Source organism: Fibrobacter sp. UBA4309 (genome assembly GCF_002395745.1).
In the GTDB taxonomy this organism is placed as follows: Bacteria; Fibrobacterota; Fibrobacteria; order Fibrobacterales; family Fibrobacteraceae; genus Fibrobacter.
Genome location: NZ_DGUN01000048.1, coordinates 1 through 45,476 on the forward strand (window position 1 = coordinate 1; position 45,476 = coordinate 45,476).

Sequence of the window (45,476 nt, forward strand, 5' to 3'; positions counted from 1 at the left end):
CGTCGCTGAAGAGGCCGATGAAGTGAAGCACGGAACCGTGGTCACGCACGTTCGCGGCAATTTCCTTCCAGGCGTCGCGGCCGAAGATGTCGCCGGAGACGATTGCGTCCTGCACGAGGGCGGCACCCTGGTTGTACACCTGGCCGGCACCGATGGCATTGTGGCCCACTTCGGAGTTACCCATGTCTTCGTTGGTCGGCATACCCACGGCGCGTCCGTGAGCCTTCAGGAGCACGTTCGGGTACATCTTGAAGAGGTTGTCGAGAGTCGGGGTGCGGGCGGCCTTGATGGCGTTGCCTTCGACCTTATCGGTGATACCAAAACCGTCCATCACGATGGTTACGACCGGTCCCTTGATGCCGGGGAAATTGGAAAGCTTCTTGAGCATAGTTTACTCCGTATTGATGTTTACGGCGCAAAGATAGAAATTAATAAAGGAGATCCCCGCCTTCGCGGGGATGACAGGGGGCATAAAAAAAGCCCTCCCGAGGGGGAGGGATTCAAAAAGACCTTCGTTTCCGATTACTGGAAGTAGGTGATGATGATATAGCCCTTGGAGTCGCTTTCCATCATGGTCTTGCCGACCATGAACGGATAGACCTTACCGGTGGCATCCACGGCGTCGATCCAGGTGCCGTTCGCGAGTTCGCCATCAATCGCGTTGCTGGATGGCTGGAAGGATTCGAGGCAAACCGGGCCGGTCGGGAGCAAACCGTTGACCTGCGTGTAGTTGTCTTCGACGAGGGTGACTCCTGCGCCGGCAGTCGCATAGGCACCGCCATCCTTGAAGGTGATGGTGATGTGCGGGGCGTCGGCTGTACCCGTGGCGAAGTTGACGGCGTACTGGTCGCTACCGAGGCTGTTCGAAAGCTTGATTTCGTGGGCGACAGCCTGAGTGCAGGTCTGGACGACTTCGGAAGAAGAGCTTACGATCGGGGCGGCCTGGCATTCCGTTTCGGCGCGGATGAACGAGCCGGCGGCCATTTCGTCGGGTTCGTCACCGAAAACGCTGACGTACGTAGAGGTCTGGAGGCCTTCTTCCGTAGTGCTGCTGTAGACGGTGATGTACAGGCTGAAGCTGCCGCATGCGCTCAACTCGGAAGTCTCGAAGGAGTTGCCGGAAAGGGAAATCCTATCGGAGGCCACGCTGACCGGGATGGTGACTGCTTCCTGGATAATCTGTCCGTTGACGTTGTGGCCGACGGCGAACTTCACGCTGTCAATGTGGGTTTCCGCATAGGGGGTGTACGGAACTTCTGTGTTTTCGAAGTCCGGATCGAGCTTGATAAGGCCGCTGAGGGCGATTTTCTGGGAGCCGGCGACGGCACCGGACATCTGCGTAAGGCCGATGCTGCCGAAAACAACCGGATTAAGGGAAGAAGCTTCGGGAAGCTTGATGACTTCGCCCGGCTTGGATTCGCTCGACGTCGGTGTAGGATCTGCATTGCTGCTGGAGTCGCCTCCGCAAGCTACAAGACCAAAAGTGGAAACAGCAATCGCTGAGCTGAGTAGAATCTTTTTAAAGTTCATTGTTGTACCTCTGATATTAACCCATAGAAAAATACACAAAAAAAGAAAAAAAGGGTGCTCCGGGTACGTAAAATTATGGGGAAGTGGCAAAAATATGCTTTAAAATACGCTTTTTTGCCTTAATTCTAGGATAGGCGTTCGGTAAGGCGGGTAAAACGCCTGATTCCGCGGTTGGTGCGGACCGCCGTGGCCAGTGCGCCGGGTGCCGAAAGTACCCACACATGGCCCTTTGCTCGCGTGATGGCGGTGTAGATGAGGTTCCTCTGGAGCATCACGTAATGGCTCGCGTCGAGTATCACGATGACGGCCGGGTACTCGCTTCCCTGGCTCTTGTGGATGGTGCTTGCGTAGGCGAGGGTCAGCTGTTCCAGTTCGTCGCCTTCGTATTCCACGGTCTTGTCGTCGTAAAAGACGGTGATCTTCTCGGAGTCCTTGTGGACCCTGAAGATAATCCCGACATCGCCGTTGAAGACGTTCTTGTCGTAGTTGTTCTTGATCTGCATGACCTTGTCGCCGTCGCTCCACATGGCGCCGCCGAGCCGGTGGCGGGTCTTTTCCGGGTTCAGGATGTTCTGCAGGAACGGGTTCAGCTCGAACGTGCCGAGAGGCCCCTTGCGCATGGGCGTGAGTACCTGCAGTTCCGCCTTCTGGTCGATATCCATCTTGTTGCGGACGCCCTTGTCCAGGAGGTCGCGGAGAATCAGTTTGGCCTCGTCGGGAGTCTCGAAGGGGACAAAGTGGAAGTTCGTTCCCTCGATAGGCGACGGGAGGATACCCCCGTTGATTTTGGCGGCCCTGTCGGCGATATCGTTGTCGCCCGCCTGCCTGAATATGTGCTGCAGCCGCGTCGTGGGAATCTTGGGACAGCGGATAAGGTCGTTCAGCACGTTGCCCGGACCCACGCTCGGCAACTGGTCGGCGTCCCCGACCAGGACGATGCGCGTACGCGCGGGGATGGCCTCGAAAAGCGCAGCCGCAAGCCAGGTGTCGACCATGCTGAACTCGTCGACGATAAGCACGTCGCAGTGGAGCTTGTTTTCGGCGTTGTGGTTGAACTTTTTTGTGACGGGATCCATTTCGAGCATGCGGTGGATGGTGCGCGCGGGGATGCCGCAGAGGTCGCCCATGCGCTTTGCCGCGCGGCCCGTGGGGGCGGCGAGGAATACGCTTTCGTCCATCTTTTGCGCAAGGTGGAGGATTCCCTTGAGAATGGTCGTCTTGCCGGTGCCGGGGCCTCCCGTGATGATGGATATGCGGTAGGCAAGTGCCATCTCGATGGCCTTGCGCTGGATGGGGTCGAAGGCGAACTTGTGCTCGCGTTCCCATTCGGCGAGGTCCCGCTCGAATCCGGATGTCGGGAGGGCGTTGCCCGCCAGGCGGTAAAGGATGCTGTCGGCGATGTTCTGTTCCGCACGGAAAAGCGACGGGTAAAAGCAGTCGTCGTCTATGCGGCGGATACGGTCCTTGCTGCACAGGCGTTCGAATTCCTGCAGAAGGGCGTTGATCCCGTCGTCGTCATCGGGCATCAGCCGCAACAGACGGATTGTCTTTTCGAGCAGCAGGTTCCTGGGCAAAAAGACGTGGCCCTCGTTAAAGCTGGATTCCTGGAGCACATACAGGAGCGCGGCCTGGAGCCTCATCGGGCTTTCCTTGGGGAATCCGACCTTCATCGCAATCTCGTCGGCCTTTGCAAAGCCGATTCCCCAGACTTCTTCGCAGAGCATGTAGGGGTTGTTGCGGATGGCGGCAATCGTGTCGGTGCCGTATTGCGTCCAGAGCTTCTTGGCGATGCTGCCGGCGATGCCGTGCTCGTAGAGGAACAGCAGTGTTTCCCTGCTGTGGCGGTTCAGCTGCCATGCGGCGAGGAAGGTTTCGACTTTCTTGGCGGTAAACCCCTTGATTTTTGCCTTGCGGAAAATGTCCGGATGGTTGTCGAGGATGTCGGCGGTGTCTTCGCCAAAAACTTTCACTATGGCTGCGGCAGTCTTGGGGCCGATTCCCTTGAACAGGCCGGAGGCCAGGTATTCCGCGATGTTCTCGTTCCCCGTCGCGGCGATGGTGAACGACGTGCATTTGAACTGCCTGCCGTACTTGGGATGGATTCCCCAGTCGCCGTCCATCTTGAGCTTTTCGCCCGGCCTTAAATCGGGAAAAGTCCCCGTCACGATAACGGGGGCTTTTTCGTCCTTCACGTTTACCCGGAATACGGTGAATCCGTTGTCCGGGCTGTGGAAGGTGACGCTCTTGATGGTTCCTTCGAGCTGCATCCGGTAGGCTTGTTCTCCTTAGTCCGGTGTGTAGTCGTGTTTCTTGTCGATTTCAGGATCCCATTTATCCGGGTCGAATTCCTTCCTGGAGGCGAGCGTCTTGCCGCGGCGGCAGAGGACGACGCCGAGGATGGCCGCATTCTCGATAGCGAGCACGAGGGCAGTCTTGTAGTCAAGCCCGAATCCGAGCGGGGCGCCCTTCAGGTTCTCGGGGCTCACCCACAGGATGTAATCGAAGCAGATGAACGCCATGAACATGCACGGGATAAGCGCAATCACGTAGTTCTTCTTTTTGCTGCGGAGGTAAACTGTTGCTACGCACAGGCTGCACACGGCCATGAGCTGGTTGCTCCAGCTGAAGTAGTTCCACAGGATATTGAAGCCCTGCGGGTTCAGGTTGCTCCAGAAGATAATCACGAGGCAGATGGCGAACATCGGCACGGTGAGGAGCAGGCGCTTCTTCGGGTCGGTCTGGTCGATGCCGAAGAGTTCCGAAATCGTGAGGCGAAGGCTACGCAGGCTCGTGTCGCCGCTCGTAATCGCGAGGATGATGACACCCACCACCACGAGGATGGAAATCGGGGCGAACGGGATGACGGTGGAGACGAGTACGCTCAATACCTTCACGCCGCCTGCCGCCATGAGTTCGGGTTGCATGTGGTAGATGAACATGCCGCCCGCGGCCCAGATCATGCCGATGAGGCCTTCGATAATCATCATGCCGTAGAACGTCTGGCGGCCAGTCTTCTCGGTCACTTCGGTGCGGGCCACGAGCGGGCTCTGCGTGCTATGGAAACCGCTGATGATGCCGCAGGCAATCGTCACGAAGAGCATCGGGATAATGGGCTGGTGTGCCGGATGCTGGTTGAAGTTCGAAGCGATGTCGCACAGGTTGAATTCGTCAAGCACGTTCAGGTGCGGAGCGATGCCGATCATGATTCCGAGGGAGGCGAGAATGAGCAAGCCGCCGAAAATCGGGTAGATGCGGCCGATAATCTTGTCGATGGGGAAGAATGTGCTTGCGAAGTAGTAGGCGAAAATCACGCCGACCGCTACCCAGAAGAGCGTGGGGGAGACTGCGGAGCCCGCGATGATGGGCGTGTTGATGAGCTGCGCCGGCGTGTTAGTGAATACAGCACCCACGAGGATGAGCGCGATGGAAATGAGCGCCATCACCACCTTCGAGGGGCCCTTGCCCAGGAACTTGCGCGAAAGTGCCGGCACGTTGTAGCCGTTGTTGCGCATGCTGATCATGCCGCTGAAGTAGTCGTGCACCGCACCGCCCAATACGTTACCCAGCGGGAGGATGATGAACACGATGGCTCCGAACTTGATGCCGAGAATCACGCCGATGACAGGCCCGATACCCGCAATGTTCAGAAGCTGGATGAGCATGTTCTTCCAGTGCTTCATGGGCACGCGGTCCACGCCGTCCGGGTTGGCGAGTGCCGGAGTCTTGCGGTCGTCAGGGCCGAAGACATGTTCGACAAACTTTCCGTAAGTGAAGTAGCCTCCGATAAGGATGGCAACACCGATAAGGAATGTAATCATGTTATGCCTTCTTTGTAGTTATTTGACTATTATAATCTAAAAAAACTCGCTATTCTTCGTAGTCGTCTTCTTCTTCGGCGTCGTCGGAGGGAGCTTCTGAAGCGGCGCTTTCGTCGGCAGCGGCTTCTCCGGATTCCGGAGATTCGCCGGAATCGCCCGCGGCATCCGGTTCCTCGGCCTTTTCTTTCTTGGCGCCGCGGACATAGCCCTTCTCCTTCGCGATTTCGTCGGGAGTCTTGTCGTCGCCGAATTGCTGCTTGAAGTACAGGATGTTTGTCGTGAAGCTGGACTTGCCGGCGTAATCGAAGCCGACGACCGGATGGAACGAAGATCCAAGCGAGAACGCCACCTCGAGTCCGAATTTAAAGCCGTTGTTGCCGTTGACCGAGATGTTCGGGGTAATGACTTCGCCGTAGTGTGCCGACGGGGCGCCGCCGATTTCTTTCTCGAGGCAGGTCAGTAGGCCTGATGCCTTCATGTTCGCGTACTGGTAGCCGAGAGTCATCATGACTTCGAAGAAGTAGACAGGCTTGTAGCCGATGACAATATCGAACGTGAACGCAGAAATGTCGAGGTCGAGCGAACCGCTGTAATCTTCGGGCTGGTAGCTGATGCCACTAGTGCTGTAGCCCAGCACGACGCTCACGTCGAGAGGCTGTGCCGCCGGAGGCAACATGTACTGGAACAGGTGACCGAAACTGTACTGGGCGCCGACGCCGAACAGGTTGAATTTTTGCAGTTCGCTGATAGACGGGAGGAACATGCCGCGGAGCACGAGACGTGCATGGTAGTAGCTTAGGGCCGTCTGCAGATACGGATACGTGAAGACGCTCAAGTTGCTGAGAGTCTTGTTGCCGTAAACCAGCGGGCCTTCGGCCAGGACTTGGGGCGGCTGGGTCATGTCGGCATGCCCGCCGAAAATGGTGGGGGAGCTCATGCCGAATTCGTTGAAGGTCTTGTCGTCGTCGCCAAGGAAGATGAGCGAGATGGGAATGCCCACTTCGAATCCGAGAGGTCCGCCGACCGTCGCGCTAGCGAACCAGTTGCTGTTCAGCACGTTACCCAGGTTGTCGATGATAGGCTTTACGTAGCCCGGGCGGTTGAACAGCTCGGGGTCTCCGTCAGGGCGGTTTTCAAATGCCGCCATCGATTCGTAGGTAGAAGCCCAACCATCGCTATCCCAGGCGTTGGCTAAAACGGTAGCGCCCAGTAAAAGGGCAAACGAAAACTTTGCTAGCTCTTTCATGGCCCGCAAAGATAGAATTTTGAAGGGAACTCGGCTATACTAGAACTGGTACTGAAGTCCCACCGAGGCGTAAACGTAGGTCTGCCAGAGGAAGGGATCCAGGTCGAGAGTGCCCGTGGCCTTGGCGTTTACGAACTTGAACCAGTTTTCGTAGAACTTGACGGCCGGGACAATTGCAAAATTATCTGTAATGTAGTAATGGACGTTGGTGACCAGCGAGACACCGGAGCCCATCAGGTGCGAATTCTGTACCTTTTCCCCGATAAAGGCGGAGTTTTCGGCGGTAAGGCTAGTGTAGGAGTAGCCGATGCCAATGCCGACCTGGAAATCTTCGGGCCAGAACAAGTTGTAAATGAATTCAAAGCCGACGCGCCAGATGGTCGCGTTTTCGGTTTCGTCAATGCCGACAAGCTCCTGCGATGTTTCCCAGTACTGGAAATTCGCATTAAGCGAAAAGCAGCGGATGTTCGCACCGAGCGAGATTTCGGGCGACGGGAAGAAGAACATGTCGGGTGTGTAGACCTTGTGCTTGTTATCGAGGGAATCCGTAACGGAGATAGGCCTTTCGTTGACATCGCCCCAGGTAAAGAACGTTCCGAAAGCGGCGTTCACGTAGTAGGAACGCGGCCAGTAGCTGTCATCGTACTGGATGTGGTCATAGGCGAATGCAGGTGCCGCGGTCATGAACAGCGCGAATGCGAGAAGGCTTTTCAGGAACTTCGTCATGGTTCTTGCGGCCTAGAGGTTCGCGTAGTGGAACATCGCGTCGATGCACTTTTTGGCGGCAACGCGGGTCGGCTCGTCGATATCGACGTGTTCCGCCTTTTCGGGGTGGCGCAGCGTCTCGAGGATGTTCTCGAGGGAGTTGGACTTCATGTACTTGCACATGCTGCAGCTGCCGATGAATTCCATGTCGGGATGCTCGTAGTGCATGCGTGCGTTGAGTCCGCATTCCGTGAGGAGCAGGAACTTGGAGCCCTTCGGCTGTTCGCCGATGTATTTGACCATCTGGCCGGTGCTGCCGACGTAGTCGCTCAGGAGGGCGACGCCGGGATGGCATTCGGGGTGGCTCACCACCTTGAGTCCCGGGTTCTGGCTCCTGAAGAAGTTGATGAGGTCGGAATCGTAAGTCTCGTGGACGTAGCAGCATCCGTCGTGAAGGATGAAATCTTTCTTGACGCCGCGCTTTTCCATCTCGCTCTTGATGTTTTCGCCCATGAGCTTGTCCGGGACGAAGCAAATCTTGTCCGTCGGGAGGCTTTCGACAATCTTCATCACGTTGCCGCTCGTGACGCACACGTCGCAGGCAGCCTTGACGGCGGCGGTCGTGTTGATGTAGCAGACGAACGTGTAGTCCGGATGCTGTTCGCGGAGCTTGCGCACCTGTTCGCCCGTGATGGAGTCGGCGAGGCTGCAGCCGGTGAGCGGTCCGGGAATCAATACGTCCTTTTCGGGATTCAGGATCTTGGCCGTTTCGCCCATGAAGCGCACCGCAGAGAACAGGATGGTTTTCTGCGTGACCTTGGTGGCGTCTTCGCTCAGCTTGAAGCTGTCGCCGGTGTAGTCGGCAACGCCCAGGACGATTTCGGGTGCCACGTAGCTGTGCGCGAGGATGACCGTGTCCTGGTCTTTTTTGCGCTCGTTGATTTCGTTGATCAGCGGGAGCATCTGCTCCACCTTTTCCTTGGTGTACGTGCAGAGAACGGCTCCGGGGTGGATGGAGCTCAGGCGCTTGTAAAGTTCGTCGATTGTCATGGTGTGAAAGATAGAAAATTAATATCCTGCCCATTCGGCGCTGATGGACGGGCTTGCCTTGCGGATGGTTTCGTCTTCGGCGGAATTGTGCGCGGGGGTGATGTCGCCGCTTTGAATCCGGGACTTGATTTCGTCGAATGTTTTTGGCGGAACGCTTTCGGGGGAGTTGTCTCCCAGCACCTTGCAGGGGGCCATCTCGGATTCTTTGGCCTTGTCCTTGACGGGCGTGTATTCGCGTGCGGCGGGAATCTCGTAAAAGCGGTCTTCTTCAGGGCACCAGGCGGTAAGGCACTTGCCGTAGACGCAGCCCGAGTCGAGCCCGATGAATCCGGGAATGTTCACGAAACCTTTCTTGGCCCAGTGCCCGAATACGACGGTCTTCGGCCATTTTACCAGCTTGTACCACGGAACGTCATTCCACTTGCGGATGGAGAGCAGCACTTCGGGACTCATATCCTCGAGCCTTGCCTTGCCCGGTTCGAGTCCGGCGTGCACCAGGAGCGCGTGCGGCGTGTCGCGCCACAGCGGCCACTCTTTTACGGTGTCGCGGATGGACTGCCACTGTTCCAGCGGGAGCGCCTTGAAACGCTTCTTCTGCTTTTCGTTCCAGCAGTCCTCGGGAGTTTCCATCATGCGGATGAGGTGCTCTTCGTGGTTGCCGCGTACGGTCAAAATACCGCATTCCTTCACGATCTGCATGGCGCGCCACATATCCGGACCCTTGTTGATGATGTCGCCGGTCTGGTATAGCGTATCGCTGCCGCGCACGAATCCGAACGCGTCTATAATGCGCTCGAGTTCGTCGGCACAGCCGTGTACGTCACCTATGTAAAGAGTCCTGGACATGGTTTATAATTGATAATGGATAATTGATGATGGATGATGGATAAATGCATACACCTATCTTTCGTCTATCGTCTATCGTCTTTCGTCTAAAGATGTACCGCTTGGCGCAATTTGTTCATCTCGTCGGCGGTGAGTTCGCGGAATTCTCCGGCGGGCAGGTCTCCCAGCTGCAGTTTGCAGTAGCTCACGCGCTTGAGGTCGCGGATTTCGTAGCCGATGGCGCGCATCATGCGGCGGATTTCGCGGTTTTTGCCTTCGATGAGCACGAGCTCGGCGAATCCGTTTTCAAGGTACACGTCGGTCGCGAAGGCGATTTCTTCCTGGGCTTCCGGATCTTCGGGGTCGCGGATGTCCACGCCGTCTACCAGGCGCTGCGCTGCGGCTTCGCTGAGCGGTTTCGTTGTCCAGACGTAGTAGCTGCGCGGGATTTCGTAGCTCGGGTGCGTTAGGCGGTGCAGCAGTTCGCCGTCGTCGGTGAACAGTAGGAGTCCGCGGCTCTGCAGGTCCAGACGTCCAACGTACTTGAACGTATGGTAGCCGGGAGGCAGGTAGTCGTAGACGGTGCGGCGGCCCTGCGGGTCGTCCTTGGTGCACACGCAGCCGGCCGGCTTGTGGAACATGATGACCTTGGTCTTTTTCGGGAGCTTCGCGGTCTTGCCGTCGACAGTCACGACGTCTTTATCTTCGTCCACCTGGTGGCCGAGATCGGAGACGGTTTTGCCGTTCACTTGTACGCGGCCTTCTGCGACAAGCGCATCGGCGGCACGGCGGCTGGCGATACCGCTGAGTGAAATAAACTTGTTGATACGCATTACTTTTCTTCGCCTTCCATCTGGATTTTGAGGGCTTTTATCTTGCGCCAAAGGGTAGAACGGCTAATGCCCAGCTTCTCGCAAATTTCGGTCTGGTTGCCCTTGCATACGCTCAGGGCATGCAGAATGTGCCTGCGTTCCATTTCTTCGAGAGAAAGGATCTCGTCGCTGGCTGGTTCGGCCTGCGCTGCTGCGGGCTTGGCTGCCACGATGGACGCCGGGGCGATGGGAGCTGCCGTGCTCTCTGTCTCGATAGCCTTGGGCGCTGTCGCGTCGTGGGGCATGTGTGGAATGGCGAATTGCTTTTCGCGTGCTTCTTCTTGCACGTCTTCGGGCAAGTCTTCGAGGCGGATGATGCCGTTTTCCGAAAGCACGATGGCGTGCTCCACGATGTTTTCCAGTTCGCGGATATTGCCCGGGTACGGGTAGCGGGTCAGGGCGTACTGTGCCGCCGGTTCCAGGTCCAGAATCTCCTTGCCGTGAGTTTCCTTGTACTTTAGAATAAAATAACGGATAAGGGTCGGGATGACCGGCTTGCGCTCACGGAGCGGCGGCAGGTGCAGGTGGAACGTGTTCAGGCGGTAGTAGAGGTCTTCGCGGAATGTCCCCATGTGCATTGCCTGCTGCAGGTCGCGGTTTGTCGCGGCGATAACGCGTACGTCCAGGTAACGGGCCTCGGTTTCACCCACGCGGCGTATTTCATGATTCTGCAGGAACCGCAACAGCTTGACCTGCGTCGATGCCGAAAGTTCGCCGACTTCGTCGAGGAACAGCGTACCGCCGTTTGCCGATTCGAACAGTCCCTTCTTGTCGGCTGTCGAGCCGGTGAAGGAGCCTTTCTTCGCGCCGAAAAGTTCGCTTTCTACCAGGTTCTCGGGAATGGCTCCGCAGTTTACCGCGACAAACGGTTCGGCCGAACGCTTGCTGTAGCGGTGGATGACGTTGGCGAGGAATTCCTTGCCCGAACCGGATTCGCCCGTGATGAGCACGGTACTCGTGGTCGGGGCAATCTTGTAGACGTTCTTGAGGATTTTCCTCATTTCAGGAGTGTCGCCGAGCAGGCTGTCGAGCACCTGCGATTCCATCAGCTGGTGCGTGTTCTTGGTCTGCTGCTGCGACTGGATTTTCTGCGCGGTGCTTTCGAGCTGGTCTATGGAGACCGGCTTCATCAAGAAGCTGTTCGCCCCGCGGTTGATGGCGCTTGTCGCGCCGGGCCAGTTCTTGTTGTCGCAGAGAACGAAAATTTCGATGCCGGGATTCCTTTCTTTAAGGAAACTCACCATGTCCATGTTTTCTAGCGTCAAGAAGGGAACCTCGATAAACGCGAGGTCTATCGAATCGCTCTTGACTAGGGACATCAGGGATTCCCTGTCGCTACAGACCAAAAGCTCCGTGTCGACTAGGGACCAGGAGCGCTGGATGTCGCTGATAAAGGATTTATCCAAATCGGCGATCAGAATTTTCATAGGAAACTCTGTTACGGATTGTTCTGGATGATTTCCTCAACCTTGGCTCGCAGCGCCTGGAGGTCAACAGGCTTGTTGAACGTTGCGGCAACATCGAAATGCTGTGCCGTAATCAGGTAGTCGTCCGCGGCCGTGCGTCCGCCACCGCTGACGGCGATCGTTCTGCCGCTCATTCCCATTCTGCGGAGGTCCAAAATAACTTCGTAACCGTCGACATCGGGCATGATGATGTCGGTGATAATCACATCGTACTTCTTATTCTGATAAAGGGCCTTGGCTTCCTTGCCGTTCACAGCCGTTTCTACGTCATACCCTTTGATTTCCATGGCGGACTTCAACATCAGGTTGAATTGTTCGTCGTCATCAATGATAAGAACCGTGGACATGCTCACTCCTTGTGTTCGCTGATAGATTCTTTATACATGTTCCAATATAGATTAAATGTCGTGCCTTCGCCAACAGTAGTTTGTATGGTGAAATACGCATTTCCCTCTTTTAACAGGCGTACGGCGCTTGAAAGCCCCAATCCGAGCCCTTCGCCAGGGGCTTTCGTGGTGAAAAACGGTGCAAAAATGCGCTCGAGCGTCCCGGAGTCGATTCCCGTACCGGTGTCCGAGACGGAAATTTTTGCGTAATCGCCCTTCGGAATCGGTGGGGCGTAGGGGGTCAGGAGCTGGTGGGTGAGGGTCTCCTGCTGTACCTCGAACGTCAGTGTGCCGCCCTTGTCCTTCATCGCGTAGATGGCGTTGTTCGCCAGGTTGCTCAGGATGCGTTCCAGCGACGGCACCTGCGCCTTGATTTCGATTGTCTCGTCCATGGTCTTGGAGACGACCTGGATGTTCGGCGGCAAGGTGATGATTACTTTGTCTATAACATCGCGGACGATGGTCGCGGGCGGGAATATGGTACTCGGAATCTTGCTTTCCGTCTTGCCGCGGACGGTGTCCAGCAACACGTTCAGCGACTGCTTGCCTCGTTGTGCCGCGGTGGTGGCTTCGCTTACAAAGCTCGATGCCTTGGTGAGGTTCTGCTGTATCTTCTTGTCGGTAATATTCGGCGTGACCGTGTTGAGCAGTTCCTGGGCCAGCTGGCAGAAACCGATCTGGGAGCCGAGCAGGTTGTTGTAGTCGTGGGCAAAGGCGCCGCAGGCCGTTCCCAGGTCTTCTAGGCGCGAATGGATAATCTTCTGCTCGCGCAGCATGTTCCTTTCTCTTTCGAGACGCTTTTCTTCGCTCATGTCAATTTTCAGGCCGATCACCTTGTACGGAGGCCTGTTGACGATGATGGGAATAAAGTGGTTCTGGTAGACAAAGACCTGCTTGTCGTTCTTGATGTTGATGCTGGCCTCTTCTTCGGAAATTTCGTTGTGTTCGGTGTCCTCGAACGTCGTGAAAATCTTGCTGCGGCCTTCGTTGCGGGCAGCCTTTTCCTCTGGCTTGATCTTGCTGGGAACATCGGTAGTCTTGTTCAGGTTCCCGCGCATGGTGATGTCTTTCAGATTCTGCGTCATGTAGACGCCGTTCTCGTTCTTGGACCAGAATTGGAAGGGCAGCGCGTTGATCAGGGTGGCGTTGATGTTTTCGGTTTCCTTGGATTTCTTTTCGGAAATGTCCAGGCGTTCCTGGTAGCGAATCAGGTCCTGCTTGTATTCCGTGAACTGGCGGTTGAGCGTCTTGATTCTCTGCTGGTAGAACAGCAGGTTCGTCTGGTCGCTGAGCAGCAATACGTTTATGGATGTCGTCAGGGACTGCCTCAGGGTGAATATGCCCACGTTGAACGTGTGAAGCTCGTTCTTGATCTGAACCTTGACGTTGTTGTAGGTGGCCTCGTGCTGAATATCGATATCGGGCAAGATATGCTGGATATTCATGTTCGCGATTTCGGCGTCGTTAGCCTGGAGAATCTGCCGCGAGGCCGGGTTGGCGTAGAGGACCTTGCCCTTGGAATCGAAATAGATGATGCAGTCGCCCAGGTGGATGATAAACTGGTTCAGGAACCACCAGGAACTCTTGTTCTTGAAAGAAACCGAAGTGAAATACTGCCCGCAAAGAATGGCGAGGAAAATGCAGGTATACTGGTACCACTGCATGAATTGTACGGGCCCGCGCATGTTCTGGAACCTGCAAGCGAGCGGGACGATAAAGTCGAGCGTAATGGAGAACAGGACAAAGAAGAGGAACGTGACGAGCATGTAGGCGTAAATTTGCAGGAGGCTCTGGTCGCTTGTCTGCAGGCAGGATTTGAGCAGCGAGTAGCATGCCTTGAGCAGGTCGGGCAAGACGAACAGCAAGAAAAGCAGGCCGTATACGACAAAAGCCGGATGCTGTTCGAGGCCGAGGGCGTGGAATCCGAACGTATGGTTCATGGTTTCGGGTTCGACGCAGAACATGACGGTGGCGGCAATGACGCCGGCTGACCCGATGATGTTCCTCAAGGCCGATACGGGGGATCTCTTGGAAGCATAACGGATGCGTGCGATATGGCGGGCCGCGTTGCCTGTCTGGATCCAGGTGAGGGCTTGCAGACCGAACAGGATATGCGCATAGGGGCTGTTGGTGGCACCGAACGTGACGTTGCCGACAATATTTATCAAGTTCCAGAAAATGAGGATAAGGATAAGCTGGTAAAGCGGTTTCGGGAACTGCTTGACACGGGTCTTCTGCCCGAGCGTGAGCGGGAAGGCCAAAGCAAGTATAAGACCGATAATCGAGAGGATAAGGTCGGTCGGCGAACTTGAAAAGAGAGCTTCTTGCATATCTACAAAGAAACTTATAAAAAAAATGGACAAAAAGAAAGAAAACGCGAAAAGCTCGCGTTTTCTGGGTGCATTCTAGAATGATTTAGGTTAGGGAGCGCTCTTCTGGCGCTTGATACCGAATATCCTCGTCTTGTCGTAGGAGTCGCTGGTGCTGAAACGGCTCTGGGTGCTGGCGTCCTTTTCCGTGTTGGCGATGAACTTCGTCTTGACCTCGGCCTTGAAGATGTAGGCTCCGGTTCCGACGGCACGGCCGTTCTGGGCGCGGACACCGACGTTCGTCACGTTGGTCCATTCGACAAAGAGCGTGACCTTGCCGGTCGAAGACAGGTAATCGTCGGGCAACACCTCGTAAGTTCCCGAAAGGCGGTTGACGAACGTGCCCAGGTTGGTGTAGATGGGCAGGTCGTACTTGATTTCGAGCTTGCTCCAGGCAGCGGCTTCGCTCGTAGAGCTTCCGCGCGGGACCGTAAGGTCGAACACCCATACGGCGCCCGAGAGCGGAGTCTGGGTAGTGTCGATGCCCTGCTTGATAACCTTGCCCGTCTTGGAATCGATGGCGTCCAGCTTGTTCGTGTTCGGATTCAAGATGTACATCACCATGGTCGGATCGTTCGGCGTGGCTGTTCCCCTGTCGATATTGACCCTGGAGAGATGGTCGCGGACGTAGACGTTGAACGTAATCTTGGGATCGCCGCTGCCGCCGACAGTTACCCACGGGTTGTTCGTGGCGGGCATGTTGCCGCTCAGGTCGATGAACGCGCTCTGGTCCAGGGGCGCGAGGCGTACGCGGTCGCCGTCCATGATAAAGTCGGCCGCCGTGTCGACGACGTTTAGTGCCGAGGGCTTCAGGGTCCACCTGTAGGCGTTAGCCTTGCTTACGGCGAGGTTGTCGCGTTCGCGCAAGAAGATGATCCTGGAGGAATCCGTTATGGACACGGGTTCGCTCAGGACATAGTTCGACGTGTTGAAGGTGGTGTTTTCTACAGAGGCGGATACGAATACCGGCCCGACCTTGTCTTCGGCAATGATAGAATTGCTTTCGTAAGAAGCTCCCGTTCCCAGGTGCTGCATGACAAGCCCCGCGCCCACGAGGCTGCGGCCATTGACGACGCCGTCGTAGTTGCCGTTCGTGTTGCCGAGCTTGAATGCCGGATTCAGCCTGAGCGTTCCGTTCTTTTTCGTATCGTCAAACCTCAGCGAAGAACCGTCGACCCAGAGGGTTTCCGGTGCGGCGCTACCGAAAATGACGGAAATCTTTTCGGGGGTGTGCTTCTGGTCTACAGGCTGCGAGAACTGGATGCTGACGTTGTCGGCAAGTCCGTCTTCGTTCGGGTCGGTAATGCTGGCGTAGACCATGGGAATCGGGCGGATCTTCAGGAGCACGGGGAGAACTGCCGGTGTGCATTCCCCAATCCCGTTGCCGGCGAGGTCCATGATGTTGCTGGTAGAAAGCAGCTGAACCTTCATGCCTTCGGTAATCAGGGAGCTTCCGTCTGCAGCGAAATCGATTTCGTATTCCCAGATGTTCAGGCTGTCGTTATAGATCTTGGCCGTCTTGACGACTATGGGCTGGTCGGCGGGCAAGAGCCTTGTGGGCCAGTCCAGTCCCGGAGCCTTGATGGGCTCGCTGAACTGCAGGTAGACGCGGTCGGATGTCGCCGAATCGAGACGTTCCAGGACCGAGATGGAAAGCAACGAAGGAGCGATGCCGTCCTGGTAGAAATCCGTAGAAGCCTGCTGGACTCCGGCAACGTTGCTGACAAGCGTGATGCTGCCCGAAGGACTCGTGTTGATGTTCGTGTCCGGGGGCGTGATGCCGACAACCAGTTCCTTGCCGTTCTGCGAAATCACGGTGGTGGATGTCAGCGTGTCGCTGCCGTATACGAACTTGATGGAATTGAACGACTGCTGCTGATCGGCCATGTATTCGTTCGAAAGCGTTATGTTGATGGCGTCGGGTTTCCCGTCGCAATCCTGGTCAATCATCTTGGCGAAGTCGATAATGGGCCAAGGCGGCAAATCCTGGATGACGAGCTTTGCCGGGTTGTTGTTGTAGCGGACCTTGCTCGTGTTCGGGCCGGCGGCAAAGATCTGCGTTTCCATGGCCATGTCGGCGCTTACGTAGAATACGGCTTCGCCGTTCACGATGTCGACGTTGAATCCGTCGCCGCCAGATACGGTGGCGTCGCTTGTGGCGTAGAACTTGGCGAGCCCGTTTTCGGAGCTGATCTGGATGGTGATGCGTTCCGCGGTAATCGGGTTGAACGCGCTGTCCAGAAGCTGCACGTGGACTTCGGCCTTCTTGCCGGTGTATGCCGTAACCGGATCGACAGTAAACTTCAGGTACCGTTCTTCGGGCGGGATCGTGATGGTGTCGATCTCCACGTTGGTGCGCATGATGGCGCAGGCGCAATCGTAGCTTCCGCTCAGGTTGGCGCCGTGGTTGTGCCAACTGACCCATTCCATGTAGTTGTTGCCGTAAGCAAGAACGGAGTCGTACTGGAATATGAAGGCGTCCTTGCGGTTCTGCGGATCGTACAGCGTATGGTTGAAAACGGAATTGCCGTTCATTTCGAAGTCGTCGAGAAGGCCGGAGGGCGTCACCTTGCTGGAACCCTGGTAAGATGTGGGCGCTTCGACTTTTTCGACAGAGTAGTGCGGACTGACGAACGGGCTTATGAAATCGAGCGAGACGGTGCGGCTGACTTGCGGTCCGCTTTCGGGCGTGTAGTCGGGGCCGTAGCCGTAGATATGCTTGCCATGGTAATAGACGGCGACATAGGGGTCACGCGTAAAGGCGACAACCTTTTCTCCCTTTGAATTGATTTCAAGGAAGGTGGTTTCGGATCCTTTGAAGTATGGAGCTTGAGTCAAGTCGATGCCCTCGAAGTATTCGGGGTCGTCTTCTGCGGTATGTGCTCGGAGCGACCAGGAACCTACGAGGTCGCTGTATTTTGCCGTTTTTACAGAGGGGTTGTAGTCATGGATCATGACTTGAATGATCAATTGTCCGGAAACTTCGAGAACGCCCTTTACGTTGATTGGCAGATAATATCCGCCAAAGCCGTCGGACTGTGCGCTGCCGAAGCTCACTTGGATGGGCTTGCCCATTCGTCCGTCGCCCCCAAAGTTCTGGTGGGAGTTCCCTAGGGCCGCCAGGTTCGCGTCCTTTAGGTACATGCGGATTTCAAAATCTTCAAAGGGCATGGTGTCGTTGTTTGCGATAGACAAGATAAATGCACTGCAATCTTCCCATGAGCTGCAACTTGCTTCGCTGCCATAAGAACTGGGCTTCAAGAATATGTCGAGATCGGCGTAGATGGCGTGGGCTTCGGTCGTGAAGCTGTAATAGCTTCCGCCGTTGTCGTCGGTAGTGGCTCCCGAAGAAACGCTGAAGTAATACGTGGTTCCCGGAGCCAAGTCGGTAAGGATCGCTTCGTGGAACAGCACTGCTCCGCCTTCGGCTGTCTGGGTCTGTCCCAGTGCAGAAGATTTCCCGTAGTTCACGATGCCGTTCATGCGGTCGCTGCTCCACCAGTAAATCTTCGCGCTCCTGTGGTCCACCTGGCAAATCGTCACGCCGCTGATGGTCGTGTTCACGTTGGTCATCGTGAACGTGTACCACTGGCCGTGGTTGTCGTCGGTCGACATGTTGCGTTGCGTGTCCATGCCTTCGAGATAGAAGTAGTAGGTCTGGCCCATTACAAGTCCTTCGAGGGTGACGGAGCCGCCCTTGCTGGCCTTGTCCTGCTTTACGGACTTGGCGGTGGACTTGTCGGGAGTCGTATTGTAGAATACCGTGGTCAGGGCCACTTCGTTGGCGTCCCAGCTCACGACGGCAGAAGTCTCCGTGATGGGGGTGCCGATAATGTTGCTGTAGAGCGGACCTTCGGCATCGATGGGGAGGGTTTCGGCGAGGCTCTGTGCCGGGAACAGGAACTGGGCCGAGAAGTCGATACAGGTTTCGGTGGAGGTGTACTTGTTCCAGTCTTCGATAAGGGTCTTGGTCGGTTCGCGGCCACCCATGAGAGCGCCCTTGGGGCAACGGTACTGGTACGGCATTCCGCCGGCGTTGTAGCCGTCGGGGTTGGCGGCGCGGTTGTGCGGGTGCTGCGGGTTCTTGTCGCCTGCGCCCATCAACAGGGAGATATCCCACGGGTTGGCGCCCAGGGCGTAGTACATGTTGTCGAGGGCAATCTTCAGGTAGCGTTCGTCCTTGGTGAGTTCGTACATCAGGAACACGGCCACGGCTGTACCCAGGTTGTAGCGGATGACGCCCCAGTCGAAGCTGACCCAGAGGAGGTTGTAGGGAGAAATGGCGTGCAGGTAGGTGTCGCTGGCGTGCGGATCGCCGGTCGTGCCCGGGTTGTGGACGACGACCGAATCGCCGTCGTTCGTGGCATCGTTGATGACCTTGTTGAAGGTGGCCATCACGCGCATGTCGAGGGAGTCCCTTTCTAGCGGGGTGAGCCCGTAGACGTCGTAGGCGTAAGCTTCGTTTTCGAGGATGAGCTTCTTGAATCCGAACAGGACGTACGAGTGGATGTTCTGGTAGTCGGATGCCCAGCCGCCGGGGGTGAACCCGCTCGTATGGCCCAGGAATCCGCCCTTGAAATATTCAAGATTGAAACGGTAGTTGTTTTCGTTGTTGTTTATGGCGGGGTTCTTGTACAGGTCGTAGCGGTAGGTGGTGTCTCCGGTCGCGTACCACAGGGCGAGGGCCGCCGCGGCACCGTCGTCGTAGAGCGGTCCGCCGCCGGTGTAGAATCCCGGGAAGTTCGTGTTCTTGCCGTTATTGCCGGCCACGGCGTAGTTCATGAAGCTCGGCATCAGGACTTTCGCATAGATGTCCTTGGCCACGGTGAGCAGGGAGTCGGAATAGGCAGGGTCGAATGGCCTGTAACCGACAGAAACGTTCGCGAGTGCGGCGGTGAACATGCCGGCCACGTTGGAGCCGATGCCCGTAAGCACGACGCGGTCGGGGCCACCCTTGGATTCGTCCTGGGCGTCCTGCTTTTCGGGAACATCCCAGAACTGGTGGTCCTTCTCGTCAACGCCGACGGAATGGTACATGTCGCCCTTGTCGAGCAGGCCGTCGGCCTTGGAGGCTTCGTAGAGCTTGAGGATATAGTCGGTGCCGATATGGGCTTCGTAAAGGACATCGGGAATGCCGTCGGTAAATACCGTGTCGTCGTAGGAGTTCCCGTAGCGGTCCTCGGCCTTGTTCTGGTAGGTGAGGTAGACCATCGAGAGCACGTAGGCCGTGTAGCCGAGCGTTTCGGAAACCTTGAAGTGGTCGCCGCAGTCATGCCAGCCGCCGGTGAGGTCGTGGCCAATCTTGGAACCGTCCTTCAGGTGGCAGGCCTTGTGGAAGTGCGACTTGGTGTTGCCGCAGCGCTGGATGCCGAAGAACTGCAGGGAGTTCTCGAGAATGGCGTTGTAGATGGAAGGGTGCACGTGGAATGTGGCCGAGGTGTCGGCCCCGACGACCAGGTAGTATTCGCCCTGGGTGCTGAGGGTCGTGAAATCGGCGCGGTAGAGGTCTTCGGTCTGCCTACTGATGGAATCCTGGTTGCCGAACTCGTAGACGGCACTGGTGGAGTTGAACGCTCCGTTAATCCAGATGTTTGGCTTGACGACGCCCTTCTTGATGAGCGTGAGGTTGCCGCCACCGGAAACTTCCAGGCCCGTGTTGGCATCGATGACCTTGAAGGTGTTGACGTCCGGATCGGCCACGTAGGCGTACTTGTAGTCCTGGGGGCGGAACCCGCTCTGGTTGATACGGATCGGGCGCCTGGCGTAGGCGTTCAGGGAGTCCAGGTAACGGCGGCTGTGGGTCTTGTCGGTACGGTCGATAACCGGAAGCGCCGCAGAAGCGTAGTCCGTAATAAATAGTCCCAGAAGGACCATTGCAAAAATGGATTTCTTCATAATGTCTTTCTAGAGTAATTTTTTCTTTAATATATATAAAAAGGCCCGAAATTCCTAAAGGGCGACAAGGCAGTTTTCCCGATTTGGCGGAGAATAAGCAAAATGCAAGTTTTTTTATCGCAAATAAATACCTTGCAACGAAAAAGTCCGCCTCAACGGCGGGCTTCTGCTTGTAAGCTTTTACGACCGGTTCCTTATTTCTTCTTGGCGCGCTTGAAGCCGAACGTCTTGGTCGTATCGTCGGAAGTCGACGTCGTTTGCCGTGTCTTCTTGCTCGTCTCGGATGCCTTGAAGTTGAACTTGGCTATGAAGGCTCCAGTACTGATTTTCCTGTTCTTCTTGGATACCGGGGCTTCGCCGTCGTGGACGAGCCATTCCAGGGACAGGTGGATAATCCCGTCTTCCGAAATGACGTTGCGGACGGTCTCTGCGTCGATCTCGAATTCCTGGCTGTTGATGTATTGGCCGAGGTTGTCGAACAGGTCGATGCTGAACTTCACGCTGATGTCATAGGCAAAGTCTCCCGTAGAATCCTTGATGCCGGCCGTGGGGAGCGTGATGTTGACGTCGAACGTGGGGCCGGACTTCATATAGTCGGGGCCGACAAAGCCCAATGCAGAGCCGAAGCGACCGTTGTCCAGCTTCAGGATGGATTCCTGGCTGCCCTTCTTCACGTTGATGCGGAAGGCTTCGTCTGCGGCAGGAATGTAGGCTCCGTAGGCATGTTCGTTTCCGGTCGCGACAGTCACGCCCTTCTTCATAGTAACTTCGAACTTGGTCTTGCCGGCTGCACCGGAGACTATCTTCCACGGGTTCTCGTCGAGAGGATAGTTGCCGGCGATATCCTTGAGGCGGCCGAGCTTGCTGAACACGACGAGCTTGACGGAGTCGCCAGCCTGCACGGCTTCGTTGATGTCGGAGTTGTAGGTGTAGATCTGCTGCTTTCCGTTGATCTTCTTGGTTACCGTGCTGTCGAGGTATACCATGGCGACACCACCGCGCTTGCGTTCGATGAAGTTCAGCCCGGAAGTCTCTTCGACAAGCGGTTCCGAGGCCGTGATGGTGAGCTTCGAGAATACGCTGATGGTGTCGATCTTGGCGTCGATAATCACAGGAGGACACTTGTCGAACAGCGTGGCGTCGTTGTCGTCGAAGAATCCGCCGAGCGGTCCCTGGCGGGGGAGAACCATGCCGTTGCCGTTCTTGGAGCCACTCGTCATATTTTCGAAGGTGCCCCTGGCGATAGGAATCCGGATGACGGAAGCGTTGTTCACGACAGTCTCTGTGCCGATGGTGTCGATACCCGGAATGAGGGTGGAGTCGACGGTCGTGGTGCAGTTGCTCTTGTCTTCAACAGTCTTCGTAGAAATGGAACCGACAACCTTTATGGGCTTGCCGTCGGTATCCACGGAATCCGAGGTAATCCAGGTGGTATCGGCCACTTCCTTGGTCGCGCAGGTCGTAGAAGACCTGGTGATGTAAGTGTCCTTAGCCGGATTCAGCTGCGTCTTGATCTTGTTTACGGTGTCGCTCGGGACGGTGTCCATATCCCAGCCAGTGGCAGGAATGGCGAACGCCCTGTATACTTCGGGGTCGCCCCAGTAGACGTCGATGGTGTCGAAGATGTCTTTCTGGCGGAGGACCTTCGTGAGCTCGATGTAGATAAAGTCGGGCTGGCCGTCGCCCTCGGTGTCGCCGATATAGGCGTACTTTACGGGAACCGGCTTTACCGATTCGATAATGGTGACAGGGCCGTTGCAAGTCGACAGTTCGTTCGAAGAGAAGTCCTTGACGATGAACCCGCTGGCGATTTCTGCCTTGTAGTTCATCTTGACAATGTCCCCGTTCGTATTGCCTTCGATTACGTACTGCCAGTTCTTGCCGTTGTCGGTAGACTTGGCGCTGATGACGGTGATGGTCGACTGGTCGACTTCGGCGCCGCTGTTGACGACGCGCAACGGCCAGGCCGTCTTGGAGGCGAGATCGACCGGTTCGGAGAACGAAATCTTGAGGGTGTCCTGCGGGCTCGCATGGCCTTCGTTTTCCAGGATGGCGACGGAGGTCAGCTTGGGAGCGATGCCGTCGGTGATGGCCTTCTCCGCTGTCTTGGTGACGCCCCTTTCGGTCATGTAGATCGTAATCTTGCCGCTAGGAGCCGATGTGCTCGGGACGACGCTTTCGTCCAGCGTTAGCGTCGCCTTGGCTCCCGTTATGGTAGAACTGGGCTTCACGATGAAGCTGGTGGCAGGGATGTTGCCCACAGAATCCATGGAAACGAGGACGCTGTCCAGCTTGACCTGGCTGCCGTCGAATTCGTTGCCCGTGAACGTGATTTCCAGTGCGTCGGCGGTGGAATTGCAGTTGAGGTCCTGCATGGTGGCCACCTGCGGCATAGGCGTTGTCGGGTTGGAATAGAAGTACTGCGCCGTGGAGTCTTCCGGGTCTTCGGCGTCGATATAGACTGCCCAGATGGTATCGCCACCGAGCAGGGGTACGTTGGGGAGGCTGGCGTCGGCGCTTGTCGAGGTCGACAGCCAGGAACTTTCGAAGTATCCCAGGGTCTCGTCTGTCCTGAGGAGCGTGACGGCCGTAGAGTCCTTGGTGCGAGAGTTGTGCAACATCACCGTAACGGACTGGTTGCCCTTGTTGTCCTTGTCGCTAACGACAATCTTGAACCGCATGGGATTCTCGGTAACGGGGCTCGTGACGGAGTTGTTGTCCGACTTGACAAGCTGCAGCTGGCCGACGGTACGGTCACCCTTGCTGAACTGCACGTAGTAGGTACGGTTCACGAAGGCGCAGCCGCCGTTCTCCTGACATTCGGAGCACTTGGGATCCGGGCCGGCGAAGATCGTCAAGTCGACCTTGTTCGTTCCGATGGACATCTTCACGGGGATATCCAGCATGTACAGGCCGGAAGTCGGGTCGTATTTGGCTGCGCTTTCGAGCTGATCTGCGCTGAGTGCCACGCCGTTCACCCAGATGGCGTTGACATGGCCGCTTTCGGTGATGTAGGCGTTACCAGTGACGTGCATGGTGCTGATGGTGGAATCCAGCTGGATATAGGATCCGTTGGCGAGATCGAAAGGCTTGTCCAGGGTGACGGTAATTTCGTAGTGGGCTCGCTTCGTCGTCATTTCCTGATAAGAGGGGCTGAATCCCGAGATGAACTCGTCCTTGCGGTATACCACGATGTAGGGGTTGATCGGGGCGAGGTCCCCGTCGCCAAAGTCCTTTTCCAGAATGGGCATGCCTTCGTAGTCGGCGCCGTCCACGTTGCGATCGTGCGGAGCCCAGCTCCAGTCTCCGGACTGGTCGGTCATGCGCTTGTTGGCCGTGGTGCGGAGCGTCTCGCAACCGCCGTTCTGGTAAAGGCCTTTAGAGAAGGCGAGGTCGATACGCATACGGGAAGAAGACTTGATTTCGGTTCCGCCGAGAGGAATGGGGAAGTACCAGCCGTATGTGCCTGTCGCGGCATCGTAGGTGTCGTCGAGGCGGACAGGGACGGAATGGCGCAGGTTGTAGCGGATCATGTCGTCGGCCAGGTTGCCGTCGGTATCCCTACAGGGCTTGTTGAAGCCAGCCTCGTCGTACGCCTGGCAGATGTCCTCGTCGATAAGCAGGGGGCAGGAACCGGGCATGTTGTTTTCGCCGGGTGTCGGCATGACGTCTTCGGGCTTGGCCGTAACGTACAGGCGGAGTGTCAGGCTGTCGAATGCGCGGTCTTCGTTGTTGATGATGTTCAGGTTCATGAAGTCGAGACCGGTAAATTCGTACTGGTAGGCACGGACGTCGAAGTCGTACGATGTCACGGGAGTCGTGAACTTGAGCGGGACTCCGTCGTTGTCAACGCAGCGAGATGTGCCGTTGCTTTCGACGCAGTAGTAATAAGTCGTCTGTTCCTTGAGCTTGCCTATCTTGACATAATGGAACTTTGTCGGGATTCCCGATACGTCGGCGTTCCCGACGATATCGCAATTGCCGTTAGGCGTGGTCGGGCATTTCATCTGGTCTTTGCTGGTCAGTACGGTATCCCAGTAGACCTTGGATTCGTACTGTCCGTTCGGCGTGTACCACATGATTTCGGCGGAATCGCTAGTAAGGTTACATACCTTCACGTTCTGGATGTCGGCATCTCCCGGAGGACTCAGCAACGTGGTGAAGGAGAACGGTGTAGAGGTGCTGTCTACCAACCACTTGGTCGCGTAGGCTTCGCTGCGGGCATTGATGGCGACGACCTTGAAGAAGTAGGTTGTGCCGTTATTCAGCGATGTCATGTGGATTTCGTGCTCGACGGCCGGGACGGAATCCTTGACGACAATGTTGAACGGACCCGTTTCGTTGGTGCTGTAGAGGATCATCGCGGGGCCACGGATGTCCTGCGAGATTTTCACGATGGCAGAGTCGTATCCGACATAGCGGATTTCGACATTGATGTTCGAAGGGGCCCTGTTCCTGTCTTCGTCCTTGATGGCGACGGCGCAGGCGGCGAGGAACATGGCCGTACCGTCAATACAGGTTTCCGAGTGGAAATAGTTTTCCCAGCTTCTCGGTCCGTCGGGGTCGAACGCGAGGCCGACCGGGCTGACGTTTTCTCCGCCGGGAGTCCAGTCCAGTTCGGTTTCCGGGTTCACCGCGCCGAAGATAGCGCCTACAGGGGGCTTGTACTTGTAGCCGGCACCGGGCATGTTCTTGCCTTCGGGGTTCGATGCTCTGTGGTGGGGATGGTGGTGGTTCTTGTCACCGACACCCATCAGGAACGAAAGATCCCACGGGTTGACGCCCAGGATGTAGTTCAGCTGGTTGATGCCGAGCTGTTTCATTTCGGCGGAATGCCAGTTCTGTGCGCCCTTCTGGGGCAGCGTGATGCCTTCCAGGTCCTTGGTCACGTCGGCATAGGCAAAGATATCGAAGGTGTTGCCCGCCTGGTAACGGTTGTAAATCCAGGTGGATTGCGTCTGCATCTGGTACCAGAGCGTGCTGGCGGTAACGTTCTTTGTCCCGTCGGTCCAGTGCGGTACGCTGACGGAGTGAGAGCCTTCGCTCGAACGGGAAGATACGTTGGAGGCCATCGTGTAGGCGACGTTTTCGGCGTACCAGAGTCTTTCGTTCTTAGGTATGCCATAGGCCGTAGCGGTGCTGTCGTCTTTCAGGAGCAACTTGTAGAAAGCGTAAAGGGCGTAGGTCTGGACACTGGCCCAGTCGGTGTTGTTTTCTTTGCGGTTGTCTCGGCTGCTGGCGAACCATCCGCCGCGGAAGACACCTTCGCTGACCTTGCCGGCTCCCAGCACGGGGTCTTCGACAGCGTCTTCCAGGTATTTCATGCCGGAATCGGGGTATGTGCCGTAGTGGAGCGCGATGGCGGCAACGCTGATGTCGTCAAGGTAGGAGTTTCCTCCGTTATAGGCGGGGGTTCCCCAGGCTCCTGCAATCTTGTTGTTGGTGTAAGTCTTGCCCGTTGCGATATTCTTCGCGAATTCGTACAGGGCCTTGGCGACCATTTTACAGGAATCGGCAAACGGCTTGTCATTGTATTCGGCATACATCTTGCCGAGGATGGCGAGGCCGGCCGCGATTTCGCTGGAGACGTTGGCTCCGAGTTCTCCGAGACGGACGTCACGTTCGTGGGGGCCGCCGCGTCCGGTCAGGTCGGGGGGGAGAGCGTCCTGGTTTTCCGGTCTGCCCCACCAGCCGTGGTCGGCGCCGAAGTTACCGATGGAAACCGCCATGTTGTCGATGACACCGCCGGCGGCCCTGTAAGATCTCAGGAAGTAGTCGGCACCGTGCTTTGCTTCGCGCAAGATGTCCGGAATACCGTCGGTATTGACCGTGACGCCGTGGTTGTACCCGTAATTGTCTTCGTCGCGGTCCGGGTTGCTGGCAGCCATCACCGCCAGCACCATGAAGGCGTACGCTTGCGTGTAGGATTCCTTCAGGTGGTCGCCGCAGTCGTACCAGCCGCCCTGCAAATCGCCTTCCTTGAGGGAAATTCCCGCAGTCGGGGCGCCTTCGGTGATATTGTTGACGACCTTGCCACCGCCGTCCTTGGTATGGCTAGGGGGGTGGAACCATGATTCAGAGTTGCCGCTACGGTTGATTCCGTAGAACTTGATGACGGCGTCGCGGACCATGGAGTAGACGCGGTCACTGATAATGAATGTGGCGGAATAGGACTTTCCGACCTTGATGCGCAGGCGCTGCTCTGTCGGGAGGCTGCCCATCTGGATGAGGCTACCGATACAGACGGTTCCTTCCGGTCCGTTCTTACCGACCGTATAGCGGTTCTTGTTGTTGGTAGCGGCATCGGTTCCTGCCGTAATCGTCAGGGAAGAATGCGTTTTCTGTCCGGTAGAAGAAAATGTACCGCCGTCGGCAACCACGTTCCCGTTCAGGTCGACTACGGAGAACTTTTCTGCGCAGTTCCCGCTGGAGATGTAATAGAACTGTTTTTCCGGGTCGTCGGTGAGATAGCCTGCCTGGTTGACTCTGATGCGGCTGATGCGCATGTCGAGAGCATCATGGAAGGCCTGGTTCAGCGTATCGGGAATGAATGCGTTGGGAGCAAACGACTGGGGGACCGTTCCGACCTTGGGAACGGGGTTCCTCTTTTTGGGGTTCGGAAGGAAACTGCTGAAACTTTCTACTGTACCACCATCGTCAGTGGGGATGGTGTCCCATGTCATAGGGTATACTGGCCTAATGAGGTCGTACGGCGTAGGTTGTTCCTGCTCAACAGCAAATGCCATTACGGCAAGTGCTAAAAAGGGCACGACAAAGAAAGGCATAGAGACTCCTTATACAGTGATGTCTATACATTATAAAAATAGACATATTTTTTGACAATTATCTAACTGTAATAAAAGAATTAGAACAAAAAACGATTATTTTTTTTATATTCAAGAATATGAAAACGTACAGAAAATTTGTTATGGCCGTTTTTGGGGGCTTTTTATGTGGAAATGTCTCCTTGACGGGCTGTGGATCTGATTCTGCGTCGGAACCGGACGATGTTTCGCCGATACCGGGGGAAACCTCCAGCATGAGCGCGGACCTGTCGTCGGGTGATTCGGCGAACAGCAGTCCTGTAGAATCGGGTACGAGTCAGGGGAGCGGAGTCCAGAGTTCTGCCCAAGGTTCCCAGAATCCGAACAGTTCTTCTGTTCAGATGCCCAATTCGGTGAGCAGCAGCGCACATTCCCAGCAGACTGTTCCGTCTTCGTCTTCGAAGAAAACCGAAACGGTGAGCTCCGACGAAATCCTGAACAATCCTAACAACGTTGTCAATGGTTCCTGCCAGCCGAAGAATTCCGTAATTGCACGTGATAGCATGGCTACTTGGGAATTTTTGCGCTCGCAGGGAGATGTCTTTGACCAGATTCTCGCTCCGTACATTTGGACGTTCAGTGACGGGAAAACCCTCCAGGGAAACGGCCTGAATACGGTCAATGTGACCTATAAGACTTCGGGAACGGTAACCGCCAAGCTGTCTGTTGACGGTAACGAGGTGGAATGCTCTCCCTTGCAGGTGCAGGGCGACCCGATCGTTATCTCTTCGTGCAAGGCTAGCACCACAAGCGCGAAAGCCGGCGATGTCGTTACCTGGACCGTCGAGGCCACCTCCGAATCCCCCATTACCGGCTACGCCTGGACTTCGACCACCGAAGGCGCCGAAGTCAATGGCACCGGAGCTACCGCCTCGGCAACGGCGACAAGCGCCATGCACAAGAAGAACCTCGAAGTCTCCGTGGCCGTCACGAACGAAGACAAGACTACCGAGACCTTCGCATGCGAAAGGGTGAGCGTCACGGACCCCAACCAGGTGGACGTCGTGATTGCCCATACCAACGTGGACTCTACAAAGGTATTCCCGGGGAGCCAGACCATTGTCGCACAGTACCCGTCTAACGCTGTCAACTGCCAGATGGTCTGCAATACTGACGGCAACGGCGTGAAGCTGATTATCGACGAAGAAGAATTCACAATCGACTATTCCCTGAACATCTCTCCCAAGAATTGTACCGCCGGTTCCGCAGCCGGCACCAAGATTACGGTGCAGGCCTCGATGAACGTATACTGCTACGTAACGTACTAGCTCCGGGATTGACAAGATCCTGTAACGATAAAGTCTTGAAACAAAAAAAGAACGTCCGGCTGAAACCGGACGTTCTTTTTTCTAATGGTCTAAAAGACTGGATTAGTCCCCAGTGAAGATAATCACGAGAACGGATGCGATGAACGCGGCAGACACGATGAGGAATTCCCACGGATTTTCCATGATGGTGGTCTTGGCGTTCACACCCTGATTTTCACCTTCGGAAGCCTGTTCTTCAGCTTCGGCCTTGGCGGCAGCTTCAGCAGCCTTCTTGTCGGCTTCGGCCTTGGCGAGAGCGGCGGAATCAACCGGAGCTTCTTCCTTCTTGGTTTCGAGCACTTCTGCGCTGTCCTTGGCAGGTTCGGCGGCTACAGCGGCTTCGGCCGGAGCGGCAGCAGAGTCAGCCGGGGCAGCAGCGGCTTCGGCAGCCGGAGCGGCAGCAGAGTCGGCCGGGGCGGCGGCAGCAGCGGGAGCTTCAGCAGGAGCGGCAGCGGCTTCAGCCTTCGGGGCTTCGGCAGGAGCGGCAGCGGCTTCGGCCTTCGGGGCTTCGGCAGGGGCTGCAGCAGGTGCAGCGGCAGGAGCTTCGGCCTTGGCGGCTTCGGCCGGGGCGGCAGCAGGAGCTTCGGCCTTCGGGGCTTCGGCAGCAGGTGCAGCAGCTTCAGCCTTCGGGGCTTCAGCAGCGGCAGCAGCGGGAGCGGCCTTGGCGGCCGGAGCTGCCTTGGCAGCCTTGGCGGCCGGTGCAGCGAAGGCAACGGCAGCGGCAACTGCGGTAGCAAGCAAAATCTTCTTCATCATAGTTTGATCCTTTTTGAAGTGATTAGTTTTAAATTCAATGCTCAAAAAATAATACTTCTTGTCCCCTTTTGGCTTGGAAAAGTTAAAAAAAGTTAAAAAAACTCTGCTATTTGACGCTTTATCGGCTTTTTTTGCAAAAAAACGGGGAACCCGTCCTCGTACCGCTCCATGCGGTCGGGGAATTTCGGACGGAAAATAGAAGACGTTGGGCAATAGAAATTGTAATTTTGTAGGCGAAAAACATTAACCTCAAACCAGACTACTAACTATGGCATTCAAATACGAAGCGACCGTGCAGCACGGCGAAGACAAGACTGAATACGTGAACCTCGGCAAAGAAGGCATTTCCGTCGCCGAATTCGAAGGCAAGAAGATTTTGAAGGTCGCCCCCGAGGCGCTCACCAGACTCTCCCAGGCGGCATTCGAGGAAGTGAGCTTCAGGCTCCGCCCGGCCCACACCCAGAAGGTGGCGAAGATCCTCCAGGACCCGGAAGCTTCCGACAACGACAAGTTCGTCGCCCTCACGCTTTTGAAGAACGCCTGCGTGGCCGCCAAGGGAATCCTCCCGTTCTGCCAGGACACCGGTACCGCCATCTGTATTTGCCACAAGGGCCAGCAGGTCTGGACCGGCGCTGACGACGCGAAGGCTATTTCGGAAGGTATCTACAATGCCTACACCGGCAAGAACCTGCGCTACAGCCAGATTGCCCCCCTCACCATGTACGAAGAGAAGAACACGGCTTGCAACCTCCCGGCCCAGATCGACATCCATGCCGAAGAGGGCGCCGACCTCAAGTTCCTGTTCGTCGCGAAGGGCGGTGGCTCTGCCAACAAGACCTACTACTGGCCCATGACCAAGGCGCTCCTCAACCCGAAGTCCCTTGAAAAGTTCATCAGCGACAAGGTGAAGACGCTCGGCACTGCGGCCTGCCCGCCGTACCACCTGGCCATCGTGATTGGCGGTACTTCTGCCGAAATGAACACCCACACCGTGAAGCTTGCGAGCTGCGGCTACCTGGACGACCTTCCGACCACCGGTAGCGAAGGCGGACGCATGTTCCGCGACGTGGAGATGGAAGAAAAGGTTCTGCACATCTGCCAGAAGACGGGCATCGGCGCCCAGTTCGGCGGCAAGTACTTTGTGCACGACGTGCGCGTAATCCGCTGCCCGCGCCACGCGGCTAGTTGCCCGGTCTCCATCGGCGTCAGCTGCTCTGCCGACCGCAACATCAAGGCGAAGATTGACGAGAACGGCCTCTGGCTCGAGAAGATGGAACACCATCCGGAACAGTACCTGCCGAAGGGTGACGCCGTGAACATGGCCCCGGCCGTGGAAATCGACCTCGACCGCCCGATGAAGGACGTGCTCGCCGAACTCACCAAGTACCCGGTCAAGACCCGCCTGAACCTCAAGGGTACGATGATCGTGGCCCGCGACATGGCTCACGCCAAGATTGCCGAAATCTTCGACAAGCAGGAAAAGGGCGAGGCCCTCACCGATATCGAGAAGACCGTGCTCGAAGTCGTCAGCAACCACCCGATTTACTACGCCGGTCCGGCCAAGACTCCGGAAGGCATGCCCACCGGAAGCTTCGGCCCGACGACCGCCGGCCGCATGGACCCGTACGTGATGCGCTTCCAGAGCAAGGGCGCCTCGATGATCATGGTCGCGAAGGGCAACCGCAGCCAGGACGTGACGGATGCCTGCCACAAGTACGGCGGCTTCTACCTCGGCTCCATCGGCGGCCCGGCTGCCATCCTCGCCGAACAGAACATCCTGAGCAACGACATCGTCGCCTTCCCGGAACTCGGCATGGAAGCCATCCGCAAGATCACCATCAAGGACTTCCCGGCGTTCATCCTCGTCGACGACAAGGGCAACGATTTCTTCAAGGACCTGCTGTAATATGATTGCAAAGTCAAGATTGTTTTTTGCGTCTGCGGTTCTTGCGTTTTTCTTTGCCGCCTGTAGCGACGATTCTTCGTCTTCTGTAAACCCTATCCTGCTTCCGCCTGCCGATGAATCTTTCAATGCGGCTGCGGTCGAGGATTCTACCGGTGCCGAAATCGACCTGACCGCCATGGGGACCTCTTTCAAGTGCGACCGCGTCACGGAAGATTCCTCGCTTGTCGTGTCGAACGTGCTTTCGGGCCAGGTGGACGCCTGGACTGCCTCCATGGGCATCACGGTCGAGATTTCTTTCAAGGAAAACACGGATGCGGCGAAGAAGGTCGTCGAAGCGGTGAATAAAGAATACAGCTTCTCGGAATCGGAATTCCCGGCTGATGGCGGGGAAGATTCGGACCAGGTCCTGTTCCGCGGGACCAAGACGATTTCCATGTCGCTCCAGAAGTTGCCAGAATACATCATGTCGCATTGCGATACGTCCAAGGCCAAAAAGTCCGGTTCGGACAAGTCCGAGTCGGAAAAATCCGAAGACTAGCGCTTAAGACAGGAACAATTTCTATTCCCCCGGGGCTTTCCCGGGGGAATTTTTGCCTTTTAGGGGTGCCCCATTGTATTTTTTTCAATGGCAAGTTGCCATTTTGGGGCTTTTTTCGGGTAGAATAGGTTATTTTAAGACTATGCTGAACATCAACGAAATCAGTGACTACCGCGATCTGCTCAAGAACTACTATACCCAGCGTAAGCTGGATATGCCGTTGTATTCGTACAAGATTATGGGGCAGAAGCTCGGTCTCGAGACAAGCCAGATTTTCCGCGTGCTGAACAAGGAACTTCACTTGCCCAACCACAGCATTCCCCTGGCGAAGGATTTGCTGGACCTGAAGGGACGCAGTGGCGAGATTTTCGAAATCCTGGTGGCTGCGGCCAAGGCGAAGTCGCAGGTGAAAAAGGAGAAACTCTACAAGATGGCGCTTTCTCTCCAGGACGTGGATTTGCGCAAGTTCAGTGCCAGCGAATACCTTTTCTTGAGCAAGTGGTGGATCCCCGTGGTGCGTGCCCTTATCGAGATGAACGGGGGCCATGCCGAGGTCTCGCGCCTGGTAAAACAGATTTCGCCGGCTGTTTCGGAAGACCAGGTGCGCGAAGCCATAACGGTCCTGAAAGACTTGAAGCTTATAACCCCGCTCGCTTCGGAGCGCTATGCCGCGACGACGGCCAACTTTACGTCGGCGGGTTCCCCCACGAAGACGGCCGCTATCCGCAGCTACCAGAATCAGCTTTTGGCATTGGCGCAGAATGCGCTGGTGTCCGTGGATCCGGCGAAGAGGAATATTTCGTCGTTGCTCGTTGGTGTCGACGAAGACTGCTTTACAGAATTGAACGAGATGACGCTTGAATTCAGACGCCAGGTTCAGAAGCGTGTGGCCGAGGTGAAGAATGTCGACAGGGCGATGCAGTTCGTGTTCGCCTTCTATCCGGTCGCCGAGTTGTCCAAGGGTGCGCAGACTAAAAAGGTGGGGGTGAAAAGATGAAAAAATTGCTCCTGCTTTTGATGGTCCTCGCGCTCTGTGCCTGCTCCGACAAGGAAGTGGCGGGCATCAGCACGGTCGAGACGGAAAACGCGTACCTGATCCGCATTGTCCATGGGGATTCCCTGCCTGCTGCTAATGTCGTGGCCCGCGTCCGCTCCGCAAAATTTGTCCGCGATATCCCGGGTGATTCGACGGGTGCGGGATTCTATGCGGAATACGTGACGGATGCCCAGGGCTGTATCCGCGTAGACAGCCTGGCCGTAGAAGAAGCGACGATTGAGATTGTGGAAGAGGGCGAGGGCCTGTTCAAAAAAATCCATGCCGCAGATATCCAGAAAGGGGATTCTGTCCAGTTCGCCATGGAAAAGACGGGAAGCCTGCGCGGTAAGGTTTACTTGCCGAAGGGTGTAGACTTTGCGTGGGTACAGGTGTACGGAACGGATCGCCTTGTCAAGACCGATGGCGACGGGTTCTACGAGATGGATTCGCTGCCGCCGTATGATGGATATGGTTTGCGCTTTGTCGTGGGGGACAGCGTCGTGGAACAATCCACATCGGTCGACGCCGGCGAGGAGACTCATGCGAACGTCCTTGCGTTCGAACCGGATTCTATCCAGGTGCTCGACTTTGAATCTGCGGAAGAGCAGTTCTCGATCATGGAATACGGCTTGAGTGCGAAAGGCTACATGTCTTCTACGGATACGAGCGTGAAGACGACTCCGGCGGTGGAACTCATTCCGGAGGTTCGCGAGGATATTGCAGAGTTTATCGTAGATGCCGGGGCAGGTCGCGAAGGCAAGGCCCTTCATTGGGAATCTTCTGCAGGGCATGGCTTCTGGTCTTTCTATGGAATCTGGGTGTGCGAGGAGGAATCCCCGTGCGACTTGTCCGCGACGGATTCCATCGTTTACTATGCCCGCGGAACCGGGGTCGTCTCGGTAATATTTGAAACATTGGGCTCGGAAAATACCGAGGGCAAGACTCTTGCCTACGATACCCTCAAGACTGCCGACGAATGGACCCGTTACTGCATAAGGCCTTCGGATTTCAAGCCCCGCGACGACAAGTACGGTAACCTCGGCTGGGAGGTCATCAGCAAGTCGGTGACGACCATTTCGATTGCCGTTTACGATGACACGGAAATCTGGATAGACGACGTGGTGCTTTACGGTGTCAAGCCCAGCGATTTTATCGTCAAATAACTTTATTCGTAACCACACTCCATTCCCCTGGCCTTAATCCGCCTAGGGGAATTTTTCCTATTTGCACGCGGATGAGCCGGAGCGTCGGGAATCCGACTGCGGCTGTCATGTGGCGAACCTGCCTGTTCTTGCCTTCGATAAGCGTGAGGCGGACCCAGCTTGTGGGAATGTTCGCGCGGAACCGTACCGGCGGATTGCGTGGCCAGAGCCAGTCGGGTTCTTCGGCGATTTCTGCCTTGCAGGGCTTGGTATGGTAACCCTTGATGTCGACGCCCCTTTCCAGCTTTCGCACGGCTTCTTCGGTGATGGTCCCTTCGACTTGCGCAAGATAGGTGCGCGGATGTTCGAATTTCGGATCGAGCAACTTCTTGATTAGCGTTCCGTTGTCTGTAAGCAACAAGGCCCCTTCGCTGTCGTGGTCGAGCCTGCCCGCCGCATAGACTCCTGGCGGGAGCCCGAATTGGTCTAGGGCCTGGTGCCCTGCTTCGGGCGTGAATTGGCTCAGTACGCCGAAGGGCTTGTTGAACAGAATGACGGTAGACATTGCCGTAAAGGTAAAAAATAATATATATTAAGGGCATGATCGACATTTATGCTCTTGCAAAAAATCCGCTTGTATTCCAAAAGCAGAGGACCATCACCTCGGCCTATATCGACGTGTCCGGAAAGATGGGCATCGCGCAGACGGTACTCATGGTACAGGACAACTTCACCGAGAATTTCGGTGCCATCAAGCAGGACAACTTCTGCGTGAAGGAGAAGGGCGCCTACTGGGTTATCTACAAGGCGAAATTCAAGTTCTTCCAGCGTCCGTTCTGGCGCGACAAGGTGGTCACCACGTCGTTCCCTGCCGATAACGCCCCCATCCGCACGTACGAAAACACCGCCGTCACGACGCTGGAGGGCGAACCGATTATTCTCGCCGTGCAGGAGGCATGTTGCCTCGACCTGGACCGTCACCGCCCCGTAAAGCTTTCTGCGGTGGATTTCCCGATGGAAGGCGCTCCGGAGCCGTTTATGGACAGCAAGTTCACGAAGTTCCCGGTAGAACCCGCGGAATACGTGGAGGTCTACCGCCAGAAGGTGTTGCCCCAGCACATCGACATGTCTCACCACATGAACAATATCGAGTACGTGAAGCTTTCGCTGAACGTGTTCAGTTCCTCGGATTTGGAACTGTGCATCCCGTCGATGCTCGAAGTCCACTTTATGGGCGAGACGCACGAGGGCCAGGAAGTCAAGGTTTTCCGTGCCGACAAGATGGGCGCGACCTACATGAAAATCGAGGACGACGAAGGCCGCCAGGTTTTCGAGATGAAAATCAAGATGAAGTAGCCTAAACCAGGATATCGAAGAATTCAGGCCGGTGAAAATCCGGCTTTTCTGTTTCTATCGGGAATGCGCTCAGGTAGTGCGGAGTCTTTGCCTTGTCGGCGCACTTGTAGAGGTTGCCGCGCAGCTGTACGCCTTCGAACGAGGTGAGCCCGAACAGGCTTGCCGGAATGCGGACGCTCATGCCCCAGCATACGAAATCCCCGATGACGCTCGCGAGCTGTTTTGAACGTTGGACCTGGGCCAGTTGCGCGCTGTCCAGGTCGGTTCTATTATTGCGGTCTGTACCGCGGGCCGCCAACAGGTAGCCGCGGCTAGTCGTTTCGAAGTTGTAGTACTCGGCCGGATTCGCCGGATTCTGCAAAAATATTTCGATGCAGGAATCTTCCCAGCTGTGGCCGCCGTCTTCCATGACTTCGGCACGGAAACAGTCGATAGGTTCTTCGACGGAAAAATCAACCTGTAAAAATTCGTTGGAGGCGGTAATGGTGGCCATGACCGTAGGGAGTGCGATTCCCTGGTTTGCGGCCCAGTTCATGTTCGGTTTCAAGAGCATGGCTTTAATATAGTTGAATCCGTTTTGCGGTGTACAGGCGTCGGACATTTTTGGACACTTTTGAACATGCCTGCTACGGTAAAACCGCATAATTTGTCAAAAAACGGCTGTGGCGGATTGGCACGGCTTTTGCCTAAGGTAAATGCCCCGAGATGAGCGGCTAACTGGAGCCGTCCCGGGTTTTCTCAAAGATAGGAGGCCTTATGGCTGAAAAGAAAAACACAACAGAAAAAAATACAATCGAAAAAGATACGGCGGCGACGTCCGCCTTTGACTGCCTTGCGGTGACGCAGGTCTCGGTGTGGCCTTTTAAGGAAGGCCCGAACCTTGGACACATGAAGGGCATGGCCCAGATCGTCTTGAACGACCAGATCGTGATTCGCGGTCTTCGCGTGATGGAGGGCGAGTACGGAATGTTTGTCGGTTATCCGAACGACCCGTTCTACAAGGGCGAAGATTTCCGCAGCATCTGCTGCCCGATTACGCGCCAGCTCAAGGAACATATCGAGAACTGCGTAATTGAAAAGTACCAGTCTTCTTTGGCTGCCGTGTAGAGGTATCCCTTGTTCAAGCGCATCCGTTCTTACTGTCTGTTTGGGATAAAGGCTGTCCCCGTGAGTGTCGAAGTCGATGCTTCCCAGGGATTACCGGGGTTTACGCTGGTTGGGCTTCCCGACAACGCGGTGAGGGAATCCAGGGAACGTGTTGTCTCCGCGATACGTTCCATTGGAAAAGTGGTGACAGGTTTCCGTACTACGGTGAACCTGTCGCCGGCGGATTTGCGCAAGGAGGGGAGCGCTCTGGACCTTCCGCTAGCGATAGGGCTGCTGGTATCTACAGGCGAGTTGTCCATCTCTTGTCTGGATAAGTATGTCTTTGTGGGCGAGTTGTCTCTGGACGGTTTGTTGAAGCCGGTTAGAGGGGTTCTTTCCATTGCGATGAGCCTTGCAAGGGACGGTGGCGTTCTCGTGATTCCCAGGGGGAATGCGCAAGAGGCATCGCTTGTGGAAGGTCTTCGGTTCATTTGTGCGGATTCATTGAAGGAGTGCGTGGAGCATCTGGAAGCCGGGGGAGAATCCGGCGTGAGCGTTGCCGAAGGCATGAAACACTTTGTCGATGCGGAACAGAACGAAATTCCGGATTTCGAAAATGTGGTGGGGATGGAAGGGGTGAAGAGGGCGCTTGAAATTGCTGCGGCGGGCGCCCACAACTTTTTACTCGTGGGGTCGCCGGGCGCCGGCAAGACTTTGTGTGCAAGATGCCTGCCGGGAATCTTGCCGGAAATGACGGAGCAGGAAATTCTCGAGACGACGCGGATCCATTCGTGCGCAAGGCGGGCCGGGGATGCGGGGGAGTTCCGGCCGGTGGTGGTCCGGCCCTTCCGCACGCCCCACCATTCCGCATCGATGGTGTCGCTGGTGGGCGGCGGATCGCGCCTCGCCCCCGGCGAGGCGAGCCTTGCGCACAACGGCGTCCTGTTCTTGGATGAACTGCCGGAATTCAACCGCGGCGTGCTGGAAGCCTTGCGCGAGCCCATGGAAGAAGGCTCCATATCGGTGAGCCGGGCGAGCGGCACTGTCGTTTGGCCGGCGCGGTTCATGATGGGGGCGGCGATGAATCCCTGCCCTTGCGGTTTCGCCATGGATCCGAAACATGTCTGCACATGCCTGCCCGAAGCGAAAAAACGGTACCGCGACAAGATTTCCGGACCGCTGCTGGACCGCATCGACATCCAGGTCAGCGTGCCTCCCGTAGATACGCGAATGTTTGCCGGGAACCCGAAGGGGGAGTCGTCGGCCGCCATCCGCAAGCGGGTCTGTGCGGCAAGGAACATCCAGCGGGAAAGATTCGCCGGAACTTCCGTGAAGTCGAATGCCGAAATGTCTTCGAAGAATGCGCACAAGTTCGCGATGATGTCGGACTCCGTAGAGCGGTTCGCCATTGCCGCGGCCGAAAAAATGGCGCTGAGCGCCCGCGGGTATTACCGCCTGCTGAAAGTCGCCCGCACGATAGCCGACCTGCGGAAAAGCGAAAAAGTCAATATCGACGATATTTCTGAAGCGTTGCGCTATAGGGCCTACCGCTAGCGGTAGCCTTAGCGGCGAATCCTGATAGTCGATTCCGCCCCGGCGCAGTTGGAAATCGCGCAGGGCTTGCTGACGCTGACTTCGACCATCTGCGTCTTGGGATAATTGTCCAGAATGTGCTTGCCGGTTTCCATGACGAGAGTTTCTTCGAGCTGGAACTGCGAAAGGCGGATGAACTGAATCAAGTCATCCGCCAATTGTGCATAGTCTATGGAATGGGCCAGATCCTCGTTCCGGGCAGCCAGGGCAAAATCCAACCAGAGGCTTACGTTCAGTATAATCGGCTGTTCATTTTCCCTTTCGTAGGGGAGCGTGCCGATAATGCAGTCGAACTGCAGGTCCTTGATGCTGATTTTGCCGGCTTCGATTACCATACGAAGAGGACGATTGCCGCAGTCAGGGTCACGCCGGTGACACCGAACCAGATGTTACGGGCGGTGGCGTGAGAGTCACGAGTCTTCTTGTTCGTGCTCATGCGGGATTCGAGGGACTTGAGGCTGTAACCGGACCCCTGAGTCAGGTCGTAGTAGCTCATGGCCGCTACGCAAGAGGCGTCGTAGTTACAACGTTCGGCGACACCGGGTACCCATTCGTCGGAACCTTCTTTCTGGTATCCGTTCAGGATCTTGTCGTAGGTGTCGTAAAGTTCGTCATAGGCGTCGCCAGCCTTGTTGGCTTCCATGTGTTCCAAGACGCCGAGCACGGCACTGGTGGCAGAAACGACAGAAAGGGCAACGGCGCTCCAGAAGCGGACTTCGTCAGCAATGCCGAAACGGTCGGTGGCGTTTTCGCTGGCATCGTCGGCAGCGTCGCTGGCGGCGTACCTACGCCTGTCGGCTTCCCTGTTCGTCTCGTCCATGTCGCCGGCGACATCATATTCCTCTTCTTCTTCGTCTTCGCAATCCGGATCGTATTCGTCGCACTCTTCGCCGTTGCTGCTCGGAACTTCCGGAGCGGCTGCGGCTACCGGTTCTTCCTCTTCTTCCGGTTCTTCGGCAACGGGGGCCGCGGCCTTCAGTTCGACGGGGGAGCCGCCAATAAATACGATGGCAGAGGTCTTGCCCGGGATGTAGACGTTCTTTCCGTCGAAGTATACCTTTTCGAAATCGTCCTCGGCGCTCATGCCGCGACGCTGGTAAATCTTGGTCTTGACCACGGCGCTGTAGTCGGTTCCCTCGGGAACAGCGAGCGGGGTAAGGCCGTCCATGTCGCCCTTGCTTCCCTGGTACAGCTGGTATGTCGTTTCGTCTTCACCAAACGGGTCTACGAACTTCTGGCGGACGACCAACCGGCCCTCCTGGAGAGAACTGACCTCATCTGCCGGAGCGACCTTGAGTTCGCCACCGAATTCGGCGGTGATATAGTCGTCGGGTGTACCTACGTCCTGGGCGGAAAATTCATCAATATCATAGGCCCCGGCGAACGCGGTGGTCATGGAAAGGCAAATTGCCATCAAAAAAGAACGCTTCATTATATTACTCCGAATGGACTAATTTTCTAGGAAATATATAAAAAAAAAGCGAAATGAAAAAAAAAATAAGGAATTTGGCTATTTTGAGGGGCGAAATTTGCCCGGTCGCAAACATTAATATCGCTCGGATGATGTTTTATTGTGTTTTTCTGCGAAAAATGCTAATTTTTAGCCCGTAAATTTTAACCCTAAAAGAGGAATCCATAATGGCAAAGCTCTCTATCGAAGATCTCGAACTCGCCGGCAAGCGCGTGTTCATCCGTGTTGACTTCAACGTTCCGCAGGACAAGGTGACTGGCGAAATCACCAACACCAAGCGTATCGAAGCCGCCCTCCCGACCATCCAGTACGCTCTCGATCACGGTGCAGCCGTCGTGCTCGCTTCCCACCTCGGCCGTCCGAATGGCGAAAAGAACATGAAGTACACCCTCGCTCCGGTTGCAAAGAAGCTCGAAGAACTCATCAAGAAGCCGGTGAAGTTCCTCTCCGACTGCGTGGGTCCGGAAGTCGAAGCTGCCTGCGCCGCTATCAAGCCGGGTGAAATCATCCTCCTCGAAAACCTCCGCTTCCACATCGAAGAAGAAGGCAAGCGCAAGATCAAGAACGCCGATGGCACCGAAACTAAGGAAAAGGCCGACAAGGAAGCCGTGAAGGCATTCCGCGCAAGCCTCACCAAGCTCGCTGACGTCTATGTGAACGATGCTTTCGGTACCGCTCACCGCGACCACTCCTCCATGACTGGTGTTGAACTTCCGCAGCGCGCTGCCGGTTTCCTCATGAACAAGGAACTCAAGGCATTCGACCAGGTGCTCAACAATCCTCCGCGTCCGTTCCTCGCCATCCTCGGCGGTGCAAAGGTCGCCGACAAGATCCAGCTCATCAACAACCTCCTCGACAAGGCCGACAAGATCATCATCGGCGGTGGCATGGCTTTCACCTTCAAGAAGGTCCTGAACAACATCGAAATCGGTTCTTCCCTGTTTGACGAAGAAGGCGCCAAGCTCGTTCCGGATCTGATGGCCAAGGCCAAGGCTGCCGGCAAGGAAATCATCCTCCCGGTCGACTACATCGCTGCCGACAAGTTCGCTGCCGACGCTGCCACGAAGGCTGTCACTGACGCCGAAGGCATTCCGGCTGGCTGGATGGGCCTCGATGTGGGCGCTGAATCCACCAAACTCTTCGTGAACGCTATCAAGTCCGCCAAGACCATCGTCTGGAACGGCCCTGCAGGCGTGTTCGAATTCGAAGCTTTCGAAAAGGCTACCAAGGCTATGGCCGACGCTATCGTCGAAGCTACCGCTGCCGGCGCAATCACCGTGATCGGTGGTGGCGATACCGCTACGGCTGCCAAGAAGTACGGCGCCGACAAGAAGGTGACCCACACCTCTACGGGTGGTGGCGCTTCTCTCGAGCTTCTTGAGGGAAAAACCTTGCCTGGTGTAGCAGTGCTTACTGACAAGTAATTCGGATTAAATTCCTGGTTTTTATAAAGACTCCGCAATATTCTTTGCGGAGTTTTTGTTTTTAGGCGAATTACGCAAGTTCCATGTTTATTACGTCGTTGAGTACGTAGCTCGCTTGTAAATTTTCTATAATAATCTACATGAGCTTGATTGATAACATTGTCGTTTCCGGCGGAACGCACGGGAACGAACGTACGGGCGTATGTCTAGTAAAGAAATGGATGGAAAATCCCACCTGCTACGAGTCGCTTTGCAAGAGCGCGCGTGTGGAACTTGTGTTTGCGAATCCGGAGGCGGTGCGCCTCAACCGGCGTTATCGCGATTTTGACATGAACAGGGCTTTTTCGCAGACCTGCCTCGACGTGTCTGCAGAACCGCAACAGTACGAATTCCGCAGGGCGCGTGAACTGAACCGCATTTATGGACCGAAGGGACCGGATACCAAGACCGACTTGATTCTCGATGTCCACAATACGGGCTCGAACATGGGACTGTGCCTGATTCTTTCGGCGCGTGACCCGTTCACGATGAAGGCTTCCGCCGTGCTGACGCAGGAATTCGACGACGCCTGGATTTACTACCAGCCGGAAGAACGCAGCGCGTCACCGTACTTCGGCACCGTGGCGAAGGCGGACGTGTGCATCGAGATTGGCCCGCAGCAGCATGGCACGCTGGATGCCCGTTTGTTTGAGCGCACGGAAAAGCTGGTGAAGCGTTACCTGGAACTTGCGGACGAATGGAACCGCGGTGAACTGCAGAAACGGCCCCCGATTCCGGTGAAGGTCTATACGCAGTTGCGCGACCTCGGTTACCCGAAGGCGTGGACGGGCGCTCCCATCGAGGCGATGATCCACCCGGACTTGCTGGGGAGAGACTATCGCGAACTCCGGAAGGGCGACAAGCTGTTCCGCACGTTTGACGGGAAGGACATTTTGTACGAAGGCGAGGCGGACGGTCGCGAGAGCGTGTGGCCTATCTTCATCAACGAACCCGCGTATTACGAGAAGGACATCGCGATGAGCCTGACCGTGAAGAGCGTGGAAATGTGGTAATGAGTCTTCCTGAGCCCATTCGACAAGCTCAGGGTAAACTCCGAGGCGAAGCCTCGAAGTCGAAGGATCCAGAAAAGAATGTTTGACTTGGAATGAAAAATATGAACGAATTTGATATGAGTGGCGTGCCGGGCGAAGAACTTTCCATGATTCCCGGCGAGGAACGGCTACAGAACTTCATGGAACTGATCGAACGTGAAAGGACCCTGCCCTGGGAATCCCGCCTTTCGGATATCCTCGATTCCTTCGAGGACTTCTTGACGATTCGTCCTGAACCGCCGCAGTCCTGGCAGGACAACTACGCTGCCAGCGGCAAGCAGTTCGACTACTACCAGATTGTGCTGCCCAAGGATTTCGAGGATCCGTACGAAGACGACCTCGGCAACATCCGCCGCCTGCGCGGGGAATTTGAACGCGAACCATCCACGATGGCGCTGGAACACGAACTGATCAGCCGTAATTATTTCGTTTACGAAAACGGCCATGCCGAACCGATTCCCGCCCCGCGTCCGATGCTCATGCTCGAAAGCCAGGACAGGGATGACGATCAGGAAGAACAGGAAGGCGACATCACCTGGGACTGCTGTATCAGTATTTTTGCCGATGGAAGTTACATCGCCTACAACCTCGATAATGACGATGAGGAGGTCCTGGGCGAAGATTTTAAGGCGGTTTTTGAAAAACACATCAAAACCTTGTCTAAAATGCAGCTGGTAATCCCCATCGAGGGACGTGATTATGGTATATTAAGGAGTGATGCGTAAGGACTGGATGACATTTTTGTTCGCGATAACCCTGCTCTGCGGCGGGGCGTTTGCGGATTTTATCCAGAGCCCGATTCCGCCGAGTTCCAAGCAGAACTTTTTCCGCGATACCGATGGCGATGGCCGCATGGACCGTGTCGAGATTCGTTTTTTGGGCACGCTGACGCCGGAATACCTTTCTGAAATGGTCGACAGCCTTGTTTTTGACTGGCTTGATACGTCCGGTATCAGAAGACGCTATGTCGTTCCGGGAAGCCAGATGGAAATCGATTCCGCCAATTCGCGTCTTGTCCATGTGAATTTGGAACAGCGGCAGAAGGGATTCCTGATGCTTACTGGCCGGTCCCGAATGGATTATGCCGGTACGGCGTATGGCAATGCCCATCTGTACGTGTCGGACTCCGTGGAATACGATGTCAATATTCGGGACGGCATGGCGCCGACGATATCTTTTGCCCACCTGAAAAGTTACAGGGGCAAGGGGACCGACTCGCTTTCCCTGGTCTTCACGGAAAACATCGAACTTATCGAAGGGTGCAACACCTTCCTGGAATTCAAGAGCGAAGATGACGAGACGGCTCGCGTGTTGCCCACCAGCTCCGTTCATTGGAACTATTGGATGACGGAAGCGGTCGTGGAACTCCCTGAAAACTTGCTGGAGGCAGAACGGATTTCGACAAGGGATTCTATCCGCCTGTTGAGCGGATGTGCCCGTGATACCTTAAAGAACGTGGTGTCGAACGCGTTGAAGTTTTTCCCGGTACAGGGATTTTATCCGTTCGCTGCGAAATACCCGGTGTTGGCGGTGGACCGCCAGCAGATAAAGAACCTGCCGGTTTTCCAGGTGGAATTCGCGGATGCCGCCGAGGAAGTCGAGGATTCCGTTTGGAGAGTCTCGCTCGACGTGGCCGGTCCGGAATTCGAGAATGCCCTGAAGGATGTTTTGGGCATGAACGAAAAGGCGGCCGTAGACATGTCGAAACTGGTTGTCCGGTTCAACGTGAAAATCTACACGAACCTCGGTTCGTACGTGGTCGGGACGAAGGCTACCGTGAATGGAAACGACCCTCGCATAAAATATTCCCCGACAAGGCTTTCGCTCCGCTGGAATATGATGGACGGGAAGCGTCGCCGCGTGGCTACGGGCGCTTATCTTATGAGCATCCTCCTGTCGATTGAGTATGATGGCAAGGTCGTGTACCGTAATGACCAGGTAGTGAACGAGACGTCCCATACGTTTGGCGTAATGCGGCGTTAGGTAGTCATGCTTCCCCTTGAACAGGATATATATAGGCGATACAGGGCGATTGTCGAGGAATCCTGCGGCGTGCTCCGCGCATTGCCGACAAATCCCCCGCGCAAAGTTTGTCTGGCCGACATTATCGACCGCTACGATGCATTTTGCTTTGATGGTTACGGCACGCTGTACAACCGGGGCGATTTCGTGTACCCGGGTGCGAAGGAGTGGTTTGCCGCGCTGAGACGTGCGGGGAAGCAAATCCGTCTGGTCACGAATGCGGCTTCGAACCTGGACCAGGCCCTCGCGGACGAGGCGGATGCCCGCGGGTTCGATTTCACCGTCGCAGAAGCGATTTCTTCCGGTAGCCTGCTGAAGGGCTGGCTGTCGGGCCTGCCTGCGGGTGGCTCGCCTTTTGCGGCTGGCCGAGAGGTCTTTTATATCGGGCGAGCGACGGGCGTGAACGTGCTTGCCGAATGCGGGATTGCTGCCGTGGAGAATCCGGCTTCGCCCGTGGTGGCGATTTCTTCTTCGACGGCGACGGACGAGATGTACGCGCAGGCCGTATCTATCTTGCGCCGGCCCGGAGCGTTGCTGCTTGTCTTGAACCCGGATGCGTGGGCCCCGCGGATTGACGGAACTCGCGCGCCTGTTTCGGGCGAACTTTGTGAACGCCTGCGCCGGGAGACGGGCTGCGCTGCGGAATATTTCGGCAAGCCATTCCCCGGAATATGGCAGAAGGTCCGCGCGACCTTGCCCGCGGGCGCGAAGGCGGTTATGATTGGCGATACGCTCGGGACGGATGTGTACGGCGCGTATGTCGCGGGTTTTGACAGCGCGCTTGTTGTCGGGCGCAATGAGCCGGCGGCAGAACTGGATGCCGACGAGAAACTGCTGGGCGTGAGGCCTACTTATTACCTGGAACCGTAGCGGAATCTGTTGCGGGCTTGGCTGCGGAATCTGCGGGCGCAGCCGCGGGTGCCTGCTGCTCGCCGGGCTTACCTGAAACGATTACGTATAAAGTATCATGGACCGTGACCGTGTCGTGAACGAATACGGTGTCGTGGGCGCATGCCGGCTTTGCGGGGACCGCCGTTGACGACGATGTGGCGCTCGATGAGACAGCTGCGGACTTCGCGTCTTTCTGGACCTTCTCCTTTTCCTCGATTTGCTTGGCGAGCTTTTCGCGCTTTAGCTTAAGTTTGTCGAGTTCTTCGCGGATGTACTTCTTGTTGTTGGCGCGGCGTTCGCGGGAATACTTGCCTTCGAGCGTTCCGATTTTCTTGTCCAGTTCGCGAAGTTCGTCGTACTCTGGGCCTTCGCCGACAACGGTTGGCGAGGGGGAAAAGAAGTCCTTGAACTTTTGCCACATGGAACGGTCATCGGCATGCAATGCGGTTGTCGCGCAAAGGGCGATGGTGGCGAAAAGGGAAACGTTTTTGCGGAAATGCATGCGACAATGATAGAAAAATTTTCGGCTCATTTTGCCACCTTTCTCCGTTTTAAGGATAGGGACGCCTTCAAAGTCTCCTTAAAAAATTACCCGCTTTACATATACACGTGAAATAGGTGTAATATAAAATCACTAGGAGATTTTTATGAGCAAGCACATCAAGACACCGACAATCGGAGAAATTCTGAACGAGGAGTTCTTTACGCCGAATAAAGCATGCCTAGTGGACCCTATCGGGCTTGCAGCCCTCCAGGGTGACATTCGGGTCTGGATCCTTCGACTCCACTGCGTTCCGCTCAGGATGACGCATGGGCGGGGGTTTTAGGGGGTGTCCCCCTAGGCGTTGAACCGACCCCAAAAAGTTGGACA

The 45,476-nt window shown here is 56.1% G+C and carries 32 protein-coding genes and 1 pseudogene; 13 read left to right on the forward strand and 20 right to left on the reverse strand.

Annotation, left to right across the window (positions count from 1 at the left end; all coding sequences use genetic code 11):
• From B3M32_RS05895 to B3M32_RS05960, 14 genes and pseudogenes are all read right to left on the reverse strand, one after another.
• Positions 1 to 388: pseudogene (locus B3M32_RS05895) on the reverse strand (2,3-bisphosphoglycerate-independent phosphoglycerate mutase); the annotation flags it as partial.
• A 134-nt stretch (positions 389 to 522) separates the two neighbouring features.
• Positions 523 to 1,530 carry a hypothetical protein gene (locus B3M32_RS05900; protein WP_290744180.1) on the reverse strand — a complete coding sequence of 336 codons (1,008 nt, stop codon included), beginning with the start codon at positions 1,528 to 1,530 and terminating at the stop codon, positions 523 to 525.
• A 125-nt stretch (positions 1,531 to 1,655) separates the two neighbouring features.
• On the reverse strand, positions 1,656 to 3,797 hold the full coding sequence (locus B3M32_RS05905; RefSeq protein WP_290744181.1) for an ATP-dependent RecD-like DNA helicase: 2,142 nt from the start codon (positions 3,795 to 3,797) through the stop codon (positions 1,656 to 1,658).
• An 18-nt stretch (positions 3,798 to 3,815) separates the two neighbouring features.
• Positions 3,816 to 5,348: a carbon starvation CstA family protein gene (locus B3M32_RS05910; RefSeq protein WP_290744182.1), complete on the reverse strand. Its 1,533-nt coding sequence runs from the start codon at positions 5,346 to 5,348 to the stop codon at positions 3,816 to 3,818.
• Between the two features lie 49 nt (positions 5,349 to 5,397).
• Positions 5,398 to 6,594: a DUF6588 family protein gene (locus tag B3M32_RS05915; RefSeq protein ID WP_290744183.1), complete on the reverse strand. Its 1,197-nt coding sequence runs from the start codon at positions 6,592 to 6,594 to the stop codon at positions 5,398 to 5,400.
• A 39-nt stretch (positions 6,595 to 6,633) separates the two neighbouring features.
• On the reverse strand, positions 6,634 to 7,320 hold the full coding sequence (locus B3M32_RS05920) for a hypothetical protein (protein ID WP_290744184.1): 687 nt from the start codon (positions 7,318 to 7,320) through the stop codon (positions 6,634 to 6,636).
• 12 nt (positions 7,321 to 7,332) lie between these two features.
• Positions 7,333 to 8,349, reverse strand: coding sequence for a quinolinate synthase NadA (gene nadA, locus B3M32_RS05925; protein WP_290744186.1), 1,017 nt, complete (start codon positions 8,347 to 8,349; stop codon positions 7,333 to 7,335).
• A gap of 18 nt (positions 8,350 to 8,367) precedes the next feature.
• Positions 8,368 to 9,195, reverse strand: a complete 828-nt coding sequence (locus tag B3M32_RS05930; RefSeq protein WP_290744187.1) for a metallophosphoesterase — start codon at positions 9,193 to 9,195, stop codon at positions 8,368 to 8,370.
• 86 nt (positions 9,196 to 9,281) lie between these two features.
• Entirely contained in the window at positions 9,282 to 10,007 is a 726-nt protein-coding gene (locus B3M32_RS05935; RefSeq protein ID WP_290744188.1) for a pseudouridine synthase, read from the reverse strand.
• Positions 10,007 to 11,473 (reverse strand): sigma-54 dependent transcriptional regulator, encoded by a 1,467-nt coding sequence (locus B3M32_RS05940; RefSeq protein ID WP_290744189.1) that lies wholly within the window; start codon positions 11,471 to 11,473, stop codon positions 10,007 to 10,009. Before B3M32_RS05940 ends, B3M32_RS05935 begins: the two co-directional genes overlap by 1 nt.
• An 11-nt stretch (positions 11,474 to 11,484) precedes the next feature.
• On the reverse strand, positions 11,485 to 11,859 hold the full coding sequence (locus B3M32_RS05945; protein WP_290744190.1) for a response regulator transcription factor: 375 nt from the start codon (positions 11,857 to 11,859) through the stop codon (positions 11,485 to 11,487).
• A gap of 2 nt (positions 11,860 to 11,861) precedes the next feature.
• The gene (locus B3M32_RS05950) at positions 11,862 to 14,228 is read right to left on the reverse strand and encodes a sensor histidine kinase (protein WP_290744191.1); all 2,367 of its coding nucleotides are present in this window, start codon (positions 14,226 to 14,228) and stop codon (positions 11,862 to 11,864) included.
• A 90-nt stretch (positions 14,229 to 14,318) separates the two neighbouring features.
• The gene (locus tag B3M32_RS05955; protein WP_290744192.1) at positions 14,319 to 20,162 is read right to left on the reverse strand and encodes a glycoside hydrolase family 9 protein; all 5,844 of its coding nucleotides are present in this window, start codon (positions 20,160 to 20,162) and stop codon (positions 14,319 to 14,321) included.
• A 194-nt stretch (positions 20,163 to 20,356) separates the two neighbouring features.
• Positions 20,357 to 26,947 carry a glycoside hydrolase family 9 protein gene (locus B3M32_RS05960; protein WP_290744194.1) on the reverse strand — a complete coding sequence of 2,197 codons (6,591 nt, stop codon included), beginning with the start codon at positions 26,945 to 26,947 and terminating at the stop codon, positions 20,357 to 20,359.
• 119 nt (positions 26,948 to 27,066) lie between these two features.
• Between B3M32_RS05960 and B3M32_RS05965 the strand changes: the two genes are divergently transcribed.
• Positions 27,067 to 28,254: a hypothetical protein gene (locus B3M32_RS05965; protein WP_290744195.1), complete on the forward strand. Its 1,188-nt coding sequence runs from the start codon at positions 27,067 to 27,069 to the stop codon at positions 28,252 to 28,254.
• A gap of 102 nt (positions 28,255 to 28,356) precedes the next feature.
• Here the strand turns inward: B3M32_RS05965 and B3M32_RS05970 are convergent, their stop codons facing one another.
• On the reverse strand, positions 28,357 to 29,049 hold the full coding sequence (locus B3M32_RS05970; protein WP_290744196.1) for a hypothetical protein: 693 nt from the start codon (positions 29,047 to 29,049) through the stop codon (positions 28,357 to 28,359).
• Between the two features lie 268 nt (positions 29,050 to 29,317).
• Here B3M32_RS05970 and B3M32_RS05975 point away from each other — a divergent pair, with 268 nt between their 5' ends.
• The 4 genes from B3M32_RS05975 (at position 29,318) to B3M32_RS05990 (ending at position 33,692) form a co-directional block, all read left to right on the forward strand.
• Positions 29,318 to 30,955 (forward strand): fumarate hydratase, encoded by a 1,638-nt coding sequence (locus tag B3M32_RS05975; RefSeq protein WP_290744197.1) that lies wholly within the window; start codon positions 29,318 to 29,320, stop codon positions 30,953 to 30,955.
• Between the two features lies 1 nt (position 30,956).
• Positions 30,957 to 31,493 (forward strand): hypothetical protein, encoded by a 537-nt coding sequence (locus tag B3M32_RS05980; RefSeq protein ID WP_290744198.1) that lies wholly within the window; start codon positions 30,957 to 30,959, stop codon positions 31,491 to 31,493.
• Positions 31,494 to 31,635: 142 nt separating this feature from the next.
• Positions 31,636 to 32,490 carry a DUF4423 domain-containing protein gene (locus B3M32_RS05985; protein ID WP_290744200.1) on the forward strand — a complete coding sequence of 285 codons (855 nt, stop codon included), beginning with the start codon at positions 31,636 to 31,638 and terminating at the stop codon, positions 32,488 to 32,490.
• A complete protein-coding gene (locus B3M32_RS05990; protein WP_290744202.1) occupies positions 32,487 to 33,692 on the forward strand; it encodes a hypothetical protein in 1,206 nt (401 codons plus the stop codon). The genes B3M32_RS05985 and B3M32_RS05990 overlap by 4 nt, the downstream gene beginning before the upstream one ends.
• On the opposite strand, the gene B3M32_RS05995 is transcribed toward B3M32_RS05990, so the two are convergent.
• Positions 33,685 to 34,236 carry a pseudouridine synthase gene (locus B3M32_RS05995; RefSeq protein ID WP_290744204.1) on the reverse strand — a complete coding sequence of 184 codons (552 nt, stop codon included), beginning with the start codon at positions 34,234 to 34,236 and terminating at the stop codon, positions 33,685 to 33,687. The genes B3M32_RS05990 and B3M32_RS05995 overlap by 8 nt on opposite strands.
• A 35-nt stretch (positions 34,237 to 34,271) precedes the next feature.
• Here B3M32_RS05995 and B3M32_RS06000 point away from each other — a divergent pair, with 35 nt between their 5' ends.
• Positions 34,272 to 35,027: an acyl-[acyl-carrier-protein] thioesterase gene (locus tag B3M32_RS06000; RefSeq protein WP_290744206.1), complete on the forward strand. Its 756-nt coding sequence runs from the start codon at positions 34,272 to 34,274 to the stop codon at positions 35,025 to 35,027.
• Position 35,028: 1 nt separating this feature from the next.
• Here B3M32_RS06000 and B3M32_RS06005 read toward each other — a convergent pair whose 3' ends face one another.
• Positions 35,029 to 35,580 (reverse strand): carbohydrate-binding family 9-like protein, encoded by a 552-nt coding sequence (locus B3M32_RS06005; RefSeq protein ID WP_290744208.1) that lies wholly within the window; start codon positions 35,578 to 35,580, stop codon positions 35,029 to 35,031.
• A gap of 203 nt (positions 35,581 to 35,783) precedes the next feature.
• On the opposite strand from B3M32_RS06005, the gene B3M32_RS06010 reads away from it, so the two are divergent.
• Together B3M32_RS06010 and B3M32_RS06015 are read left to right on the forward strand one after the other, a co-directional pair.
• On the forward strand, positions 35,784 to 36,134 hold the full coding sequence (locus tag B3M32_RS06010; RefSeq protein WP_290744210.1) for a SpoVG family protein: 351 nt from the start codon (positions 35,784 to 35,786) through the stop codon (positions 36,132 to 36,134).
• Positions 36,135 to 36,143: 9 nt separating this feature from the next.
• Entirely contained in the window at positions 36,144 to 37,667 is a 1,524-nt protein-coding gene (locus B3M32_RS06015; RefSeq protein ID WP_290744212.1) for a YifB family Mg chelatase-like AAA ATPase, read from the forward strand.
• 8 nt (positions 37,668 to 37,675) lie between these two features.
• Here B3M32_RS06015 and B3M32_RS06020 read toward each other — a convergent pair whose 3' ends face one another.
• Entirely contained in the window at positions 37,676 to 38,041 is a 366-nt protein-coding gene (locus B3M32_RS06020) for a dihydroneopterin aldolase (RefSeq protein ID WP_290744213.1), read from the reverse strand.
• Positions 38,035 to 39,138, reverse strand: a complete 1,104-nt coding sequence (locus tag B3M32_RS06025; RefSeq protein ID WP_290744215.1) for a hypothetical protein — start codon at positions 39,136 to 39,138, stop codon at positions 38,035 to 38,037. The genes B3M32_RS06020 and B3M32_RS06025 overlap by 7 nt, the downstream gene beginning before the upstream one ends.
• Positions 39,139 to 39,344: 206 nt before the next feature.
• Here B3M32_RS06025 and pgk point away from each other — a divergent pair, with 206 nt between their 5' ends.
• The 5 genes from pgk (at position 39,345) to B3M32_RS06050 (ending at position 44,584) form a co-directional block, all read left to right on the forward strand.
• On the forward strand, positions 39,345 to 40,601 hold the full coding sequence (pgk, locus tag B3M32_RS06030; RefSeq protein ID WP_290744217.1) for a phosphoglycerate kinase: 1,257 nt from the start codon (positions 39,345 to 39,347) through the stop codon (positions 40,599 to 40,601).
• A 140-nt stretch (positions 40,602 to 40,741) separates the two neighbouring features.
• Positions 40,742 to 41,653 (forward strand): aspartoacylase, encoded by a 912-nt coding sequence (locus B3M32_RS06035; RefSeq protein ID WP_290744219.1) that lies wholly within the window; start codon positions 40,742 to 40,744, stop codon positions 41,651 to 41,653.
• A gap of 101 nt (positions 41,654 to 41,754) precedes the next feature.
• Positions 41,755 to 42,417, forward strand: coding sequence for a hypothetical protein (locus tag B3M32_RS06040; RefSeq protein WP_290744221.1), 663 nt, complete (start codon positions 41,755 to 41,757; stop codon positions 42,415 to 42,417).
• Complete coding sequence (locus B3M32_RS06045; RefSeq protein ID WP_290744223.1) at positions 42,410 to 43,675, forward strand: hypothetical protein; 1,266 nt, start codon at positions 42,410 to 42,412, stop codon at positions 43,673 to 43,675. The genes B3M32_RS06040 and B3M32_RS06045 overlap by 8 nt, the downstream gene beginning before the upstream one ends.
• A 6-nt stretch (positions 43,676 to 43,681) precedes the next feature.
• Complete coding sequence (locus tag B3M32_RS06050) at positions 43,682 to 44,584, forward strand: HAD-IIA family hydrolase (RefSeq protein WP_290744225.1); 903 nt, start codon at positions 43,682 to 43,684, stop codon at positions 44,582 to 44,584.
• Here B3M32_RS06050 and B3M32_RS06055 read toward each other — a convergent pair.
• The gene (locus tag B3M32_RS06055; RefSeq protein ID WP_290744227.1) at positions 44,562 to 45,107 is read right to left on the reverse strand and encodes a hypothetical protein; all 546 of its coding nucleotides are present in this window, start codon (positions 45,105 to 45,107) and stop codon (positions 44,562 to 44,564) included. The genes B3M32_RS06050 and B3M32_RS06055 overlap by 23 nt on opposite strands.
• Positions 45,108 to 45,476: the final 369 nt, after the last annotated feature.

Coding starts and splice junctions, on each gene's coding strand:
- B3M32_RS05900 (WP_290744180.1), bottom strand. CDS start 1,530: ATGAACTTTAAAAAGATTCTACTCAGCTCAGCGATTGCTGTTTCCACT.
- B3M32_RS05905 (WP_290744181.1), bottom strand. CDS start 3,797: ATGCAGCTCGAAGGAACCATCAAGAGCGTCACCTTCCACAGCCCGGAC.
- B3M32_RS05910 (WP_290744182.1), bottom strand. CDS start 5,348: ATGATTACATTCCTTATCGGTGTTGCCATCCTTATCGGAGGCTACTTC.
- B3M32_RS05915 (WP_290744183.1), bottom strand. CDS start 6,594: ATGAAAGAGCTAGCAAAGTTTTCGTTTGCCCTTTTACTGGGCGCTACC.
- B3M32_RS05920 (WP_290744184.1), bottom strand. CDS start 7,320: ATGACGAAGTTCCTGAAAAGCCTTCTCGCATTCGCGCTGTTCATGACC.
- nadA (WP_290744186.1), bottom strand. CDS start 8,349: ATGACAATCGACGAACTTTACAAGCGCCTGAGCTCCATCCACCCCGGA.
- B3M32_RS05930 (WP_290744187.1), bottom strand. CDS start 9,195: ATGTCCAGGACTCTTTACATAGGTGACGTACACGGCTGTGCCGACGAA.
- B3M32_RS05935 (WP_290744188.1), bottom strand. CDS start 10,007: ATGCGTATCAACAAGTTTATTTCACTCAGCGGTATCGCCAGCCGCCGT.
- B3M32_RS05940 (WP_290744189.1), bottom strand. CDS start 11,473: ATGAAAATTCTGATCGCCGATTTGGATAAATCCTTTATCAGCGACATC.
- B3M32_RS05945 (WP_290744190.1), bottom strand. CDS start 11,859: ATGTCCACGGTTCTTATCATTGATGACGACGAACAATTCAACCTGATG.
- B3M32_RS05950 (WP_290744191.1), bottom strand. CDS start 14,228: ATGCAAGAAGCTCTCTTTTCAAGTTCGCCGACCGACCTTATCCTCTCG.
- B3M32_RS05955 (WP_290744192.1), bottom strand. CDS start 20,162: ATGAAGAAATCCATTTTTGCAATGGTCCTTCTGGGACTATTTATTACG.
- B3M32_RS05960 (WP_290744194.1), bottom strand. CDS start 26,947: ATGCCTTTCTTTGTCGTGCCCTTTTTAGCACTTGCCGTAATGGCATTT.
- B3M32_RS05965 (WP_290744195.1), top strand. CDS start 27,067: ATGAAAACGTACAGAAAATTTGTTATGGCCGTTTTTGGGGGCTTTTTA.
- B3M32_RS05970 (WP_290744196.1), bottom strand. CDS start 29,049: ATGATGAAGAAGATTTTGCTTGCTACCGCAGTTGCCGCTGCCGTTGCC.
- B3M32_RS05975 (WP_290744197.1), top strand. CDS start 29,318: ATGGCATTCAAATACGAAGCGACCGTGCAGCACGGCGAAGACAAGACT.
- B3M32_RS05980 (WP_290744198.1), top strand. CDS start 30,957: ATGATTGCAAAGTCAAGATTGTTTTTTGCGTCTGCGGTTCTTGCGTTT.
- B3M32_RS05985 (WP_290744200.1), top strand. CDS start 31,636: ATGCTGAACATCAACGAAATCAGTGACTACCGCGATCTGCTCAAGAAC.
- B3M32_RS05990 (WP_290744202.1), top strand. CDS start 32,487: ATGAAAAAATTGCTCCTGCTTTTGATGGTCCTCGCGCTCTGTGCCTGC.
- B3M32_RS05995 (WP_290744204.1), bottom strand. CDS start 34,236: ATGTCTACCGTCATTCTGTTCAACAAGCCCTTCGGCGTACTGAGCCAA.
- B3M32_RS06000 (WP_290744206.1), top strand. CDS start 34,272: ATGATCGACATTTATGCTCTTGCAAAAAATCCGCTTGTATTCCAAAAG.
- B3M32_RS06005 (WP_290744208.1), bottom strand. CDS start 35,580: ATGCTCTTGAAACCGAACATGAACTGGGCCGCAAACCAGGGAATCGCA.
- B3M32_RS06010 (WP_290744210.1), top strand. CDS start 35,784: ATGGCTGAAAAGAAAAACACAACAGAAAAAAATACAATCGAAAAAGAT.
- B3M32_RS06020 (WP_290744213.1), bottom strand. CDS start 38,041: ATGGTAATCGAAGCCGGCAAAATCAGCATCAAGGACCTGCAGTTCGAC.
- B3M32_RS06025 (WP_290744215.1), bottom strand. CDS start 39,138: ATGAAGCGTTCTTTTTTGATGGCAATTTGCCTTTCCATGACCACCGCG.
- pgk (WP_290744217.1), top strand. CDS start 39,345: ATGGCAAAGCTCTCTATCGAAGATCTCGAACTCGCCGGCAAGCGCGTG.
- B3M32_RS06035 (WP_290744219.1), top strand. CDS start 40,742: ATGAGCTTGATTGATAACATTGTCGTTTCCGGCGGAACGCACGGGAAC.
- B3M32_RS06040 (WP_290744221.1), top strand. CDS start 41,755: ATGAACGAATTTGATATGAGTGGCGTGCCGGGCGAAGAACTTTCCATG.
- B3M32_RS06045 (WP_290744223.1), top strand. CDS start 42,410: ATGCGTAAGGACTGGATGACATTTTTGTTCGCGATAACCCTGCTCTGC.
- B3M32_RS06050 (WP_290744225.1), top strand. CDS start 43,682: ATGCTTCCCCTTGAACAGGATATATATAGGCGATACAGGGCGATTGTC.
- B3M32_RS06055 (WP_290744227.1), bottom strand. CDS start 45,107: ATGCATTTCCGCAAAAACGTTTCCCTTTTCGCCACCATCGCCCTTTGC.